Here is a 57,671-nt window from a genome sequence, read left to right as displayed (position 1 = left end):
ACACTTCAGAACTGATCACTAAAATTTGGGGTACATCACCAGATTCCATCGACATGGCAGAAAATCGGGAGCGGTTTGAAAAGATTCTTCAACAGTTGAATATTGCCCAACCGCCTAATGGTATCGCCCGGAGTTACGAAGATGCGTTGATTGTCGCCAAACGCATTGGCTATCCCGTAGTGGTGCGTCCCAGCTATGTATTGGGAGGACGGGCAATGGAAATCGTTTATTCCGATGCTGAATTGGAACGCTATATGACCTTTGCGGTACTAGTGGAACCAGAACATCCGATTTTGATTGATAAGTTTTTGGAAAACGCGATTGAAGTGGATGTAGATGCGATCGCCGATCACACAGGACGGGTAGTGATTGGTGGCATCATGGAACACATAGAACAAGCGGGGATTCACTCAGGAGATTCCGCTTGTTCTTTACCCTCGATTTCCCTATCACCAGCAGTTCTCAATCAAATTCGCACTTGGACGGTGCAGCTAGCACAAGCGCTGTCAGTCGTGGGGTTGATGAATATCCAATTTGCCGTTGTTGGCGCAAGTAGTTATTCTCCCCAAGTTTACATTTTGGAAGCCAACCCCCGCGCCTCTCGCACAGTCCCATTTGTTTCTAAAGCAACGGGCGTACAGTTAGCGAAACTAGCATCCTTAATTATGTCAGGTAAAACCTTAGAGGAGCTACATTTCACCGAGGAAATCATTCCCACACATATTGCTGTAAAAGAAGCAGTATTACCCTTTAATAAATTTCCAGGAACTGATACAATATTAGGCCCAGAAATGCGATCTACTGGTGAGGTGATGGGGATTGACAGCGACTTTGGCCGGGCCTTTGCCAAAGCGGAAATGGGTGCTGGGGAGCGTTTACCACTGACGGGAACTGTATTTGTCTCAATGAGCGATCGCGATAAAGCGTCTGCCGGTGCTGTGGTGAAGGAATTTATCGATTTGGGCTTTAAAGTGATGGCTACCCTTGGTACACGGCGAGTTCTGCTTGAACAGGGATTAAATATTGAATTAGTGTTAAAACTCCATGAAGGTCGTCCCCACGTCCTAGATGCAATCAAAAACCAGAAAATCCAACTTATTATCAACACACCTTCAGGGGAAGAAGCCCAGACTGATGCTAGGTTAATCCGCCGCACAGCCTTAGCTTACAAAATTCCCATCATTACTACCATCGCCGGCGCAAAAGCTACCGTCGCCGCCATCCGTTCTTTACAAAATACGACTTTGGGTGTAAAAACCATTCAAGAGTTCTGCCCGATTACTAGGGAGTAGGAAGTGGGGAGCAGGGAGTGGGGGGAAAGAGGGGAAAGAAGTAATTTTAATTCTCCCTCTTGCCCCCAGCAAGAACTGCCCCTTTGCCTCTTGTGCCCAATGTCCAAGAAAATTAAGTAATTGTTATAAGAGAATGACTATAGTTCTCATTAAAGATACCTTAACAAATATGAGGAAGCTTATGTCAACCAAATAATTTCTTAAATTGACTTCTAGTCAGCCTTGAGAGAAAGGACAATATTGGATGAACTGGAACAACCAGGAAATTTAATGTCGCCATATAGCCAAAACATTCTCATAAATGTTACAATTGTTAATAAGGTTTCTATAGAAAAATGTTTAAGAAGCTACCTTTTATCTAACTGTAGATACTTGTGAGAAGTAGGAAATAACTGTAACTTTTAGCAGTTAAGAAGCCTAAATTTGATTATTATGAGCGCTACGTGTTTATCGGGCGCGTAAATTGCAAACCATAGTATGGGTTCCCAGTCTGACTGGGTAGCACCCTAATAAAGCATCTATCCCTTAATGACCCTACCGCCAAACCCATCATTACCAAAGAGTAGCGCCATGAAGACCGCTCAGACAGCCACAGACCTCGTGCGGACTTACCTGCGTGAGATTGGCCGTGTGCCACTCTTAACCCACGAGGAAGAGATTTTCTATGGGAAACAGGTGCAACGTTCCTGCGCTTTGCACGAATCAAGGGAATCTCTTGCCACCCAGTTAGGTCGTCAACCGACTTTAGAAGAGTGGGCCAAAACGACAAAGTTAGAACCAGCAGATTTGAACGAAGCGATCGCTGATGGTGAAATTGCCAAGCGTAAGATGGTAGAAGCCAATTTGCGGCTGGTAGTCTCTGTTGCCAAAAAGTACATAAAACGCAACGTCGATTTACTGGACTTGATCCAAGAAGGTAGTATTGGTATGCAACGGGGTGTAGAAAAGTTTGACCCTACCAAAGGGTACAGGTTTTCTACCTATGCCTATTGGTGGATTCGGCAAGCGATCACCCGTGCAATAGCCGAAAAAGCTCGTACCATTCGCCTACCTATCCATATCACTGAAAAATTAAATAAAATTAAAAAGGCACAGCGCCAATTGTCTCAAAAGTTGGGACGCGCTCCGACAGCTGGTGAGCTAGCTCAAGAATTAGAATTGACACCCAAGCAAGTGCGAGAGTATCTAGAAAAGGCGCGTTTGCCCCTTTCCTTGGATTTGCGGCTAGGTGATAATTATGACACCGAACTTGGAGAAATGCTGGAAGATCCAGGAGCATCTCCAGAAGAGTTTGTTATGCAATCTTCCCTATCTTATGACTTAGATCGCCTGATGGGCGACCTCACGTCACAACAGAGGGAAGTGATCACGCTACGCTTTGGCTTAACTGATGGGCAAGCACTGACTCTAGCTAGGATCGGTGAAATACTTAATATCAGCCGGGAACGAGTCCGGCAAATAGAGCGGGAAGCCTTAACCAAACTTCGCAAGTCTAAAGCCAACATGGATGAATATTTGGCAAGTTAGGGGAAAGTTAGGAGTTATGAGTTTTTAATTAACTCTTCACTCCTGACTTTATTTATTAGGGTGAGAAAATACGCTGACTTTGGTACGGTTACAACTACTTCCACTCTTACGCTAGGCTGTTAGATTAGTTGGCAGGAAGACAAAATAGCTAGCTAAGTCAAATCCAAAACAGGCATTTAATATTTAAATCACAAGCACCGCAGCCAGCAGTGGTAGTTAAGGAGCTAAAAAATGAATAACCCATCCAATCATGTCTCAGAATTTTTCAATAGCGAATCAGAAACTAGCGATTTACTATGGCAGTACGTTAAATCCTTGAATCCTGAGACAGTTACCCAACTATCTAAACCCACATCTGCCGAAGTGTTTCAGGTGATGGAACGGAATATTACAGGGCTATTGGGTAATCTACCCTCAGAACATTTTGGCATCAGCGTAACCACCAGTCGAGAAAGTCTGGGTAGGCTTCTGGCTTCTGCAATGATTAGTGGTTATTTCTTACGTAACGCTGAACAGAGAATGAATTTTGAAATCGCCCTACAAGGGACTGAAAGCAATAACAGCGAAGTTGACTAGAAAGATAAAATTTGGGAAATTCTATATTGTTGGGCTGATAGCTACTCACAGTCACGGCGATTTAAATTGAAAATAAACCTCTGCAAAATCTTCGCCGCTAATTCCCAGTCATGCATCAGCTAAATTTTTTAAATATCCAAAAATAGTGACAAATTAAGGTTGAAATTTAAATGCATAGACGCTTACCTTCCGGCAGGGTAGGAGTGCAGAGGTTAGCGTAGAGTAACGCGGAGTTTTGGATTTGGTTATCTGTGAACTCCTGTAAGTTGGTGATTAGTTCAACTAGAGGCGTATTGCTAAATGATTAATACACATTTGTGGATAAACTAACAGCGGTAGACGACCTTTGTAATAAATCAAAACTCGGCAGAATTCAAACCAATCTGCCGAGTTTTGTTATTAGAAGTTAGTATCCCTTATCATCTAATCCGCTTAGGTTAAGGCTAAAACTCTGTTATCAAAGTCAATTTTTTAACGAACCATTTACACTTACTTAAGCTATTCTAAATCTACACCAGGTTTTCCGAGGTATTAATATTTTCGTGTTCTCTAAAAATTATTAATACCACCTTTGTACGGATATGAATAGTACATGGATTTACCATTAGCAAAAGTAGTTCTTCATCTCCCCAATCAATTATGAGTGAAACCAGTCCTTTGCCACCCCATAAAATTATTGGTGTTGCAGTAATTTGGAATAACCAAAAACAAATTTTAATTGATCGCCGTCGTCCAGAAGGAGCGATGGGTGGTTTGTGGGAATTTCCTGGTGGTAAAATTGAGCCTGGTGAAACTATCCAAGAATGTATTCAACGGGAAATTTCCGAAGAACTGGGAATAGTAATTGAAGTGGGAGAGCATCTGATTACTATCGACCACAGCTATACAAACTTGCGCGTTACTCTCACAGTACATCACTGCCGCCATGTTACAGGTGTTCCTCAACCTTTAGAATCCGATGAAATTCGCTGGGTAACTTTGGAAGAACTGGAGCAGTTTACTTTTCCTAAAGCAAATACTCAAATTATTGCTGCCTTAAAAGGGACTGGGAACTAGAAAGAAGCAGTCGTTGGCGCAGCCTCTCGAAGAGAAGCAAGTCGAGATGCTCAGTACAAGTGTCCAATACCGTAACAATCTATTAATTGCATCAGGTTGAGTCCCGCAATTTTCTACAATAAGCGCAGGGACTTTGATTAAAGGTGTCAGTAAACAAATGCCTAAAACCGTTGCCGATGTGATGAGCCGCGATCCAGTTGTCGTTCGGACAGAAACTGCACTCAACGAAGCTATCCAAATTCTTGCAGAACGCCACTTTAGCGGATTACCTGTTGTGGATGATGTCGGTAAATTGGTGGGCATTATCTCGGAAACCGATTTAATGTGGCAAGAAACTGGTGTTACTCCACCTGCGTACATTATGTTTCTTGATAGCGTTATCTATTTAAAAAATCCTGCTACATATGAACGTGACTTGCACAAGGCACTAGGGCAAACCGTTGGGGAGGTGATGAGTAAAAACCCGATCGCTATTTCCCCTGATAAAACTTTAAAGGAAGCCGCTACAATCATGCATGATCGCAGTGTTCACCGATTACCAGTACTTGAGAGCACGGGTGAAGTAATTGGTATCATCACTCGTGGTGATATTATTCGGGCAATGGCAGCAAGTCAAGATTAGTTAGTTAACAGTTATCAGACTGTTAACTATATTTTTACACCTTTGAAAATCAAGGATAACTAAATGAGTATTAATGCGGAGTCTGTTAAGCAATTGCTCAGTTCTGAGGATTTAGGTGATCGCTTACGTGCAGTAAATCAAATCCGCCAACTGGAACCTGCGATCGGCTTTGAATTAATTCAAAATGCTATTGGCGATAGCAATTCCCGTGTCCGTTACTCGGCGGTGAGTCAAATGGATACACTCGGAACGCAGGATTTACAATTATCCTTGGATATCTTGCGCGATCGCTTGCTTCATGACTCTGAAGTAGATGTACAAGCAGCAGCAGCAGACTGTTTGGGTGCTCTAAAGTTACATGAAGCTTTTGAAGACTTGCAGCAGCTTTACCATACAACCGATGAATGGCTAATCCAATTCAGTATCATTGCTACATTAGGAGAGTTGGGCGATCCACGAGCCTTTGAACTACTTAAAGAGGCACTCTCATCAGAAAACGAATTAGTTCAAACTGCTGCTATTAGTTCTTTGGGTGACTTGGGAGATTCACAAGCAGTTACCCTGTTGGCTCCCTATGCCAACAATCCAGATTGGCAAATTCGTTACAGAGTTGTACAAGCCTTGGCCCGTTTGGGTAGTGCAGAAGCCAAATCTATATTAGAAACTCTGGCTAATGATCAAGTAGAAGCGATCGCAACTGAAGCCAAAAATTCTTTGCAATCAGTTTAAGTCTATCTAAGGTTAAGAAAAGTCATCCTTAAATAGATTTATCTGACAGGATCAAAAAATTCGACCTGGTTGGGAAAATTTTGCATTCCAGCCAGTTTGAATAGATAAATTAGAGTTACTTTTAGTTTCTAAAAGTAACTTTTTTATATTTAGGATCGGTCTATTGAACGACACCTTTGCGGCGGCGAGACATAGCCATCACTCCACCTACTGCACCCAAGCCTAGTAATGCAGCTGGTTCGGGAACTGTACTTACCGCAAGACCTGTGAAAGTTCCAGAAATTGTTCCACCATTCTCGTAAATTGCTTGTGCAGCAGTATCTTGAATAGCAAAAGTGATATATCCTTCTGCTTTACTTCCATCTTCAAAGAGTCCCTTGAAAGCCAAGTTTATATCTATTCCTCCAGGTTGTGAAGTAAAAACTGCTGGATCGAGACTGGTCAAACTAAGCAGTTTATTTCCGTCCAAAGCACCAACATCAATAAACGCAGAAGAAATGAATGGATTTGTTTGGAAGCTTTTGATAAAACCTGTAGAATTAGATGCAAAATCTCCTGTCCGATGTGTAAGTAAAATTGCTCCTGGATTGGGAATAAAGTTTACATAGTTTTGGCTAAGAGTGACATCAGTTGCCTCATCAGTAGAACTATTATAAGAGGGAATGTAGTTAAAACTACCAGTGTATGCTTGAGCAGACCCAGCAGAGGTAAACAACCCAGCGGTAGCTAAAGGGATTGCAGCAGTAACAGCTAAAATTGCATTTAATAATTTATATTTAAAACCAATCATTGTCGTTTGAGGCTCCTAGTAATAACCTTAAATTAGAGTGATCGCTTACTTTTAATCTCAGTAATTTATGGAAACTACTGTCAGTGAAAGCGAAACTTGTCAGATATATTTCTTATCTCCATGAAATCACATAGACTTAGAGCCTGCAAGATTTACTGAGTGGTCTTCATCACATCTTCAATGCATTACTATCCTTAATGAAATTTTAATTACTTACATACCTGTGCTTCATATATCTTTTATTTCACAGGGTTTAAATTGTTGGCAATAGCTCTGACTTGAAGAAAGATAATTTTCGTACAAGTACAATGGATATTTTTAATACTTAAACTTACTCAACCATATTTTAAATAAATGGAGTATACAGTATATCTATAATCTCTCCAGTTACTAATATTTACTGAAACGGTTCCTCTCAGAGAATAAATGGGAGGAACCGCTGTATTTGTTTACTATGGATAGTCTTTGTTATCAAATTGAATGTTTGTAATAAATAGCTAACTGCTAGCTGTTACCGCTGTTCTCAAATCTGTGAGATTTTTCAAATGCTAAGAGCTAAATACCTGTGGCCAAGTTGTCACAATGAAAACTACAACTGCGGCGATCGCTAACAACCCTTGAATCAAATTTCCAACTAAAGACCCGACTACAATTCCTATACCCGCCTTAACCGCCAACCCTAATTCACGTCGGTAAAGGTACTCACCAATAATTGCTCCCAAAAGCGGCCCTAGTAAAATTCCTAACAGTGGCCCCCCAAAAGGCAGTGTTGGTAATAATCCTAAAAATCCCACGACCAAACCGACAATTGCGCCAATTTGCCCCCACTTGCTAGCTCCAGCTTGTCTTGCTCCCACATAACTAGCTAAAAAATCCACTCCGACACTGAGCAGTAAAACTATAACTGTCACAATTAGTGGAATCTTGATAGCTGCAAAGGAACTACTAACGATTCCCCAAACGATAATTGCAATTAAAATTAAGCTGCTACCAGGAATGGCTGGAACTACGGCACCGATAACACCCACAACCATTACGGCAATTAATAACCAATAAGTAATTTGCATAGATCAATTGTAAATTTCCTCGTAAGGGCGCACAGCCGTGCGTCCCTACTGTATATTCTATCTGGGCAAGATAGTGACAAATGCTTAGTATGCTGTGGTGGAAGTTTGCCTACTTTTGACCAGTTTGCGTAAGTCCTGTCTTAATTGAGATGGTAGCTGGATTTATGCCATATCACCTAATGCTTCCTAAACTGCTATTTTAAAGCTCAAAACCCATGACGAGAAAAATATTAACTGGACTAAGTTCTAAAACCTACGAACACCCCTTTGATCGCAAAGCCTTGGCTTCTTTACAAAATATGCCCGGTGTCTCCCTGCTACTCAAAAAAGTTAACGAATACGGCATCGATCGCTTACTCAGATTGCAAAGCCTTGGTAGTGAAATCAGAATTTCACCCCGTAATTTTCCCCAATTGCATCAGACATTTGTAGAAACCTGCCAAATTCTTGATGTTGCTCCAGTTCCTGAACTGTATCTGTTTCGAGGCACAGGTCACATTCAAACCTACATTGTTGGGGTGGAAAAACCTCTTGTTGGTATCAATTTAGATGCAATGGAGTGGCTTGACCCAGATGAGTTACTTTACGTTTTTGGACACGAAATCGCTCGCATCAAGAGTCAGCATATGGTTTATCACCAAATGGCAATTGTGATGCCGACTTTGAAAAATTTGTTGAGCAGTACCACACTGGGTGTAGGTGGCTTGGTAGCCAGTGGAATGGAACTGGGTTTGTATAATTGGCGGATGATGGCTAGGTTCACTGCTGATCGGGCTGGTTTACTGGCTTGTCAGGATATTGAGGTAGCAACTACTACACTGATGAAACTCGCAGGTTTACCAGACGAGTACTTGACTACTGCTGTAATCGAAGATTTCCTCGGACAAGCCCGTGAGTTTGCATCCAATAACTTTGATAGTGTTGATAAGGTCACCAAAATATTAAGCTATACAGAATCCGGGCTTTCCTGGGTGGTTATGCGGGCTGGCGAGTTATTAAAATGGGTTGATTCAGGAGAATATGATAATTTAATTCAACAGAAAAATTTAAAAATACCGGAAGAACCCGAAGAAAAAGAAGGAGAGACACCACAGGAAAATGAAGGTTGGAATTTTTTGACTTCTTGGTGATTGAATTTTAGATTTTAGACTTCGGCAACTCTTAGAGACGCTCTTGCGTTCGCTCAGTCCTTCTCTACGAGAGGCTGCGCCAACGACTTCGCTCAGGAACCATCGAACGATTTTGGATTGCTGATAGCGTAGCGTAAAGCCTGCGGCATGGCAACTCTTAGAGACGCTCTTGCGTTCGCTTAGAGCGAGTCCGCGTTCGCGCAGCGTCTCGTAGAGAGCGTCTTTTAGATGAAATTTTTTAATCCAAAATACTCTCGTGACGCTCAATGACTTGTAATACCGATTACCTGTGACTTTGCTCCAGAACTTAGGGTAAAATCTCCAAGTCTCACCAAAATTGGCTGACTTCTAAACTAGCGAATAACCTAAGTATTAAGAGTAACGGCTAATTTATCAGCAATTCCCGCAATCCAGTTTTCATCTTGTTTGGTGAAACTGCGAGGAGCATTCGCTCCCAAAATAAGCGCACCTTGATTGCCAATAGGTTGACAAATTACACCTTGAGTATTTTCTGGTAAATAATCAAATTCAAGCTTACCTGGATATATTTTTAGAGCAACTAAATAAATCGGCTTTTGTTTTTCGAGTACCTGTTTTAAGATTACTCCTGGTACAACCTCAGATTTAGTACCGAGAATACCGCGACGCAACAAAACTTTACCTTGATAAAAAACCACCAGCGATCGCGTTACTGTATTGGTCAACAATAAGTGAGATGCCCAAGCTAGCTCTGTTTTGACAGCTTCAGGTAAATCTGGTGCTAGGACAAAACCTTCTTCTCCAATTAGTTCTACAGTATCAGGTGATCGCGGCTGAACTTGCTGCCAAATCAAACCCGTCAAAATTAACACCGCACTCAAAATCACGCCTACCACATCACCACGCGATTGAGATTGGGTTAGTTCTGGTGTCAATAAACGGTTAATCAACAAAAGCACAGCGCCTAGCCCACCCACAACAATGGGCAGACGCCGCAAAACTCGATTAGGATCAGATTTAGTCATTGGGCATTGTGCATTGGGCAATAATCAATTGTTCTTCTTCCCCTGCTTCCCCTGCTCCCCCTGTTCCCTCATTTTCTCACTCCTCCCCTGGTTCAATAATCCGCTGGAAAAGATAACCAGTACCCCGCGCTGTGAGAATCAATTCTGGGTTGCTAGGATCATCTTCTAACTTTGCCCGTAAACGGGATATATGCACATCTACTACACGGGTATCCACATGACGTTCTGGTGTGTAACCCCAAACTTCCTGCAAAATTTCCGAACGGGAAAAAGCTTCTCCAGAGCGACTTACTAACAACTCTAATAAGCTGAACTCCATACCTGTCAATCGAATGCGCTCATCACCTTTGTAGACTTGTCGCTTATTCGTATCGATTTTAATAATAGCGACATGGATTACCCCAGAACTGGGAATACCAGATCCACTGGTTTTGTCTACCCGCCGCAGCACCGAGCGAATTCGAGCTTCTAGCTCCTTCGGGGAGAATGGTTTAACTACATAGTCATCAGCACCTAATTCTAGCCCAGTGATGCGATCGGCTACATCCCCCAAAGCTGTTAGCATAATAATGGGGACATCTGATTCTTTTCGCAATTCTTGACATACACCGTAGCCGTCTAGCTTTGGCATCATTACATCTAAAACTACCAGGTCAGGATCAGTTTTACGAAAAGTTTCCAAAGCTTCTTCCCCATCACCAGCTGTCACTACATCGTAGCCAATCATGGAAAGGCGCGTTTCCAAAATCCGGCGAATGCTGGCTTCGTCATCTACCACCAAGATTTTTTCTTTATGGCTTTCCAAGTTTCTCAACGCTCCTTCACTAAAAATTTACATGATTAATTTTTAATACCATAATATTAAGATATCATTCCATCAATTGATTTGGAAAAAGCTCTAAATACTACTATTATTGGTTTTTAGTTTTTCCCAAGAACTAAGCAAATATTAAGAATATTTAATAAGATTTAAGAATGGCAAAGCCAAAAACCTTTTACGTTTGTAACGAATGTGGAGCAGAATCGCCCCAGTGGTTTGGTAAGTGTCCAGCTTGCGGCACATACAATTCTCTAGAAGAACAGATCACTATCCAGTCTTCAGTAGATGTACCCAGTAGAGGGGGAGTGAGTGGTTGGCAATCAACTCAAACCAATGGCAAATCTCACGCTAAACCAGCTAAAGCGCGAGCCTCTTTAACATTTGACCAAATTACCGATCGCCAAATTGCTCGATGGGAGTCTGGTTATGGAGAATTAGATCGGGTGCTTGGTGGTGGAGTTGTCCCAGGTTCTATGGTGCTGATTGGTGGTGATCCGGGTATTGGTAAATCGACTTTATTGTTGCAAGTATCAAATCAATTAGCACAGAAATATCGCATCCTTTACGTAACTGGTGAAGAATCGGGACAGCAGGTAAAATTACGAGCTTCTCGTTTGGGAGTATCAAAAAGCGTAAATCTGGTTAATGATCAGAAGGTAACAGTGGTAGTAGATACTACACTACCTATAGACCCTGACAGTATAGGTGCAGATTTATATGTATTGCCAGAAACAGATTTAGAAGAAATTTTACGGGAAATAGACTCTCTAAAACCAAACGTGGCAATAATTGATAGTATCCAAACGGTGTTCTTTCCGGCGCTGACTTCTGCGCCCGGTTCGGTGGCTCAGGTACGGGAATGTACAGCAGCATTGATGAAGGTGGCGAAGCACGAAGATGTGACTATGCTGATTGTGGGACACGTCACCAAAGAAGGAGCGATCGCTGGGCCAAAAGTTTTAGAACATTTAGTAGACACGGTGTTGTATTTTGAAGGCGATCGCTTTGCCTCCCATCGGTTATTACGGACAGTGAAAAACCGCTTCGGCGCAACTCACGAAATCGGCATCTTTGAAATGGTGACAGATGGACTGCGGGAAGTTGCCAACCCCTCAGAGTTATTTTTAGGTAACCGTGACGATCCTGCGCCTGGTACTGCGATTGTCGTTGCTTGCGAAGGCACTCGCCCGATAGTTGTAGAATTGCAAGCTTTGGTGAGTCCTACTAGCTACCCTTCCCCCCGGCGTGCTGGTACTGGCGTAGATTACAACCGCTTGGTACAAATTCTCGCTGTCTTAGAAAAACGGGTGGGAATTCCCATGTCCAAGTTAGATTCCTACGTTGCTTCTGCGGGTGGGTTGAATGTGGAAGAACCAGCCGTAGATTTAGGAATAGCGATCGCGATCGTTGCCAGTTTCCGTGATCGCATCGTCGATCCCGGTACAGTATTGATCGGTGAAGTTGGGTTAGGCGGACAAGTGCGATCGGTTTCCCAAATGGAACTGCGGTTAAAAGAAGCTGCTAAGTTGGGATTTAAACGAGCGATCGTGCCAAAAGGGACAAAATTCCCTGATCTTAATATTGAGATATTACCAGTATCCAAAGTAATAGATGCAATTATCGCCGCCATCCCCCATCAGGAACTGACAATCGACGATTTAGAACCCGATGAAGATGAGTAACCATAGCCCCCTTTTTTAAGGGGATTGGAGGGATCTAAATAGAGTCAAACACCAGGGGAAAATCCGAGACTTTAACACTACACTAAAGGACAACCCACCATGACAGCCCTTACCCAAGATTACCAAATCACTTGGGATAAAACTACCCGATGATTACAAACTGCCAGACGATCCACTGGACAACATCAATCAACCAGCTTTAGTCGCAGCACTTACACAAAGCTTAGAACTTGCTGGAAAACTCCCACCTAACGCCCTCACACCAACAAATTACGGCATCTGCGCCACCTTGAATGGCAGAATCGTCGTTAAAGCTCCCGACTGGGCGTATATTCCCAAAATCAGCGTTGATAGATATGATTGCGGAACAAGAAGCTACAGAAGCTAAACCAGAAACTGCTCAAGCCAAACGAAAAGCAGAACAATTAGCAGAACGTTTGCGTCACTTAGGCGTGAATCCTGATCAACTAGATGAATTGTTGTAGCTTTAGGAGTCTTTTATTGTATGCAGGATAATTTTCTGCTTTTGAAGAATCACCTGTACTGAAAACTTTGATGGCCGATGCTGAAGCAGCTATATCACAACGATATTCGCTCCCAGAAAGATTAACTTTTGAGAGCGATCACATATTCAGCACTTGAAATACATATAATATTCCCTTTGGGAAGTCTATAGCAACCTCAGTTTTCTGAAAAACCATAATGTCACGCTATATCCTTACTGTTCCAAAACTCAGTGCCAATTGAGTTATTAGGGGTAAGATGTGGTTCAGCAGTAAATCCAAAAGGCGATGCCCTGAACACTTGCAGATATTACCGCAGACACTGATTATGTTCCGGCTGCTAAAATACGTAAGTATGAGTAGTATGATCGAACTACTCAAGTAAAAATTATCTATTTGGTCATACAAGACCGTCGAAAGATTGTAGAAAAGTGTGTTTCCCTGTACTGATAGTAGTGCTAACCTCAATTTTAAGGATGTTATCAGCCTTTATCTGCTAGAGTTTCTGACTTTCAGCAAACAAGATAATCTATCAATAATAAAATCGCTAGGAGTGCGATGAGATGTCACAGTCCCCGATGACAAAACCAGAAATAACTGCTGGAACTCTAATTGATAACCGCTATACTATCCAAAAACTTCTAGGACAGGGAGGATTGGGACGAACTTACTTGGCGTTTGACACTCGTCGGTTTAATGAAGCTTGTGTTCTCAAGGAGTTTGCACCCATTGGCACAGGGGAGAGTGGACTGGAACAATATCGCAACTTATTTAAAAGAGAGGCAAAAATTCTTCATCAATTGCAACATCCTCAAATTCCCAAGTTTTTAGCTTGCTTTGAAGGAGATAATCGGCTGTTTCTAGTACAAGAGTATGTTGACGGTAAAACATATTCTCGGCTGCTGGGAGAACTTCAACGTCAAGGAAGAAACTTTTCCGAAGAGGAAGTTATAGAGTGGCTAAAGAATCTACTGCCTGTTTTGGAATATGTCCACCAACACAACATCATCCATCGAGATATTTCTCCTGACAACATCATGTTACCCGATGGCAAGGATCTGCCAGTGCTAATTGATTTCGGTGTAGGCAAGCAAATTGCTGATATCAACGAGGCGAGAAGTTCTAACCATCAGGTGACCTTTGTTGGCAAAATGTCCCTTGTAGGCAAAGTGGGATACGCTCCCCGCGAACAGATTAGCTTGGGTTTATGTTCCCCCTGTAGTGACCTTTATGCTTTGGGGGTAACAGCTATTGTATTACTCACAGGTAGAGATCCATCTTTACTAATGGATCAGTACTCATTAGAATGGAACTGGCGTTATTATACCTACATTACTGATGATTTAGCTCAAGTACTTGATTATATGTTGGCAGATAGGCCTAACAACCGATACCAAACAGCCAGGGAAGTTCTTATAGATTTAGAGCGGATTGGAGAACCAGAAGTGGCAATGTCTCCTCCAATCATGGTTGATGATTTGCCTGCCACGATATTTAATCCTGAATTTCAGGCTATGTCGGCAATATCGCCATCATCCAACCAACCTGGAGAAACAATTTTTAGTTCACCTAGTTCACCTATTAATCCTCAAATTGGGCGAATTGAACAACAACCTTCACTCAAACCAGCATTTATCAAACATTGTCAGCAAGAGTTAGCTTACCACATCGGACCAATGGCAAATCTAATTATAGAAGAAATATTAGCTCAAAATCCTTACATTTCGCTTGACCAATTTGTTGAACTCATCATCAGGGAAATTCCTGATTTTCAGGCAGCTTTTGAATTTAAAAAAAGCTTATTTTCATAGACATTTAGACCACCGTTAATTAAAGAGAATTTTGAATTGTTTAATCCACTGTACCTCCCTGAGTGCGTTTGATTCTTTTCATTGCCATTTCTAAACTTAACTGCATCCGTTTAAAAGCTTTAGCTAAATTACCGATTTCATCATTAGACATCTGCTCAAATTCAACTTCCATATGTCCCGTACTGACTTCTTCAGCTATGCGAGTCATGCGTCTGAGGGGCAAAACAACTTGTCGATTCAAGAAAAAGTTGACTAACAGGATAGTTGCTATAAATATAGTTGATACAATTAGGATAATGAGTAAAGAAGACTGATTAGCTTTGCTGATGACATTATTCGCCGGCACTGATATAATCTGAGCGCCAACAATTTCATTCAGCTTCCACCCAAATCCATTAGCTGTACCATACTGAGTAATCATACTTTGAGGTGCAGCTTCAGGTACGCTATGACATACCAGACAGCTTTGTTCAGAAATTGGCAGCGGACGAGCAATGTAAAAGATATCCCCACCAGGAATTGAGCGAAATCCACTCACTTCTTTAAGGTCTGATTTATTTCTGAACCTTTCTACAATTTCCGTCTCAAAACTGTCAGCCTTATCCCGAAGATTTGTGGGATTGAGAGTTGCTTCTTTATAAAAGAAGTCACGGTAATCTGTCGTTTTTCGTAAAATTTCAAATACCTCGCGTGCTGAGTATGCAGGCACACTTTGTGGCAAAAACTCAGTTGCCAATTTATCAGCTAGCTCTGGATTAACTTGAGTACTGGTGTATTTACGAACAGAACTCATTGTTTGCATGAGTATGAGACCTGTTGAGCTAATATCTTGTTTAGCATTCTCCCTGAGTAGAGAAGAAAGAGCAAATCCACTCAAGCTCAGACCAAATGTTAGAATTACCAATAGTAAAATTGTAAACTTTTGTTTCAGTTTCAAATTCTTTAGCATAATTCTAGATTACCTACAATTCAAATTATTATGAACAAATATGGCGAAACTTATCGTTTACTTTATCATGATCAATCAACTCTCATATTTGGGTGTGAAAATATCGTTTAGCTAAAACTATTAGGGTAGACCCAACTTTATACTATTAGTAATTATTCAGGTTAATGAAAATGTTCTCTAAGTAACTAAGTTTAAAAAAGCTACAACAGCAATTCAAACGGAATTCGCAAAAATTCGTATTGGCTGTTTTGATCCCGTGCCAAAATAAATACCATCAATTGTCAAATATTACTAATGGTGTGGAATGCAAGAAAGTCTTTATTCGGGGGACGCTACATTATTGAAAGCCAACTAGGTGAAGGCGGAATTGGCATTACTTACCTTGCCAGAAATCAACGGAATCAACTGCGAGTAATTAAAACCCTCAAAGAAGAAATCCTGAACCACCCTGCCTGGATACTCCACCGAAACAAGTTACGGCAAGACTTCCGTGATGAAGCAGTTCGGTTAGCTGTGTGTCACCATCCTCATATAGTACAGATAGAAACCATCTTCGATGAGGGAAATTTGCCCTGCATGGTGATGGAGTACATTGAAGGCGAAGACTTAGGACAATACTTGAGACGGATGGGGGTGCTATCAGAAGCAGAAGCGCTGTTGTACATCCGGCAAATTGGCGACGCTTTGACGCTAATTCATTCTAAAGGACTGCTGCATCGGGATTTGAAACCACGTAATATTATGATCCGCATTGATAAATCAGAAGCAGTACTGATAGACTTTGGCATCGCTAGAGAATTTATTCCCAATATGATCCAAAGGCATACAGTGTATCGCACTCCTGGTTTTGCCCCACCTGAGCAATATGAATCAGAAGCACCACGAGGAGAATACATTGATATCTACGCCCTAGCTGCTACCTTGTATAATTTGCTCACCGCCGTTATACCGACAAGTGCAGATGATAGACGTCACAGTATTAATTTAGAACCACCACAATATTTTAATCCTAACATCAGCAACAGAGTCAATCAGGCTATTATGTGCGGCATGGATCTGGAGTCAACCTATCGTCCCCAGTCTGTGCAGGAGTGGTTGGATTTATTGGGATCTGATCGAGAAAATAATGTAGCCTTAGTAACACCTAATGTAGTGAGAACGCTTAGACTTAAACCACCTCCACCTGTTGTATTAAATCAGCATAACTGGCAATGCATACAGACCCTCAAAGGTCATTCTAGTATGGTTCATGCGATCGCCATTAGCCCAGACGGGCAATTGATTGCTAGTGGCAGTAATGACCATACTATTAAACTTTGGCAAGTGGGTACTGGCAAGCTAGTGCGTCAACTGGGTCGTTGGTCTTCTGGTCATTCTAGTATGGTTCATTCCGTCGCCTTTACCCCAATCTCTCCAAACCTTTCTTATCAAGGAGAGTCCGGCAAATCTGCGAAAGTTGCAGACCTGAACTGGGGAATCTTGGCTAGCGGTAGTTGGGATAACACAATCAAATTGTGGGATGTAAACACAGGCAAAGAAATTCGTACTCTCGTTGGTCATCCTAATTGGGTGAATTCCGTTGCCTTTAGTCCAGATGGCAAGTTTCTGGCTAGTGGCAGTGCTGACTGCACAATTAAACTATGGCAAGTACACACAGGCATAGAAATCCAAACTTTCATAGGTCATTCTGACTCAGTTTCTTCAGTTGCCTACTCTCCAACAATGCCGACAACGAATAGCAAAGATAGACAGCTTGTGGCTAGTGGTAGTAATGACTACACCATTAAACTATGGCAAGTATACACAGGCAGAAACATTTCCACATTATTAGGCCATTCTTTCTTCGTCAACTGTATCGCCTTCAGCCAGGATGGGGAAATTATCGCCAGTGGCAGTGGTGACAACACGATTAAACTATGGCATGTAAATACAGGCAGAGAAATTCGTACTCTTATAGGTCATTCTGATTCAGTTTGGTCAGTCGCCTTTAGCCAGAATGGGGAACTTCTGGCTAGTGGCAGTTGGGATAACACTATCAAACTATGGCACGTACACAGTGGCAGAGAAATCAGCACACTTACAGGGCATTCCAACTATGTTAGATGCGTCGCCTTCAGTCCCAATGGCCAAACCCTAGTCACCGGTGGTGATGACGATACTATCAAGATTTGGCGACGGAGATAATAAATAATTCCTAATGACGCTCTTACGTTGCTCTAAGCGAACGCAAGAGTGTCTCTAAGAATTGCCATGCCATTGGCGCAGCCTCTTGTAGAGAAGGCTTTACGCTGCCAAGAGAGTAATTCCTAATTCCGAATCTTTTTGCTTGGTCTGATTAGATACTTTTAGCCTACAGATAGAACTGCGATCGCCCAAAACTTGTGACAATAATGACGACAACCGTTATTTTTGAACAATAAATTATATGGGCTTTGGTATCGGTGATTTATTCTGGATTTTCCTCCTTCTCACTTCTTTGCAACCCCTTTGGCAAAAACGTCAAATAGAATATCGGCGCTTGCGTGCTTTACAAGAATTCCAGCAGGAACGCAAAAGTCGGGTGATTTTGCTGATTCACCGCCAAGAATCTATTAGCTTTCTGGGAATTCCCTTATCTCGCTACATTACTATCGAAGACTCAGAACAGATACTGCGAGCAATTCGCCTCACACCCCCAGATGTGCCGATTGACTTAATTTTGCACACTCCTGGTGGTTTGGTTTTGGCTACCGAACAAATCGCCAGAGCATTAATTCGCCACCAGGCAAAAGTTACAGTCTTTGTACCTCACTACGCCATGAGTGGCGGTACCATGCTTGCCCTCGCCTCTGATGAAATTATTATGGATGCTAACGCTGTCTTAGGGCCAGTTGATCCCCAATTGGGTAATTACCCCGCAGCGAGTATCCTGACAGTAGTTGAAGATAAACCTATTAGTGAGATTGATGACCAAACCCTAATTATGGCCGACCTCTCACGCAAAGCAATTCAGCAAGTACAGCGCTTTGTACGGACTCTGCTTAAAGACAGTATACCCAAACAAAAAGTTTTGCCAGAAAATATTGAATCAATTATCGAAGCCTTGACAACCGGGCGCGTCACCCACGACTATCCCATCACTATTGAGGAAGCAACAGAAATGGGGCTGCCCGTAACTGTCGGACTGCCCCATTCTATTTATGATCTCATGGATTTGTACCCACAACCACAAGGAGGGCGACCCAGCGTCCAGTACATTCCTATGCCTTACAATGACCGCCGTCCAACTCTACCTACACCCAAGGGCAGACCCTTAGAAGAACCAAATCAAATGATTTGAGACTTTGGGGTAGGAATTTTTTGTGACGTCTAGGGTGTAGATGTCGGTGTAGCTGTCGGTGTAGCTGTTGGCGTAGCCGTTGGCGTAGCTGTCGGTGTAGCTGTTGGTGTAGCTGTCGGTGTAGCTGTCGGTGTAGCTGTTGGTGTAGCTGTTGGTGTAGCTGTTGGCGTAGCCGTTGGCGTAGCTGTCGGTGTAGCTCTTGGCGTAGCTCTTGGCGTAGCTCTTGGCGTAGCTCTTGGCGTAGGCGTCGGTGTAGCCGTCGGCTGACTGAAGACTGTCTTTGCTTCTTCATTCAGCTTTTGGCGGAGTGCTAAATTAGCAATTCCAGTTTCTTGCAACTGATATTTCTTCTGATACTCTTTCACCACTGCTTCCGTGCGGGAACCATAAAAATAATCGCGGGGAAGGGGAGGATTTGGCTTCACCACTGCATTCAAATTTGTTTGCAGAATTTTTATGATGTTAGCAGCAAAATCTTGGGTTTTTCGTCCTGCTATCCCATCAACTGGTTGTAGCTTATATCCCGTTTGAAATTCACGAATTGCCTTTTTAGTTTGATCATCCGTCAAAGGCGTATTTGTTACCTTGACGTTATAGCCTAATCCTCGCAACACAGCACGAAATTGCTGTGGCGTATAGCTACGTTGAGAGGCCGCAAAACCTGTGTCTGCAATTACCAAACTAGCAGTTATCAGGCAGCTAGCTGCAAAAGTCGCGCTTGATTTTCCAAACCCACACCACATATTTAAAACTCCTTTGGATTAAATCAGCAGGATTATAAAGGTTAACAGCTGCATTTTAAGTTTGTTTAATAACTTTTTTCGCTATTTTTTAATGATTTTTGAATAATTTATAATTTATTTTTGTCAAATTTAACCAAAATTGCAAAAACTAATTTGTGTCATCCATCAAAAGAAGTATCTTGTATTAGTAGAGATACAGCGGTTATCATTTGAATCGAATCCACTCCTTAAACACTAAATTAAAGTAGGGGCGTACATTTGTGTGCTTCTGAGTTGAGTTGAATACAGACTTAACAAGAACAGCTCCAAGGCTACAAGGGTTGGGGAGTAAGATTCAAAGCTTCGGCATCGGATGCCAGTCGCTCATAGGGAGCCACTGCGATGGACAGGTTAAGAGACATAAAGAAGGCAGTGCGCCCAAGAGGGTTTCTCCACTTGTCCCTTGCGCGTCTCCCTTAGGAGAAGCAACTGCTGTTAAGTGGCGTGCAAACTCCCTCTCCAGAGCGCTGGCTTCCCAACGCAGTGGCTCCTCCTTTGAGGAGAGAAGAATGGAAGTGAAGTCAAAGTGTATTGGATACAAACGAGAAACGCTATATTCCAAATATCAAAAAAGCGTATAATATATGACAAAAAATGAAAATTAAAAAATATTCTAAGCAGCGGAATCTTTGGATTGAAAGATTTATGGCAATTACTGCCACCGTAAATTTAGGTTTAGTTTTGTTTGATTTAAGTTACGTACCTTGGCGAGATTTCTACTTGCGAAAACTTCCCCAAATTATTGAGATTTATGACCCAATAAAAGGTATTGAACCCCATCGAGAGACGAAAAATTATTTAGAACTAGTAAAGGCATTAGAAGAACAAGTCAGCCAAACAGGATTACAGTCGCCTCAGGTAAATAGCAGGCTAGAGGATATAAGGCGTCTGAGCAATGAGATGATTGACACTAACCCATTTGCAGGAGTTAACAAGAGTGGTACTCTAGAAAAAATCAAAAAGCGGATGCGATCGCACATTGATAAGGAATCAGCAAAACAGTCCTTTGCCACTTTTTGGAGTCAGCCTTTTTTATCACAAAATGGCTGGGTTAAAGAAATTAATTTTTTCAACCAGAGCATCCGCCCTTTGATAGCCTCTAACTACTACCGCCAAATCGGTGAAAATGGCGAATTTGTTGATAATTTCTGGGAAATTGACTTACCCTTTGTGATTTTATTTGGCGCAGAATTGCTGGGGCGGACCTTCCTTCTCAGACGCCAACATCCTGGTTTTAGCTGGTTGGAAGCAGTATTGTGGCGTTGGTATGATTTATTTTTACTACTGCCATTTTGGCGGGGGTTGCGAATCATATCTGTATTAATTCGCCTCGATCAAGCGCGGTTATTGGAGCTGCATCCAGTACGAAAGCAAATTAATCAGGGGATTGTTGCCAATTTTGCCGAAGAACTCACAGAAATTGTAGTGGTAAGGGTAATTAATCAGGTTCAGGGTTCAATTCAGCGAGGTGAGTTAACGCGCTGGCTCTCACAACAGGAAAATTTACGTCCCTACATAGATATTAATAATGTGAATGAAGTGGAAGCGATCGCAGGTCTTTTGGTAAAAACAATTGTCTACCAAGTGCTACCCAAAATTCAACCTGCGATCATTGCCATTTTGTGCCACAATATCGAAACCGTCTTCCATCAAGTCCCCGTCTACCGCAACCTCCAGAACCTCCCTGGCGTGGGACAAGCCCAAACCCAGTTAAGTGAACAACTGGCGACCCAAATTACAACTAATCTTTACAAAACTTTAGTTAGTGCTGTTGAAGACCCTGTAGGAGCAAAACTCACCAGTCAACTGGTACAAAGCTTCAGCGACGCCTTAGGATCTCAAATAAAAGAAAAACACGTACTTTCAGAAATTCAGAGTTTACTTTTTGACTTTTTAGAGGAAATCAAACTCAACTATGTCCAGCGTTTATCCCAAGAAGACATAGATCAAATTATCGAGCAAACCCGGCAGCTACGAACACAAGTATCAGTTCCAGCAGTAGTCGATAAAGGTACTACTCTCCCAAAAATACGGGAAGGGTAGAGAGAGCAGGGAAGCAAGAATTTTAGATTTTAGATTTTGGATTAAAGAATTGAAATTTAATCCAAAATCGTCAATTCCATTATCCAAAATTGAATTGCCCAATGACGCCAGTTGCTTCTCCTGTCGGAGACGCTGCGCGAACAACGGAGGGAACCTCCGCAACGCACTAGCTCCCCAATGCCCAATGCACGACTATAAAAGAAATGCGCTAAACTCGAATTAGGCGAATCATCATTGGTTCGTCACAAGACTTCTTGAAAGATATATTTATCGCAGGAAGTGGGTCGATGCCCACTTTTTTTATTGAATTCTCTCATGGCTCATCCTTTAGTTCCACAAATTATTGATTTGGCGACACCAGTGGCAGAAAAACTGGGATTGGAAGTGGTTGGCGTGGTTTTTCACACTAACCAAAGTCCACCAGTGTTGCGGGTAGACATTCGCAATCCTGAGCAAGACACTGGGTTGAATGATTGTGAGAGGATGAGCCGTGCTTTAGAAGCCTCCTTAGATGCTGCCCAAATCGTTCCAGATGCCTATGTCTTGGAAGTGTCCAGTCCTGGTATTTCGCGGCAACTGGTAACAGACAGGGAGTTTATTTCCTTTAAAGGATTTCCTGTCATCGTCTCCACAACGCCCCCCTACGACGGACAACAAGAGTGGACTGGTCAGTTGATTCGCCGGGATGAGACAGCACTTTACTTAAACCAAAAAGGTCGTGTAGTCGAAATTCCCTGCTCCCTAATTACTAAAGTGCAGTTAGACGAGCGCCGATAAACAAAGGGCTAGGGCTTAGGAGTTAGAGACTAGAGCACCTTGGCTCAAGGCTAAAGATTAGGGGCTAGAGGTTATCAACTAAGGGCTAGAGATTAGGGGCTAGTGTAAAGCTATTCTCTAATCCCTAGCTCTATCTAATGCGTAGTTTTCAGTCCCCATTACCCCTTATCCCCTCCAGGGGTACCGAGTTCCCCACTCCCTAATTTTTAAAGGAGATTGCTTATGTCAATGGTTACTTTACCTGGATTAAAAGAATTAATTGAAAGTATAAGTCGCGAACGGAATTTACCTCGGCTTGCAGTTCAATCAGCTATTAGAGAAGCACTAGTCAAAGGCTACGAACGTTATCGTCGCGCCCAAAATTTAGAGCGCAAACAGTTTGATGAAGATTATTTTGAGAATTTTGAAGTAGAACTCGATATTGAAGGAGAAGGATTTCGCGTTCTTTCTACCAAAACCATTGTCGAAGAAGTCAATAACACAGACCACCAGATTTCCCTAGACGAAGTTCAACAAGTAGCTCCCGAAGCGCAGTTAGGAGACTCTGTGGTGCTGGATGTTACCCCTGACCAAGGAGAATTTGGTCGGATGGCGGCGATGCAAACCAAGCAGGTACTGGCGCAAAAATTACGGGATCAACAGCGCCAAATGGTGCAAGAAGAGTTCCAAGACTTGGAAGGAACTGTCCTGCAAGCAAGAGTCCTGCGGTTTGAACGGCAATCAGTGGTTCTAGCAGTTAGCAGTGGCTTTGGTCAGCCAGAAGTAGAAGCCGAATTACCCAAGCGCGAACAGCTGCCCAATGATAATTATCGGGCAAATGCCACCTTCAAGGTATATCTTAAAAAAGTATCTCAAGGTCAGCAACGAGGGCCACAGTTGCTTGTGTCTCGTGCTGATGCTGGTTTGGTGGTTTATCTTTTCGCCAACGAAGTCCCAGAAATCGAAGATGAAGTGGTACGGATTGTTGCCGTAGCTAGGGAGGCAAACCCCCCTTCCCGTTATGTCGGTCCCCGGACTAAAATAGCAGTAGATACTCTTGATCGCGATGTAGACCCAGTTGGCGCTTGTATTGGAGCCAGGGGATCGCGAATTCAAGTGGTAGTCAACGAATTACGCGGTGAAAAAATAGATGTAATTCGCTGGTCGCCAGACCCAGCAACATATATTGCTAATGCCTTAAGTCCAGCCCGGGTGGATGAAGTACGCCTAATGGACCCAGATTCCCGGCAAACTCACGTACTAGTGGCTGAAGATCAACTAAGTTTGGCCATAGGGAAAGAGGGACAAAATGTCCGTTTGGCAGCCCGCCTGACTGGTTGGAAAATTGACATTAAAGACAAAGCTAAGTATGACTATGCAGGAGAGGATGCCAAATTTATAGCTGTAAGAACAAAATATCAATCAGAGGAAGATGATCTTGACTTTGAGGAAGAAGAGTTGGATGAAAATCAGGACGAATTAGAAGAGGAGGATACTTTTGACACTAACAATGACGAGTAATTGATTAATCTTGTAAAGTTTTGATACTGTTGATTGTAGTCTCAGTCTCAAGGATTATTTTATCAAAGGCTACTTGATATAAGTAAAAAATAGTAATAATAGACTTATTTTTACATCCCAAATCCTGGACTGAGATCGCAGAGAACCGATGAAACCAAATTATCGGCGCTGTATTAGTTGCCGCAAAGTAGGCTCAAAAGATGAGTTTTGGCGGATTGTCCGCGTCTTTCCATCGGGAAAGGTACAATTAGATCAGGGCATGGGGCGTTCTGCCTATATTTGTCCAGAAACGAGTTGCTTACAAGCGGCTCAAAAAAAAAATCGACTAGGGCGATCGCTACATGCATCAGTGCCAGAAACACTGTACCAAAGCTTGTCGCAACGTCTAGCCCGCACCAATACGTAAAACAAAATTTAGTTGGAATAACTTTGTGAGGTGATTATCAGAGGAATTGTGCCAAAGCCGAAGTCGTGCTTTCATCACACCCTCTGTTGATCGTTAAGGTTAGTGTCAAAATAGTAAATGGGTGTAAAAGGCATTCGACTCTCTAATAATTAACAGGGGCGAGGCAACATTCCCAGAACAAGATGTAATCGATTGTGTTGTGGAAGACTCAGAATCAACAAAACAAGAAACTACAAAATGGCAACCTGGTAGCGCTCAGGCGCAGTTCGGCGTCAAGGGTTCCCATAAAAATCTTTTAAAGAAATTTTTATGGGTCTCCCTCAACCATCATTCCTGGTGGGGATGCCATTATTAAACCGAAACATCTCTCTTTCCTGATTGGAGGCACCGACAAAAACTGAACGGCAATCTAAAAACAGTAATCCAAGGATGGAGATGTCGCACTCCCAGGCAACCATCCGCTAAAACTGTAAATTAAAGGGGAAGAGTGGATGAACAACGGCAAAGTTAGAATCTATGAATTATCAAAGGAATTGAATTTGGATAACAAAGAGCTACTAGCAATTTGCGACCAGCTCGACATTGCGGTCAAAAGCCATAGCAGCACGATTTCAGAATCCGAGGCAGAAAACATCCGGGCGGCAGCAGAAAAGCTTGCAGCTACGAGTGTGTCCGCCAAAAAGGAACTAGGTACAACCAGCCATAAACCAAATTCACCACCGAACGGCGGACCTGCGCGACCTGCTGCACCCCACAAACAGCAAATTTTGGAAATACGCAAACCCAAAATATTGAGAAATACTACCTCCAACGCCCCAGAGGCGTCACTTGCTACCAATACCCAAGCTGCCTTGTCTGAAGCTAATCCTCCCTCTCCTCCACGGCCCTTCGCTACACCAGTCTCACCCATGAAGCCGACGGCACCAACTCGACCTGTACCCCGGAATCAAGCTGAGACCCAAGAGCAACCTACGATCACAGACTTGGAACAAACGCCTAATCCAAATCAGGCGCCGGAAAAAATAGCATCCCAAAAACCGGAAAAAATAGTTCCACCTAGACCGAAATCGGAAAAACCTCAAAAACCGCAATTAGTTGCCCCTCCAGCAAGACCTGCGGAAGAAGTTGTCCAGGTGGCAGATGAGCAAGTATCTCAGACAGACAAACCGATTCTCAAACGCGACCAACGGCTACGGCCCGTTGAAGGTGATCGCGATCAAATTAAGCCAAAAGTCGCGAAGCTGCCAACTGACCAGTCCCCACAATCTGCACCACAAAGGCAGGCTCGTCCCACTCCTGCACCCAGCAGACCAGAGCAGAGAGGCAATAGACCATCTTCACCATCACAACTACCAGAGGGGCAACGGCCTAGGCCAGCCCGTCCTAGTGAACCTGTAGCAGCCGCAATGCCGATCGCTACTCCACCCAGACAGATATCAGGAATAGCAGGCAAATCTCAAGGATTGGGTGATGAGCCAGTCGCACCTGATCTCCTCGATTTGAAACGCCCAAGTCCACCTCGCCCGACCAAAGGCGGCAAAAAGTGGGTAGAAGAGGAAATAATTGACGAAGTTAAAGAGAAGGCTAAAACTGGCATCAAAGGCAAGCGGATCAAGCCGATACTGGATGATGAGTTTGAAGAAGATTTGCTGGATGATGACGATCTCGACGCACCAGCCACCGTCCAAGTCAGCCTTTCCATCGCCCGTCCTCCTAAACCCAAAGCTACTCGGCCTGTACAAATGCCAGGCGCAACTCTTGCTAGCGCCCCAACTGCTAGAGGAAGTAGAAAGTCAGGTTCCAAATCTGGTTCTAGCCGCGACCATCACCAGAACCGTCGCCAAGAAGCCGAGACAAAGCGTGACCGTCCAGAAAAAGTGGTGGTAACAGGCCCCTTGACTGTGCAAGAACTGGCTGATGTTTTAGCCGTTGCCGATACAGAGATTGTAAAAATCTTGTTCCTTAAAGGCATGGCGGTGAGTATCACCCAAAATCTGGATATTCCAACAATTACCCTGGTAGGAAAAGAACTAGAAATAGAAGTCGAAACCGCCGAGCCAGAAGCAGAAGCTCGGAAAATTACGGAAATGGTCGGTGCAGAAGACCTAGAATATCTCCACCGCCGTCCGCCAGTCGTGACAATTATGGGTCACGTAGACCACGGTAAAACAACCCTGCTCGACTCAATCCGCAAAACAAAAGTAGCTGCTGGTGAAGCTGGTGGTATCACTCAACATATCGGTGCATACCATGTGGATGTGGAACATGAGGGCAAACCGCAACAGATAGTCTTCCTGGATACACCCGGTCACGAAGCCTTTACAGCGATGCGGGCCAGAGGAGCGCGGGTAACAGACATTGCCGTATTGGTAGTGGCTGCTGATGATGGTGTCCGTCCGCAAACCATTGAAGCCATTAGCCACGCCCAAGCAGCAGGAGTGCCAATTGTCGTTGCAATTAACAAAATTGACAAAGAAGGGGCACAGCCAGAGCGGGTGAAACAAGAACTCACCCAGTATGGTCTGACCGCAGAAGACTGGGGCGGTGAGACAATCATGGTTCCGGTGAGCGCTATCAAGGGTGAAAATCTGGATACGCTCTTAGAGATGATTCTGCTAGTAGCAGAGGTTGCAGAACTATCTGCCAACCCAGATCGTGCCGCCAAAGGAACTGTGATTGAGGCACATCTAGATAAAGCTAAGGGAGCAGTTGCTACCCTGCTAATTCAGAATGGCACCCTGCATGTGGGAGATATCTTAGTAGCTGGCTCGGCTTTCGGTAAAGTCCGGGCGATGGTGGATGACAGAGGCAAGAGAGTAGACATTGCTTCTCCCTCCTTTGCTGTCGAGGTGTTGGGTTTAAGTGATGTGCCAGCAGCAGGCGACGAGTTCGAGGTCTTCCAAAACGAAAAAGAAGCCAGAGCACTCGCTAGCGATCGCGCAGACAGACAACGCCTATCCCGTTTGTTACAGGGTCGTGTTACCCTTACAACCCTATCGGCTCAAGCCCAAGAAGGCGAGTTGAAAGAACTCAACTTGATCTTGAAAGGAGACGTACAAGGTTCCGTGGAAGCCATTGTGGGAGCGCTGAAGCAAATCCCGCAAAACGAAGTCCAAATTCGGATGCTATTGGCTACTGCTGGGGAAATCACCGAGACAGATATCGACTTAGCAGCTGCCAGTAACGCTGTGATCATTGGCTTCAACACCACCTTCGCCAGTGGCGCCAGACAAGCCGCTGATGAAGCGGGTGTAGATGTTCGAGAATACAACGTAATCTACAAACTCCTAGAAGATATCCAAGATGCCTTGGAAGGTCTTTTGGAACCAGAGTTGGTGGAAGAACCCTTGGGCCAAACCGAAGTCCGTGCTGTCTTCCCAGTCGGACGTGGTGCTGTTGCCGGTTGCTACGTTCAATCTGGCAAGTTAGTTCGCAACTGTAAAGTCAGGGTGCGACGCGGCGGTAAAGTGATCTTTGAAGGCGTCCTTGACTCCCTAAAACGGATGAAAGAAGATAGCCGTGAGGTCAACGCCGGTTATGAATGCGGTGTCGGCATAGATAAATTCAATGATTGGGTTGAAGGTGACATCATCGAAGCCTATCAAATGGTTACCAAGCGCCGTACTCTCACCTTAACGAGATAGTGTTGAGGGTAAAATGGTTAGAAGTTAGGAGTGATAAATTAATTCCTAACTCCTAACTCTTAACTCACAACTTTTTATAATATGCATTCATTTCGCTCTGAACCTATTTTGTGGATTCACGTCGCTGGATTAGCGACGTTGCCTGTTTTTTTAGTCCTCTGTTTATTGTTCCTATCTGTAGGCGAGCGGTTTTTGCCAGTCTGGATGGAGCTATTCTTAGTTGCCGCCATTGGTATTCTCCCCCTACTATGGATGCAGTTACGTCGCCCTTTTTATATATTTGCTCTTTTAGGAATAGCCTTAAAGCCAGAAAATCTGACTGAGCGGCAGCGAAAAATTCTCTGTTTAATTAATACAAAGTTAAATCGTATCCTGGCATTAGTGGCAGCAGTATTGTCGATTTGGGTGCTGTGGCATCTCTACCAAATTGCCCCATTAGTCGCAAATTCAGCTAAATTTCTTCCCCAATGGCGCAGCCTCGCACTAGTGCTTGCGGGGTTAGCCTTTTTGGGTAGCAATTTATTTTTACAAATACCTGTGAGTGTAATGCGAGTTTTGGTGACTAATGACACAGAATTCGCGGCACTAGAGCCATTATCTTTAGAAAAGATTAAGCAGGATTTCACAATTTTAGGGGTGCGGGTTAATCAAATCGTGCCCCGATTGTTGCAATCCTTGTTTAGGATTAATAGAGATTCGTAGCATACCAATGCCCAATACAACTCTTGGAGAGGCTGCGCCCTAAGCGTAGCTATGCCGCAGGCTTTACGGCAACTCTTAGAGACGCTACGCGTAGCTTGCTTCCCCGCAGGGGTACGCTCAGTACAAGTGCCCAATCCTCAGTTACCGTTGAAGTTTAAAACAAAGGAATGAGAAACTATGGCTCAAATTCCAGCTTCTAGCGATCGCCAATTTTCTGCTGATACTGAAATTTGGTATAACCTCAAATGCGCCATCTCCACTAGTTCCGGTTTTCAACGCTGGCAACTAGAACCCAATGCTCAATTACAGGAAATTAGCTTGGAACAGCAAGTACAACGGTATTTAAGAGAAACTTTAGAAACTTTAGCTTACTAAACACCAAATAACTCTTGTAGGCTTGTTTGCAAGCGACGAAGTTGACGGTATGCACTCTCCAAGCGATCGCCATCAACTTCTACTTCATTTTTGGGATAATTCTTAATAATTTCAATCAGCGACACCTGCCCGTTTTGACTCGCAGAAAGTACTAACGCGGCTTGTAAAGGCTGCCGATCTGCTCTGGGAGACGGTCTATAAATAACTAAGCCTCCTAGTACAGATTGGCGGGAAAATCTAGCTACCATCTCAATTAACACGACTTGGAGCAAAATCCCCTTGTTAAAGGTAGACAAACTTCCGTTACAGTCTACTAGTAAAATTTTATAAATAAAATAATATAACTAATGTATAAGTTCTGTGATCTATCTAGGGAATTTAGCTGAATCAGTGCTAATCATCCAGTATAGTTTGGCATGGGTTTTAAAGCAGCTACAGGGCTGTTAACTTTAACCTTGTTTGACATACCATAATTCAGCACATCACAGACGGAAAAAATGAAATATCGGGGTTTTTACATTTCTCTAGCGAAAAATTTTCGCCTTTTTTCTAGCAGTCATCTCAGATATACTTTACGCGTGGGAGCCGGACTAACGGCAATGCTTGTTGTTTCTAGTGGGTCAATACTACTACCGAGTGAGGTTAATGCTGGTGCTACTCACCCAGAAGGTATCGCCCCAACTCTCACAGCGCAAACTCCTGCAACTGCCGCAGTGATTTACGTTAATTCAGCAACTGGTGCAGATAGTGCTGGTGCTGGTACAACGTCAGCTGCACCCTATAAAAGCATCAGTTTCGCTCTCAGTCAAGCCCAAACAGGTGCAGTTATTCAATTAGCACCTGGTACCTATAACCAGGAAAGTGGCGAAACCTTCCCGCTATTGCTTAAACCAGGGGTGACACTCCGGGGTGATGAAGCTACTAAAGGTCAGGCAATATTGATTACAGGTGGAGGATTCTACACTAGTCGCACTTTTGCCAGGCAGGATATTACCATCCTTGCCGACCAAGATACCACGATTACCGGTGTCACCGTCACCAATCCAAATAACCGGGGTACGGCTGTGTGGGTGGAGTCAACTAATCCCATTATCAAAAACAGTACTTTTACTAACAGTGTCAGAGAGGGTGTTTTTGTAACGGGTACAGCCAATCCCAAAATTGAAAGTAACCTGTTTGTGCAAAACAAAGGCAACGGGATTTCAGTTGCTAGAGCTGCCCAAGGAGAAATTCGGAATAACTTATTTCAGGATACTGGTTTTGGTCTAGCGATCGGTGGCACTTCCACACCCCAAATTGTGGAAAACCAAATCATCGAAAATCAAGACGGTCTTTTTATCTCAGAGTCAGCAAAGCCCGTATTGCGTAAGAATTTCATTCAGAATAATAAGCGGGATGGCTTAGTAGCGACTGTCAACGCTCTACCCGACCTTGGCACCAACGAAAATCCTGGTGGCAATCTTATCCGCAATAACACTCGTTATGATCTGAACAACGCCACCAAAACCGGTAAAATTGTCGCTGTTGGCAACGATATCGATCAGAAAAAGATTTTTGGCTCAGTAGATTTTGTTGCCGCAACTGTTGATGTACCCCCTGGAGGACCTGTGGCCTTTAAGGATGTGCCAGCAAATTACTGGGCAAAAACCTACATCGAAGCTTTAGCCTCCCAAAATATTATTGCTGGCTTTCCTGATCGCAGCTTTAAACCCAATGAACCTGTAACCCGCGCTCAATTTGCCACTATTGTTACTAAAGCCTTAACACCACCAAGCAAACGCGCAGGCATTCAGTTTAAGGATGTAGCAAGCAATTTCTGGGCTTACGCTGCAATTCAATCTGCTTATCAGAGTCAATTTGTTTCTGGTTATCCCGATGGGACTTTTAAGCCACAGCAGCAAATTCCAAGAGTGCAGGCGTTAGTAGCTTTAGCGAATGGTTTGGGCTTAACTGCGAATAATCAGAATGTCCTTTCCTTTTACACCGATGCTGCCCAGATTCCTGATTATGCGATCGCTCCTGTTGCTGCGGCAACTGCACGGCAACTAGTGATCAACTATCCCACAGCGAAGCAACTTAATCCTAATCGTCAGGCGACTAGAGCTGAAGTTGCTGCCTTTGTTTACCAGGCACTCGTCAATGCTGGACGTGCCCAAGCAATTCCTTCATCCTATTTGGTAACAGTTCAGTAAATGCCTAGTTAGCATAATTGAAAGCGCCAGAGTAACAAATTATTAGTCTGGCGCTTCCAATATTGTGAGTTTTATTAATTTTAAGGGTCTTTAAATATAGCTGACCCCATTTGAATGTGATTGGCTTTATAAGTAATGTTGGCTGAAAACTTAAAGAATATAAAGATATATAAAAGGAAAGCAGTAAAAAAAATAACAGCTAAAATTTCTTCCTTTAAGAATTAGGATTTTTATCCGATTGGGGGCGTTGTTGCCGACGCTGTTCCCAGCGCCAGAGGAAGACCATTAGGACAACGATTCCTACTTGGAGAGCTAAACTAGGCAAAGCACTCTCAACATCCCGTCCGGCAAGCACTTGGAAAAAAAAGACGAATGCACCGAGCGAGCCAGAAGCACCGAAAGCGATGTAGATAAATTGTCGTAAGCCGCGATAAGGAGCGGCTATTTCTGCTTTTAGGCTGGCATATTGTTCAGAGTTAAGGCGATTTTTGGGATTTTTATCTACCATGATTAAATCATGTTATACTTTTAGATTGTGTACGCCGATGTGGCTCAGTGGTAGAGCAGCTGATTCGTAATCAGCAGGCCGTGGGTTCAAATCCCATCATCGGCTTTGATCAAAGTATTGCTCAATATTAAAGTTTGACATAAATCAAGTGTACAGTGACTAATTATTTCTCGTCGGTGACAGATTACAGCTATTTTCAGGTAAATAGACCACACGGTAGGGGCACAGCATTGCTGTGCCCTTACGACAGATGTGGTTTAAATACATGAAAACTGCTGTAATGTCTTAGTGACAAATTATTGTCATCAAACCTAGTAATTTGCTTCCGTATGTATTGGTGACAAATTATCAAAACAGAATTCAGGAGTCAGGAGCCAGAATGGGCTAAACCTTAGCTATCCGCTAACAGAATTGAATTCTGTGATTTAACACCCCTACTCCCATTTTCAAGCTAGGTGGATTATTGCAGCAATGGAGTTGTGCCATTACCGTTAGTTGAGGCATTGGCAATTGCAGCATGAGTAGGTTGAGTAGTAAGAACTGCTACAACTGGAGTAACATTTGAACTAGATTGTTTACTTCGTTTTCGATTAGAGCCGCCAGCCTTGGAATACTCTATACTGTTTCTGCCGTAGACAGTTGCAACTCCACTTAGCATTCGTTCAGACATTTCGGAGAGAGCTTTATCCATCTGGGTTACTGTTTTACGCGATTCTTCAAGATTGGACACCAGCGTATTATGAGTTTCTAGTACAGCACGGGTAGTGTTGATTAGGTGGTTGTAGCTTTCAATGGTTAACCCGTGTCCTAAATCCAGACTTTCATCAATGGATTTAAGCAAGGCGAGACGAAGTTGAGCTTTGTCAACAGCAGCAGAACCACGAGTTTTTAAAGACATAACACATCCTTTTTTAATAATTCCTTTTTCAACATAGTAGAGTATCCTTTTGCCTGAGATGGGTAGTTTTGTGGATTTATTTCATTAAAAGTTCAACGAAATAATTACGACTTAGCCTGTGTTTTTACTCATTTTTCATATCGATTTGTTGTTTTAGAATAAGTACAATCAGCAACAGTAATCACAAAATCAATAATTGCGTACCCCGAAATAACAAATGCGTACCTCGAAATAACAAATGCGTACCCCGAAATAACAAATGCGTACCCCGAAATAACAAATGCGATCGCAAAAGCTACAAATGCGAACGCCGAAATAACAAACGCAAATCCCGAAATAACAAACGCGAACCCCGAAATAACAAATGCGATCGCCAAATCTATAAATGCGTACGCGGAAATAACAAATGCGTTGGCGTAGCCCAACCCAGACATAGCTAGATTAACTTTTGATTATGAAAGTAAAATGAAATTATCCTCCACCTAAGCCCCATCATGGTTGTCCCAGAACTCGAACAACAACTCCTTCAGCTTTCACCTGACGATAAATTGTATATTATCCAACTCCTAGCACAAAGCCTGACTACACACAATAACAACACCCAATCTGTGCAAACAAGCAAAATATCAGAATTATTCCGTCAATCCCCTGTAGCTGAATTACCCAAAGAATTTAACCTAACTCGATTACTAAAAACCCTCATTGAGTCCCTACAACCAGTAACTCTAACCGAAATAACAGAATATCCCCTGCCTCAATTTTATGGATGTATCCAAGATGAAACCTTCTTCCGTCATCCCCAAGGACAACAACCAGAACGCGAACCAATCCTGTGAAATTCCTGCTCGATACTAACACCTGCATTATCTATATGCAGGGTAAAAATTCCACTTTAAAATAGAAACTAGAATCCACTGCCACTAAACATATTGCCGTTTGCTCAATCGTCAAAGCTGAACTATTTTATGGTGCAATGAAAAGTGCCAACCCACAACAGAATATTACTTTACAACAACAATTTTTAGCCCAATTTACATCACTACCCTTTGACGATTTAGCAGCAACAACATTTGGAACAATTCGCTCTCAACTAGAAGCATTAGGTACTCCCATTGGCGCGTATGACTTACAAATTGCCGCCATCACGCTGACAAATAACTTAACCCTCATCACCCATAACACTAGAGAATTCCAACGCATTAATAACTTGTTGATTAAGGATTGGGAGATATAGCGATCGCCTAAATCACAATTGCGTTAGCGTAGCCCAACCCAGGCATCGCAAAATCTATAAACGCGATCGCACCCTTGTTTTACCTGAAACTACCACTGGGCGATCGCATGAACAATCTTTGCAACTGGTATTTGACAAGCAAGTGGCGCTAAAAGCACTTTGTCAGGGACAAACTGTAATTCCCTTTTAGTGCGATCGCCTGCATCAACAATTAAGTTCCGTTAAAAATTATCGTAAATAAGTAGTGATGCTATAATATCTGATATTAGTGTAACTTTTTATACGTATCTTCAATCCAAACAAAGACCATCTTATAATTGAATTCTTTGACATAAAATATTTCATGATCAAGCCAGCTTGCAATCCAGGTTCAAGGGTTCGTTACAGAGCAAACATAAAATTATCTAAAGAGCAAGATGAAGAGCTTAATATTTCTTCATCTATTGTGTCTGAAACTACTTCTTTACATGGTGCGCTTACAGCATCAAGAAATGATGTGCGTATCGTGGAGCTTTTTGCTGGAGCTCGCGGAATGGGTATTGGATTTCTGATGGCTGGGGAGCAAAAAAAAGGATTTATAATTATTAATTATGCTGAAATTATCCTAATTTTTTTAAAAAGCCTCGAAACTAATTATAAATCATTTTACAATAACTCAACCTACCGTATTGAAGACTGTATTCCTTCAGATTTTACTCCTATAGATTTAACTAAAAAACAAAATTTTCAACTTGTACATGAAGCTGTAAAAAGAGTAGATGGTGTGGATATGGTTATTGGTGGAACTCCCTGTCAAGGGTTTTCACAATCTAATCGAAGTAATTGGGATGCGAAGAATATGTATAATCATCTAGTTGAATACTTTATTGAATGTTCTTTAGAACTTGCACCGAAAGCAATTCTTTTGGAAAATGTGCAAGGTATTCTATGGACACCTCGTTATAATAAAAGTAAGAATAAGCGCAAATTTACAGTAGTTGATTATATTGCAAGAAAATTTACGGATGCTGGGTATGTTTTTTTACCCAGTTCTAGATGCTGTTTAATAATAGTGTAATCGCTGATGTTAAAACCATTCAAATTATTATTTTATTAATTTAATATTTAAATTTATGAATAAAGCTAATACTAACAAACATGAAAACTATGAAATTCTTAATTTAATTGGATATGGTTTAGCTAAATTTGATATGGATTTTGTTAGAGAATTTAGTTTTAAAACTAAGCAAGAGTTTTTTCTTGATCTTGTAAACACTAGTATTGCTAAAACTGTAGGAACAATAAAAAATAGACAAGATTTATTTGATCCTTTTTTTGATAATGCAAGAAAAGGATGGTGGCAAAAAGGAAATACATATATTCCTCGAAAAATACTAATTGATTCCCTCAATGACTAGATTAAAAGGTGAGAAGGCAGAGATTTTAAACCTAACCCCACACTTTAGAACATTTGGAAAGTAAACGCAAATTATGGCGATCACCGCTCATACGACATCAAAAGCAGGGACAATTTTGCTATGCGATCGCGCATTTTCGACAACCAGAAAAATTCACGCTATTTTGGGTTGATATGCGATCGCTCCTTCAAGTGAAAGCCTGGAATTATTACTCAAATTCAGTTTCGCAGAAAGCTTTTAACAAATCAATACAATTAGCGATCGCCATCGTCGGTAGAGACAACCAAAAATTATAATGAATGCATAAAGCAACCAATCATAGATAGGCAAGATTAGGAGAATCTAAACAATGCAGGCTCATAGCAGTTCAGAGCAAAGGCTACTTGAAAAAATTCGCCAGCTACCTCCCGAACAAGTTTTGCTAGTTGAAGATTTTATTAATTCTCTGGAGAAGCAAAATACAGAGTATAGCCTTACCTTTGCAGCAGCAAAACTTTCTGAACCAGTTCTGCTCAAAATCTGGGATAACCCTGATGATGCAGAATATGACAAACTATGAGTTTGGTGATGTTGTTTTAGTGCCGTTTCCTTTTACTGACCAGACTACTACTAAAAAACGTCCAGCAGTAGTTGTGAGTTCTAATAGCTATTAATGTGAGCGTTCGGATTTAATATTGATAGCCATTACCAGTCAAGCGAATCCAGCAACTTCTTTTGGTAAAATCACAATTAATGGATGGCAAATAGCTGGTCTTCTCAAACCTTCAATTATAAAACCAGTTTTGACTACTATAGATAAAGGGCTAGTGATTAAAAAGTTAGGGCGACTTCAGGAGCCAGACTTTCAAGCTTTGCAAAACCTTTTTCTGGCTATTTTGGGTTGATATGCGAGATTGTTCCTTCAAATCAAAGCTTCTAATTATCACTCAAACTCAGTTTCGCAGAAAGCTTTTAACAAATCGATACAATTAGCGATCGCTCCTAAATGAGCAATTTCATAACCGTGGGTATTTTGGGTAGGAAATGCCAAACAAGCAGCACGCCCAACATGCCCAAATTTCATCGCAATCGAAGCATCACTACCAAACTGACTCAGTATCGTTAGCTGCATCGGCATATCCAACTGTTTAGCACAGTGGCACAGTTGGCCATTTAGCCCTTCATCATATATTCCATAAGCATCTTGAGAAAAAAGTACAGGACTTTCACCATCTTTAACAGGATATTCCTCGGCTAATGGACAAATTTCTAAAGCAATCAAGGCATCCAAACGCTGGTTTTGGGTAAAAAATAGCGCCCCAATTGCTCCGACTTCTTCTTTCGCTGACGCCACTAGATAAACATCAACAACTGGCTGTTTCAGGTTTTGAGCCAAAGCTAACAAAATGGCAACAGAGGCTTTGTTATCCAAGGTGTAACTGGCGATATGATCCTTTAACCTAATTGGATACTTGCGATGTTTGCCGACTACCATTCTAGTTCCAGGTCGAATGCCAGCTGCTTCTAATTCAGCAGATGTGAGCTTCGTTTCAATCCAGGCATTTTCCCACTTGAGAGTAGTATCTTCCTGCTGGACTTTTTGAGGAGATTCATGGGAAACGTGGCGGGAACCAAAGCTGAGAATACCGCTAATGGTTTCGTTATCTCCGATTAAATCTACAACTCCTTCGCCATAAACCCACGGGAAAGAACCGCCGAGTTTACGGACTTCAACACGACCTCCATCACCGAGAGTCTTGACAATTGCGCCAATTTCGTCTTTGTGTGCCGTGATAGCGATCACTCGGTCTGGATTTTTCCCTGGAATCTTCGCAATAATATTATCAGCGCGATCGCACCAGACTTTTACATCCAGCGCCGCAAATCGTTGCATCAACAACTGGTTAATCTCAGCTTCTGCACCACTTGGAGAATGGTGCATGACCAATTCTTCAATAATTTCAAATAAGCGATCGTAATCCCACATTAATACAGTTAGTTTAATTTTCAAATATTATTATGAGACAATTGTGCATCAAAAACGCGACTTGCTGGTACAAGTGCTGATCTTTTTTGTTGACGCTTCAGCACTCCTACCACACCAAAAGCACCAAGCGCTAAAATTCCTAAGTTTATTGAGGGTTCAGGTACAGACTTAGCCTCAATCGCCGCCAGTGCAGTGTCTGCTATCACCTTATGAGCGGCGGTGGTTGGGTGGACACCGTCCCAGATAAGAAACTTGTTGTTTTTTGGGTCACATATATCTGGTCTAGATAGACAAGACTCGGTTACATTCGTAAAACCCAATGCACTTGCCTGATTAAATAAAGAATAAATATCAACAGAGACGATGTTGAGATTCGGGTTTTGGTTCAAAGCGCTCACAGTGTTTGCTAAACCCAAGTCAAACTCGCTACTCGATTTGCTAAGGAGTGTAGGGTTGCGACCATCGGTTTTAGCTGCTGGTAGCTGTCCCAAATTTGGCAAGTTAAACACTAAAATATTTTTTGCGCCGGCTCCTATGAGAGTATTCAACGCCACAGATATATTATTAATTGGCTTGGTCGAGTCTTTGGGGTTAGGAAAAAGGAAATCATTCGCACCTCCCCACAATGTATAAAGTGCATCTGGATTAGCAGTTTGATTATTTGCTTTCAAAGTTCCAGCAAAATCAAGGACTTGTTTGAGCACTCCCGGTAAATTTGAATCGGGAAGGACAGCATTACCTAAACCAGAGCTAGCACCACCGATAGCGAAGTTTATTCCTTGGGTAGGAGGTGTGGAAGGAATAGTAGTGAATAAAGTGGGCTTTAATCCTAGCTGATCTCCGAAATAATCTACCCAGTTCAGCCCATTAGAAAAACGTCCTTCAAAGTAAGGTGGGTTTGGAGGGTATCCTTTCTCAGTAATATTATATATATTGCCTGTATCGGAAAGACTATCGCCAAATACATAAAGTTGATCAAAACTCGCAGCAGAGGCTTTGGTTGGCAACATAAAAGAAAATAGAACAAATCCTGCCGCTACAGCTTGTTTTTTCATATTTGTTTTACCTGTGGTATTTTTTAATCTGTTTAAAAGTAATCAAGGGGCAATAATGACAACTAGTCTTTTCTTCAGTTACTTCAAAACCAGGCATATTTAATGAGTTAATTTGCGTTATTACACCTAACTATGCCTTAAAAATTTATCATACACAGGTAAAAACACTGTAAATACTTAGATTTACATTTTCTTGATAAAAATAGGTGCATTAAAAAGAAATAGCAAAGTTTTCATCCTAGAGATGGAATTGCCCACTTTTATGCAGGCTGACTATCAACTAACCGCAAGAGAATTGCGTAACCCTTCGTAGACATCGCTTTAACTTCGCTTTAATTTCAAAGCCTCAGCAGCCGATACACCCTCACCCTGAGTGCCGAAATACCACAAAACTGTAGCAGCCTCAGCCCGAGTTACTGGTTTTTTGGGTTGAAACAGAGTCGTATAACCAAATACCCGCCGAATATTCGATTGTTCGCTATTTTGGTAATCAACCAACACTGCTCTTAAAGCCTTGGGGTCAATTCGCGCTGCGTCTTGGAAACCCCAGGTTTGTTTGATCGCATCTAAGTTAGCAGAGGGTAAAGCTTGGCGAGTATCTAGTGGTAATTTCCACAGCAGCAACGCCTCCCGCGTTAGGGGTGCATCAGGACGAAACAAAACTGCTGTAGAATCTCCAGACAAAGGACTGGGAATTAACCCAGCCTCAGCTAATCCCTGAATTGCTGGAAAATCAGGGTCTTTTGCGGGCACATCACTAAAAGCTGGTTGAGTACTTTCTGATGCCAAGCGAATTTGTTTAGCTGGATTGCTGGGATACATAGCATTGTTAGCAGCAATTAGCCAACGGGCATATTCCCGATGTGTAACGATTTTACCGGGTTCAAACTGGTTAGTTGTGGTAATAGAGTTGCTCTTAGTTGTCTTTGGCTCTATGGATAAAACACCTAATGCAGCCAAGTCTTGGATGTGTTGCCGCCATTCTTGCGGTATCTTATTGAGATCGTTGAATTCCTGAGATTCGGGTGTGGCTGTAGGAGTTGTTTGGTTATTAGCCGTACTTGGTGGCTGTGCTGCCAAGTTTGCCGATGGTATCGGCCCAATGAACTGTGGCTCTCCTGGTTGGGGAATGGCGTTAGTAGTTTCGTTAAGATTTGTAGTTGGGGTAGGCTGTGCCGTAGCTGTACTATTCGGTACGTACTCAATCAGTAATTCAGTGGCTGTTTGGGGTTGATTAGGTGTGGCGTTAGTAACTGATTTAGGCTGAATGGAAACCTTCAACAGCAAATCGTTACGACGTGCCTCAAAGACATCTGCCGCATTATCTGTTGGCTGTTGCAAAATCTGCCAGTTATTTGTTTGAAACTGGCTACTATAAAAGCTAGCAATAAAGTTGCTGGGATCAGAACTCAACCAACGAGTTGAGACTCTGTTTTCTGAGCCGCTAGCAGGGGTAACTTCCTGTAGTTTGGCATTGGAATATAGTGGGATATCTTTAGGAAAATCAGATGGTAACTGAACTGTTGATTCTTTTTGCTGTGCTTGTGGTTGGTTACCCTGAGATTCTCCAAAGACGACTGGATTGCTTTGCAGCTTAGGATCTGCCGCCAAAGATTGCTCAAGGTTTTTGGCGACTGGACTGTTAGCACAGGCTGTTAACGAAGTCAGTAGAACAGCCCAAATTAGAAATACAGCTGGACGTTTACAGGGAAGCACAGGAAATCACAAATTGAGTTTCAATTCCTACCCTAGCGCAGACTGTTCATTAAATGGGTATGGGGCATTAGGGACTGGAATATTGAAAAAAACCCATTTCCTCTGCCTCTGTCCCTGTTTATATCACCAAAAGACACTACCAACTCACCACGTCCTCTTGGTAAATGTCTCTATTGGTGAAGATGATGATATCTGCTATAGCAATCCTAAATGAGTCGTAAAAATCTCCAATTCCTCTCTCTGCGCTACGGGCAGTTTGCTCAAGTCGGGAAACCCGCCCATGCAATTGCCCTCCTCTGCGCCTCTGCAGTTAATTTATTTTTACAAATGATTTAGGACTGCTATAGATTTGTTTATTTAAATGTCAACTAAGCCCTATCTCTAAAAATGAGTAAACGGTAGCAAAAGCTACCGTATTGTCTTTGTTTTACAGCCATTAGGTTTTGATAATTCCCATGCTTATTTATAGAGTTCCCTAAAATTCTGGCAAACTAACACTTTGGAAAAAAAAACAGGAAATAAACTTGAAATACTTGCTAGATAAGAGTTTTATAATTTTGCTCCTCAAAGTTAGTAGTTTACCACATTAAGTTGGATGGGTGAATCAGTTTGTAGTCGGGACTTTAGTCCTTGATTTGAGCGCTGAAATTGTTGCCTTATCAAAGCACTAGATTGAGAATCAATTTTTTAGATAGTTGTAGAAATATTTAGTTGGCAGAGTGGATAACTGATTGAGAACTTGCCAAGGAACAGCATAGCTAGCAAAAGCTTTAATCTCCTTGCAGATGCACTAGTTGTAATGCGATCGCCAAGCAACTGAAGTGATAGACTAAGACTAAAGCCCCCTTTAGCCTCACCCAAGCAAGGGAATAGATCAAGTTCGCTAACATTCGCTTACAATCGATTCTGGAGATTATTCATCTGACGATGGTAAGCTGAATAAGGCAATAGGTGGAAAATGCCAATGTTAAGCAATTCCAGGAACTTAGCAGCCTAAGTTTGTGGTTCTTGGCGACTGGGGTCATAGGCAAAGCAGTTAAGTGTCGCAGCAGTTTCCCTAGTATCTATAAATTGATTTTCTAAGGAAAGTGCTACTTGTACTGTAGCCACAAGTTTCTTGGCAGCCTCGAAAGCAGTGAGTGCTGACTCTAAAAGTGCGTAGTTTACCGCCGTAGGCATCGCCTCTATGTTATCCAAAGCTTTCTCTTGAGCAATCCATCTCCTGTCTTCTGGGATAGGACAGGGGTTCTTTTAGGAAAGGCTCAGCACAGGGTGCGCTTTGCAAGTTATAGAGGCAGTACATAGTCAGCTATGGCTGTTTTGCTAATCCTACTAATGATTGGGTAGAGGCAAAAAAGACACTTCATCGGATGCAGTGGCGGTTGAGAAAACCCTCTACAAACTTGGTCTGAACAGTTAACAACTTCCTGATAGATTAGATACAATTAGCATCTGCGTTTGGTACAGTGATCACTAGTTCAAGGCGAGTAATCAAATTGACATACTACTCCACTAGCCAATTTGACATAGTATTAAACCTTTCACCTGCTGGTTGTGGCGAATATTTTTGATTCAGGGCAAATTAAGACTTATATTATTCAAGGGCAAAGGTGTTTCTTGGAGGTGAAGTTAGCCAAAAAGGGGCAAAAGGCTGAAAAATATATGTCTGATGTCAAAAACGCAGATCTAATCGGAGTATGAATGAAGAAAAAACAACGACCATTGACAACCGTTAGTCAATTTTACTTTCTGTAAAACGTCGCCAGGTTGTTACCAGTGCTGAAACACGATTACATGCAAGTTTCCCAGGATCAGCCTATTTATTCTGAGGCTCCACTCCAATTGTTACTGTTTGTCGATGAACGCCCAAAGTCCCGACAACAGGTGCAGCGAATACGTGCTTATTTAAAAGAATTGCAGGCTGAGTATACTTTTGAAGTTCAAATTATCGATATTGGACAACAACCTTACTTAGCAGAACACTTTAAATTGATCGCAACGCCAGCTTTAATCAAAATCCATCCGGAACCACGACAGATTTTAGCTGGGAGTAATATAGTAGCACAATTGAAAAACTGGTGGCCTCGCTGGCAAGCCGCTGTAGACGCTTACTTAAAATTACAGGAAGACTTGCAAGAACGTATAGAGGACAACGCTAGGGCGACATTACCCAAATCCACTATCCATTCAGTTGCTGTTTCTGCTGAACTAATCCGACTCTCAGACGAAATTTTTCGCTTGAAACAGGAAAAAGATAACCTCCAAGAGCAACTACAGTTTAAAGACCGGGTGATTGCTATGCTGGCACACGATCTTCGCAATCCCTTAACTGCTGTCGCGATCGCCATAGAAACTCTCCAATCTAATTACAATTTAGAGAAAGGGGAATTTCAGCGCCTCAAACCATCGATGACGGCACATTTATTAAAACAAGCCCGTAATCAAACTAAGATCATTGATCGGATGATTGCCGACCTTTTGCAGGTAGGTCGTGGCAAAGATACAGAACTCCCTATTACACCACAAAAGCTACAGTTAAGGAAACTGTGCTTAGATGTATTAGAAGAATTGTGCGATCGCTACACCGCCAAATGCCAAAAGGTAGAAACAGATATTCCCAATGACTTGCCATATGTATATGCTGACCCAGAACGCATCCGACAAGTGCTAGTAAATTTGTTGGATAATGCCATCAAATACACCCCAGAAGGTGGCAAGATTAGTGTTGCCGGATTGCACCGTACTACCCAAAAAGTTCAGTTTAGTATTGGCGATACTGGACCTGGTATTCCTGTAGAGAATCGCGATCGCATCTTTGAAAACCACTTCCGCCTGCAACGGGATGAAGGTACAGAAGGTTATGGCATTGGTCTTTGTTTATGCCAACGCATTATCCTAGCACATTATGGTCAAATTTGGGTAGACTCTGCCCCCAATAATGGAGCATGGTTCCACTTCACACTGCCAGTTTATCCTTCTTAGGGATTGGGCACCTGTACTGAGCGACTTGTACCGAGCGAACTTGTGCCGACTTGTACTGAGCATCTCGGCTTGCTTCTCTTCGAGAGGCTGCGCCAACGACTGCGCCCTTACCTCGGCTTCGCCCAACTCTTGGAGAGGCTGCGCCCTAAGCGTAGCTATGCCGCAGGCTTTACGACACCGCTCAGGCTAAACTCGGCACAAGTCGATGCCGCCCAACTCTTGGAGAGGCTGCGCCCTAAGCGTAGCTATGCCGCAGGCTTTACGGCTACGCTCAGGCTAAACTCAGCACAAATCGCTCGATGGAGCCGACGTCGAAGTAGCGAAGTCGAGGTAGTTGAGGTAAGCCGTTGGCGCAGCCTCTGGTAAAGTTGTATTGGGCATTGGTCAGAGCAGAACTAAGAACTTGAGACAAAGCGATCGCGCCCCCCGGCCTTAGCTTCGTAGAGTGCTTTATCTGCCCGCACAATCAAATCTAAAGGTGATGATTCCCAAGTGGGGACAATAGTCGCCACGCCCATACTAAGGGTGACATACTGACTCACTACAGACCCGTCATGAACAATTTGCAAATCTTTAATTCCAGCTTGTATCACTTCGGCAATGTGAACTGCGCCAGATGCAGGGGTGTATGGCATAATCACAGCAAATTCTTCGCCACCATAACGCGCCACTAAATCCTGATGTTTTTGTACCTTAAAGCTTAAGACAGCACCCACCTTTTGTAGACAGATATCCCCAGCAGGATGGCCATATCTATCGTTATAAAATTTAAAAAAGTCGATATCACACAAAATCATTGACAAGGGAGACTCCTTTTGTGCGAGATTAATCCACTGAGCATTGAGATAATCGTCAAAGCGGCGACGATTAGCCAACTCAGTTAAGCCATCTACATTGGCAAGGTGCTGCAAAGCTTGGTTTGCCGCCTCTAATTGTTTGTAAATTTGCGCTTCCTTTAGCAGTCGGCGCAACCGCTGGCGCAATACAGGCCAGTGAATTGGCTTAGTGACATAATCAATCGCCCCTGCCTCAAAAGCAAGGTTTACGGATTCTTCATCGTCCAAGCATGTAATCATCAATATAGGGGTGCGCTCCCATATCTGGGAGATCACAGTATTGTTAAGGGTCGAGTCAGTATCAAAGGTTTCAACGGCTGATTTTAAATTATTTTTGGCAATTTGGAACAAGTGCTTACAGCAGGTAAAGCCATCCATCACAGGCATTACAGCATCTAGCAAAACTATATCTGGTTTGATAGTCTCGTAAGCATCTAAACATTGCTTACCATCATTGACCTCGACCACTCGATAACCTTCTTTTTCCATAGCTTTACGCAAGAATACTCGAACGCTCTTGTCATCATCAGCCACTAAAATCAGGGGTGATTGCTGTGGTTGCTGCTTAGAATTAAAAAATGGGCTTATGCCTGACATGAGTTGCCTTCCACTTGCGGGACTATTCTGAAAAAGGCTGTGCAACTCGATCGCATAGCGGCGATCGCTCTTTTCATCAATGCCAGGATTTGCGGCAAAGGTGTGTCGGGCTTCACAATCAACTGTTTTTTGAAACTAGACTGTTCAATATTAGTGAGCCAAGCAAGCGGTAGATAATTAAGTTGCATAGACAATCTATAATTGGAACATGAAGGCAATTGTTACCTTTTTGTTCAGCTATGGTTATGGGAGGAAATGTTACTTTTATATTTCCCCATTCTTAAAGTCAAATTGCAATTTTTTTGAAAATTGCAAATGCACACCTTAATTATTGAGTTCTGTAATTAGTTTAGAAATCTAGTGAGACAGGGCAAAGCAATTGCCAAAACGTGCTCAGAAGATAGTTAATACTAAAGACTAATATCACCTGACTTAAATTTATTTAGTCTATTCGCAAGGCTGGCAGAGGTTTAGTATAATTACATAAGATTAAGGTTAAGCTTAGTGCAAAGCTTAATTCTCAAGTCGTTCTGAGTTAATAAATTAAGTAAAAATTCTCCTTGAATTCGATTCAGTATATCTAGTTATATTAAAAAATAGTTTGTTTCTTCGGAAAGACAGCAATTTAGTCACTAAAATTAGATTAAATATAGATATACTAAATAAAAATTAATATCTTTAACAACTAAACCCTCTAATTGGTTCACAGACAGCAGATAAAACCGCCATCTTTTTGACGATACAAACAACAAAAAGTTTTTATAAAAAAATCAAAATTTATTTACGTTTACTAAATCTTTAATATGCCAGACTCATTAATGTATCAGCAAGATCATTTTGTTGTTCTAGAAACAAATCAGCCAGAACAATTTATTACACAATCAGAGTTATTAGAAAAGCTCAAAACAACTCTCCAACAATTCATAATTCAAGATTTGCCGCCTGACCTGCAAAAGTTTGATTCTGTAGAAGCTCAAGCACAATATTTACTCGACACCAGCTGCGAATTAGATATTGGGCCTGGGCAATATTTACAGTGGTATGCAGTTCGTTTAGAAAAGTAACTTTTTGGTCAGTTGTTTAGCAGAAAAGGAGTTAACGAAGAAGTAGCTTCCGATGCGTTATCTGTTGGTGTAGCCCGCACAACTCTTGGAGACGCTCTTGCTAGCAAGATCCCCGTACGGGTATAGCATGGCGCGACTACTTGGGCTTACCTCGGCTAAACTCGGCACAAGTCGCCCAACTCTTGGAGAGGCTGCGCTAACGGCGTCGCTCAGGACAAGTTCAGTATAAGTCGCCCAACTCTTGGAGAGGCTACGCCCTAAGCGTAGCTATGCCGCAGGCTTTACGACTACGCTCAGGACAAGCTCACCAGTTGCTCAGTGACCACCGTAGGCATTAGAACTTCTCCTAACGGAGACACTGCACGAACGGAGGAAGCAGGGGAGAAACCCTATACTTAAAAACCTTGTCATTACCAACATCAAATAAATCTTCCACTTCGTTGTTATCCCGCCTTGAAATAAATTCTGAGGCTAATAGCTTGCATTCCTCTCAAAAGGACTAAATACAATATTTTAAGCGATGTATATGGACATCCTTTGTGAAAGTGAAAATTGAAGTTCACGCTTAGTAAATAGAAGCTATTAGTCCAGAATTTAAGTTATGGGTGGGATGTCAATTAGCGCAGCAGTTTGACTGTTACAGAAATGTGGGTAAGGACAAGCCATAAAGGCATGGCGTTTGGGTAAAGATAATTTTTGTTCTTGACTATTGACTACTGACTAGTGACTCTTTTTTAATATTGATCAGCGCTAACTCAATTGTATTTTCAGATGGCTGCGTTATTTGAATCTCCAATCCAGGACCAAAATAGTTGGTCATTTTTTCCTGCTTTTTTTGCCACACATCAATTGGTATTAGCGGAGAATCAAATTCCAAAATTAGGGCATAGTTGCCATTAACTTCTGTTTCTCGCAACCCTGTGACTGTTGGTCGTTCCTGGTCTGTGGGACTCAAACCCAGAAAAGAAAGTGTTGTATCTAGATGAGCATCTTGACCGTAGGAATATCGGGTGATGTCTTTGCGAATTTTATTTTGAGTATCAGTTGCTTGCTGCTGGCGCAGTATCAATGCTGACGGTGATGTAGTTTGGCTAAATGGTACTGGCTTAAGTTCATTAGCTTTCAGCGCTAGCCCTCCTAACAACAGAGGAATCCCGTAAAAAAATCCAACAAGATTAAGTGTGGCATTATTACCAGCATAGGCGACGAAGCCAATGATGGTTAATATGCCACCGATAGTTAAACCGAGTGTTCCTAAAGAGATTTGGCGTAGCATGAGCTTAAATTAGTATAAAGTCTGAATACCTCAGTTTTATTATCATCGGCTATGAGTAACAAATTAGGAAAGAACATCGTCCCCAGGTGGTAATATTCAACCAACTCAAAATTGCCAGATTAAGACTGACACAAAGAGAAGTCAAGAGCTTCTGGCTTGGTTTCTCCGATCAGAGACGCTCTTGCTAGCTGGCTTTTAAGTAGGGGTACACCAGACACGGAGAGTTTTTAAGGGAGGAAAGTTAGTGTAGTAGATTACTGAGGGCGTATAGTGCCCCAGAATGTTGGATTTTGAGTTAACTTTAAATTTAAAGGTAGTTAAAGATGGGAAAAAATAATGGATATACAGAGTATAAAAGAACGAATTGTCGCAGTTCAAAGCAAACGCGAGTACCTGTTAAGCCTATTGGAGCAACCTAACCTGGGAACTTTGAGAGTTGACGTAAATCAGGCTTTGGAAGAACTGGATGAATTAATTGATGAATTTAGACGCACCATTCCGGTAGAGTAGAAATTATCAAAAACTGCGTCGGTCTAACCGTCAACTTCAGGCTATACCGACGCTTCTGAGTAGGATCATCTCCTCAAATCCCCATAATTGAACTAAGCTGAAGTTGGCAAAGCAACATAGCTCATTATTTATCCATCTACTGCACGTTGACCCAACTGCCTAACTAAGGCAATAAGTTCGCTTGTAGGTACATCTTTCTTGCAAACGTCATCAAAGCTAGACATTGCCTTTGTTCCCTGAAAATTTACGTCTTCCACTGAGGAGTAAGCAAGGATCTGGGTGTTCGGAGATATAGCTTTAATGTGACTAGACGCACTCCAGCCATCCATGACTGGCATCTGTAAATCTAGAACAATTACGTCTGGATGGCAACGTTTAACCATTTCTATAGCTTCTTCACCATTACTAGCTAAACCTACTACTTGAATATTTTCCTGGCAAGAAAAAACTAATTGTAAGGTTAAACGAGTCAGTTCGTGGTCATCAACTACTAGAACACGCAAGGTAGAAAGCTCACAAGATAACATTAACATTTAGGAAAAAGACAATTTTATTTAAAATAATGTCTCCAGTTTATGGGAACAAGTGCTAGCACTTACTCTATCCTATGGTTGAATAACTTGTGTGAACCCATGACAAACAACTTAGATAACTTCTCAAAAAATTAAAGTTTTCTAAAAAAAAAACTAAATTGAGTTAGTTGTCAAGGTATAAGTAACTGATTTTTTAATCAATTTTTTAATCAATCAGGTTGAGGCTACACCAGTTGCGCGTAATGCCATATTCATGAGAATTTTTTGTGAATTAGCTTCTGGAGAATCATCATAGGGACGGCGTTGAATGTAACTGCCATCGGCTTGTAATTCCCAAGCTTGGCGACTATCTGCGAGCATAATTCCCATAATTTCTTGCAAATCTTTTGCAATATCAGGGTCTTGCACTGGGGTAATTACTTCCACTCGGCGATCTAAGTTGCGGCGCATCCAGTCGGCACTGCCAATATAGATTTCCTCTTGTGTATTATTATGAAAATAAAAAATTCGAGAATGTTCTAAAAAGCGACCGACAATGCTGATTATGCGAATGTTTTCACTAATGTCTTTGAGTCCTGGGCGCAAACAGCAAACACCCCTAATGATTAAGTCGATTTCTACCCCGGCGCGGGAAGCTTCATATAAAGTAGTAATGATTTGCGGATCAACTAAGGCATTCATTTTGGCAACAATGCGCCCAGAAAATCCATTTTGAACATTTTCGATTTCGCGGTGAATTAGTGCCAAAAAGCGATCGCGCATATTTACAGGCGCAACCAGTAACTCTCGATAAGACTTTTGCAGGGAGTATCCTGTCAAGAAATTAAATAAATCTGTGATGTCAGCAGCCAATTCTTCACGGCAACTAAACAATCCCAAATCTGTATACAGCCGTGCCGTTTTCTGGTTATAGTTACCTGTCCCAATATGCACATAGCGACGTATCCGGTCTTTTTCCCGCCGCACCACCATGACGGTTTTACTATGGGTTTTTAGTCCCACTAAACCATAGACAACATGAACTCCAACTCTTTCTAGTCGTTTTGCCCAGTAAATATTATTCTCCTCATCAAATCGCGCCTTTAATTCCACCAGCACGGATACCTGTTTGCCATTTTCGGCAGCGGCAATTAAAGCGTTGACGATGGGCGAGTCGCCAGAAGTCCGGTAAAGAGTCATCTTGATGGCTAACACATTCGGGTCGTAGGCAGCATGGGTAATAAAGCGCACCACTGTAGCCGTAAAGGATTGATAGGGATGGTGTACTAACAAATCCTTTTCCCGAATCACAGCAAAAAAGTCTTTTCCTTCGTCCGTCTCCAATGAATCTGGGTTTAAACTCGGTTCCCTCAGCCTTTGCAGGCGTAATGGTACAACAGATTGGCGTGGTGGATCTTTGAGTTCCGGCAGTGGTAATGCCATAAAATACATCAAATCCCGCAGGCCCAAAAGACCGTCTACTTCGTAAAGATCACTTTCTGTTAATTCCAAATCATGTAATAATCGCGATCGCACTATTTCAGGAGTTTGGGATTGAATTTCTAGCCGGACTGGACTCCCACCTAGCCGCCGTTTTCGCAATTCCTGTTCGATAGCTAATAACAAATCATCTGCTTCATCTTCTTCCAATACCAAATCGGCATCACGGGTAATGCGGAACGGATGATATTCTTGAATATTCATCCCTGGAAATAGAGATTCCAAGTTATGAGCGATCGCTTGTTCTAAAGGGACTCCAGTCCAGTTGGCAGGTTTTTCGTTGTTCTGATCTCCCAATTCAGGCGGTATCGGTAAAAATCGTGGTAGAACACTGGGGACTTTAACTCTGGCAAAGAATTCTTCTTCGGTGTCTGGGTTTTTGACCACAACAGCCAGATTCAGACTGAGATTGGAAATAAAAGGAAAGGGATGACTAGGATCAACAGCTAAGGGAGTCAAAACTGGAAAGACTTGTTCCTCAAAATAACTGTTGAGATGAGTCCGCTGTATCTGATTCAAATCTATGTAATCCAGGATATGGATGCCTTGATTTACAAGTAGGGGACGAAGTACTTGCTCAAAATGTTGATGCTCTTTCTTTACATGAGGAATCAGGGTAGACCTAATATCATCTAGCTGTTGTTGTGGTGTCCGACCATCGGGAGTTAACAGGCTGACTTTTGCCTCTACTTGTTGCTTTAAACCAGCAACGCGCACCATGAAAAACTCATCCAAATTAGAGTTAAAGATTGCCAAAAACTTGAGGCGTTCGAGAAGGGGCGTGCGATCGTCACAGGCTTCATGTAACACCCTGCCATTAAATTCTAACCAGCTTAACTCTCGGTTAAGATAATATTGTGGATCGTTTAAATTGATGGGATTGGCGCTTTTCTTCGATTTTGCCATAACGATCTTAGGATAGCCAGATGTAGCCTATACAGATGGATAACAATACACATAGTAAATTAAATCGGGCATCCAAGTGAAGCGATTTGTCCCTAATTATCGCTTTTATCGGTTGAAAAAATTAAAATATCAAAACAGTTATTTTTCTGGAGTTTTTTTTCTCCTCAGTTTCCTTAGCTGCGGCGGCAATTGCAGATTTTGGTTGTAGACTAACTCTTTGTTAACTGCTACTTCTAAATTGGGTAAAGTATCGCTGTTAGTGATGCCATTTTGAATAGGAACCCGTTCAACAAGATAAACTCATTCTGGCAAATTCTCTAACTCGCTTATTTAAAGCAGTTTCTTCTGCATTGTAATATGTTTCAAACTACTCGTCGCCGTCTTGCCGTCTGGTATACTGCTATCACCGCTGTATTACTACTATTATTCGCCAGTGGAGTATATTTATATGTCCGTAGTACATTAATCGAGCGGATTGACGATACCCTCAATCATGTAGTGGAAATTGTAGAGCGATCGCTTGTAGTTGAGCCGATCAATGATGATGTTGACAAATTTCGCATTAATCTAGAAGCCAGTTTTCGTGATAATGCCGACACTGTAGAAGATGACCATATTGACTTAGAATGGTTTAGTCGCACTGGTGAATTACTTTGGTCAACGCTATCCGAACCACTAAATATTCCCATTCGTCCTAACCGCACTGGCGAAACTGTACGCGTAGTCAAGGAAGAGAATTCAAAATTCAAAATTCCTAACTCCTCACTCGTCACTCAGAACTCAAAACTCAAAACTCAAAACTCAGCATTGTTATTGCGACAAGTTACGCAACGGGTGGAAGTGGGACGGCAGGTATTAGGATATCTGCGTGTAAGCCATCCCTGGTTTGAAGTCACTAAACCCAGTCGCCAATTAATTTTTGATTTGGCGCTAGGTATTGGGTTAATGGTGGTTTGTGTCGGAGCAAGTGGTTGGTTTCTTTCGGGTAAAGCGATGGAACCTGTAGGTGAGTCCTACCAACGCCTTAAACAATTTACTGCTGATGCTTCACATGAACTTAGAAGTCCCATTACTTTGATTCAAACCAATGTGCAAGTCGCCCTTGCTGACTTGGATTTAGCAGAGACAGAAGCGACTACTTCTTTGCACTATCGCCAACAGTTAATGGTCGTAGAACGGTTAACGCAGCGTTTAGGTAAGTTAGTCAATGACTTATTGTTCCTAGCACGGCAGGATAGTGGTATTAGCAAAGATGTCTTTTCATCTTGTCCATTGGACGCCTTGCTGATGGAGCTGGTTGAAGAACAACAATTATTAGTCCCTGAAAAAAAAATCGCTCTTTCTCTAGATTTAGTTGACGCTCCCGCCTCGGAAACTAGCCCCGAATTACTAGAAAATTGGTTTACCCTTGCAGGCAATTGGGATCAGTTGGTGCGGCTATTCACAAATTTGATTGCTAACGCCTTGCATTACACTCCAGCAGGTGGACGGGTAAAAGTGAAATTGGCGCGGATAGAGGGAATAAATCGCGTTTCTGGACTACGTTACACCAGTGCTCAGTTGCAGGTTAAAGTGAGTGATACCGGAGTTGGAATTCCAGCAGAAGCACTACCACGCTTGTTTGACCGCTTTTATCGGGTAGATCCGGCGCGGACTCATACAACTGGGAATACAGCTACAGCCAGTGCGACTGGTTCAGGATTGGGATTAGCGATCGCTCAAGCTATTGTCGAAAATCATCAGGGTCATATTCAAGTTGAAAGTATCCAAGGCATTGGCACTACGTTTACTGTCACTTTACCAATAACTCTTGAGTCTTAATTCTGCAAGAAATATTTGTTTCCTGTGATAGATGTAAAAAATTAAATAAATTAACTACTTTATATAATAACAATTGCAGTATTTAGCCGCATTAAATTTGCTGTTTAAAAACTATTAAAAAAATAAGTGTTTTTCTAGGAGTCCACAAAGAATATGAAGTCTCAAAATTTTCGCAAGTCCGCTGAGTTATTTGGCGCTATTTGTGGGGGATTAGTGATTAGTCTGCCAGTAATTCCTCAAGTAGTAGCACAGCAGTCTCCTCCCAAGGTTAATCCTTGTCCAAGAATTTTCTACGAAGAACCACATAATAATCAGGTTGTAGTGCCGCCGGGATGTCCTCCTAATGCCTTAACTAAAAGACTAGCTGCTCAAGGGCTTCTTCCCGTCCCTGCTACCCCATCACCAGAGCAAACAAGATTGAGTGTCGGCGGTGAAGCTCCAGAATCAGGTGTCACAACACCACCCCCAGTTCCTAGCGAGCAAACTCAACAGCCCTCGCCAGGGGCGGTTTCTGGCGACCAACCACAACTACTACAACCACGGCAAACCCCCAGTGCTACGATCGCCCTAGCAAATGGTACAGTTAATATCAAGTTGAAAAATGAGACTGCGGCTAATGTAACTTTCCAAGTGATTGGCGATACGGCACCGCGATCACTACAAGGTAAGTCAGATGTAACACTGCAAGGTCTAAAGGCACCAGTAACGGTGACATTTGAACGAGAAGATCACGGACAGTTGACCGTGACTCCACAACCTTCTTCGGAGCCAGGAAGTTTGGAAGTTACATTTAAGGAAGCCACGGATGCAACTCAAGGCAGAAGTGCCATGAGAATTGAACGAAACGGTTCTGTCTTCTTGAATTAATCAAACGTGAGTTCGATGAGCCTCTCCCTCACTTGAACTGAAGTTCAAATCTGTCCCTCTCGCCCGTCAAAGAGGGACGGTTTTGCATAGTCAGGACTTACGCAAAAATCGGCAAAAAGCTTAATTTATCGTAGACACGTAGTGGCTTTGCCGCAGGCTACCGCCAAGATGCCTTCGCGAAGCGTCTCGTTAGAGAAGAACGCCATCGCGCAGCGTCTCGTAGAGAAGAATCGTAGAGTGTGCGTAAGTCCTAGTAGTAAAACTAGGGAGAGGTCTTTTCGTTAGGCTGTAAAAGTATCTGAGTCCGAAAAATTGCACTTACCCAAACTAAGCCTACCTTTTGCTTTGGTAATACAAGCCCTTGTTTCATAAAACTTACCTGTAAAGTTGCAGTTTTAAGTAGAAGGTCTAAAAAGAAGTTTTAAATTATTAAATTAAAGACAATTAATCTACGCATTTATCCTTAAGTCAAGATTGCTCTAAATCTTCCCCAAAGTAAATAGTGCGAATATCTGTGGGTAATTTTTCCTCTAGCATACGATAGCCTTTCTGGAGATAATTGGCTACTTCACTAGGGGCGATCGCTTCTCCTTCGGCTTGTAAATAGGCGGCGATTCTAGTTTCGCTCCAGTGGAAAGTTTGAGCCATTAACACCATCAATCGCAAAACAGGTGGTAATTGGTCTAATGCCTGTTGTACATAGCACCATAGTGGCGGCGAAGTTGTTTGAAGAGAATAATGAATTGCTTCTGTGGGTGGTAGCTTAATCTCGTTAATACAGAAAGCTGTCATATTAATTAACCAATTTTGCATGGTTAAAGCTTCCTTACCTGATTCAGAGTCGGTTAAATTTAGTCCACCGAGTTCGTAGTAGATATGTCGCCAAGTAAGGGCAAACAGATAATCTGCTTGCACAGGCGATCGCGCCGAATGCCGAATTAAGGTATACACTATGGGACTATAGCGGCAAAAAATCACCGTAAAGTACTTTCCGGCATCTGGATAGCGCTGAAACAGAGTCAGTAGTTCATCGTCACTGTGATGGAACAGCGACTTCACCAGCGGGTGATTAGCTTCGGGAAAATGAAGAATTTGCATAAGCCTTTCGATTGATAATTGTTAAAATAGTTTTGGGAATTGCACTCCCGTAGTTAATCGCATAATATCTTGGTGTTGCTCAGTTTATAGCCCAGACTCAGACTACTTGAGTATTGATAAACTAGAAACAAAGACTTAATTTTAGTCTTAATCGACAATCATAAAATCGGCTCCCTTATAGAATCCTTATTTGTTCATGGTTATAGCAGTTAGTGTGATATCGTTCCTGCTCAGTCCCCTTACCTTAGGCTCCTTTCTGCCTTCCCTGCCCTTGGATAGCCTGTTCTCTACCCAAGGCATTATGGTGATGCTACTAGCAGCTTACGCTGGTGCCATGTGGATGTTCCTCACCAGTGCCCCAAAAGTACACACTGTAATGGTGTCAGATTTGGAGATTGCCCGACAATTGTATGAAGGACTGCTAGATTTGCCAGCAGCTGAGGTGCCATTGCACTACTACTACAACTACGAACAAACTATCGGCGCAACTGGGATTGATCCGTTATATATGTCTACTGGGCCGAGCTTGTCTAACAAAATGATGAATAATGCCACAGATGGGCTATGGTATCAATTAAAGAAAAATACCCAGCTACACATTATTACTGGCGCAAGTTTAGGTAGCAAAAATCAGCAACGCCACGTTTGCTTTGACCATGACTGCCTAGAAATGATTTTAATGCGAGTCGAAATGCGCGGTTTGAAATTGAAGATTCGCAACCACAAGCCCCTGAATTTTTTGGTCAAGGACTATGAAGGGCGCGTTATTGAGGTAGCAGAGGTAGCGAATTAGTCATTAGATTTTAGTATTACTTGAGGTTGGGTGGTGCGTAGCTTGCTACCGTAGGCATCGCTCCACCCAATATTTTTATATAGCAGGTGAGGCGTAGCTTGCCGCCGTAGGCATCGCTCTACCATTGATTATTTAAAGTGATTATGAGGTTTTGCTAAATAAAAGCTTATGATCGTTGAAAAGAATAAGTGAGTGCAACTTAGGCAATAAAAATGGTGCGTTATGGCTTTGCCATAACGCACCCCACTGTTTATATGCTTAAGTAGGTCAATTCAATTGTTCAAATTTAAATTTCCCTTTAATAAACTTGTTAAAGTATTGACCTTTAGACGGTGCATTGTCTAAATCTTCCTTGACACTGGGAAGTACTTTGAAATACTCGTAAACACTTCCACTATCAAATTCAATAGTCAGTGTTTGAGTTTTTGCTTCATAGCTAAATTGCTTAATAACGCTGCCTTCAGGCTTGAGTAGAGGGAAGGCGATCGCATCTCGAATACTGGCACAATCAGTTAATAACATTACCAACCGATCAATCCCAATCCCTAAACCACCTGTAGGCGGCATACCGTATTCTAAAGCTGTCAAAAAGTCTTCATCTACACCTTGCGCTTCCAAGTCACCAGCAGCTTTTCTTTCAGCTTGGGCTTCTAGGCGTTCTCTTTGCTCGATAGGATCGGTAAGTTCTGAGAAGCTATTGGCAGTCTCCCGCCCTACTATAAATAACTCAAATCTTTCTACCAAACCAGGTTGAGAACGGTGGGGTTTTGCTAGGGGCGAAATTTCTACAGGGTAATCAATTACAAAAGTAGGTTGAATTAAATTGGCCTCTACTTTCTCTTCAAAGGCTAAATTTAGTAACTTACCAATTGATTGAGCTTCATCTACATCAGGAATACTAGCATTTTTACTTGCTGTTTTTGCTTCTTCCAAAGTTTGGAAAGAATTAAAATCTAAACCTGTAGATTCTTTAACTAAATCATGCATTGTCACCCGCCGCCAAGGTGGTGTTAAATATATAGGTTCTCCTTGGTAGGTAATTTCCAGCGTGCCGAGTACTTCTTGGGCGACAGTGGTAATAATCCCCTCAGTCATCGCCATCATATCGTTGTAGTCGGCGTAGGCTTGGTAAAGTTCAATTGTCGTAAATTCGGGATTGTGTCGAGTCGAAATTCCCTCATTGCGGAAAACCCGGCCTAATTCAAACACCTTTTCAAAACCACCTACAATCAACCGCTTGAGATGAAGTTCTGTGGCAATTCGCAGATACAACTCCATTTCTAAAGTGTTGTGGTAGGTGATAAATGGACGCGCATCTGCACCCCCAGTCTCACTTTGCAAAACTGGTGTTTCAATTTCCAGAAAATCCCGTTCTTCTAAATAACGACGAATCCCAGCAGTAATTTGGGCGCGACGGCGGAAAGTTTGCCGCACTTCCGGGTTAACAATCAAGTCAACGTAGCGCTGACGGTAGCGCTTGGCAACATCCGTTAATCCATGCCACTTGTCGGGTAGGGGCAACAGGGATTTAGTGAGGATAGTATATTGTTTAACGTAGACAGATAATTCGCCCTTTTCAGTCCGTTTAATAGTACCTTTGGCTCCCAGGATGTCACCTGCATCTGTGAGTTGTTTCAAGTGATTAAAGGCATCAGCATCAATATCTGCCATGCTTTCTTGGATGCGATTTTTATCCAGATAAAGCTGAATTGTGCCGGTTTCATCTTGCAAAGTAAAGAAAGCCAATTTACCGAAAACACGACGCGCCATAATGCGTCCGGCTATAGCAACTTCTAAATCAACTTCTTCACCGCTGGGTAAATCGGCAAACTTTTCTTGCAACTGCGCTGCATGATGGGTAGATTCCCAACGATAGGCATAGGGATTAGTCCCTAGCTGCTTGAGTTGTTCTACTTTCTCCAGCCTTGCGGCTCGGATATCTTCTTCCGACATGGTAACGAACTTTCAGGGGGCAAGATTAATTATAGATGCTGCAATCAAGTGGGGCGATTATCTGCAATCTTTACAAACTTCAGATTTGCTGTCGCCATCAAACACTACCAAAAATTTGCCATCGGGTATTAAACGGTGAATAACCCGTAAATAACCATCAGTATGCGATTGTGTTCGGAAACGAGCCAGAACAATTCGTTGCATATTGGCAAGCAAACGCAATGATCATATTTCTTCCTTAGTTATCTTTATTATTTTTTTGTGAAATGGTACTAGGCTATCTTACCTTTGTTTAAGTTTTTAATCGATATTTTGTCTAACTTGCCGATGCATAAGTTTTATATGCGTTCAGTCTAAGGGGTAAAAAAATCAAAATGGTTTCCCGATTGCGAATCTGCTTTGGAAACACTTTGTAAACGCAACTCCTCTGCATTACCTTGCATTTTCAATCTGCTTTGTTCCAGTAACACAATCCAATCAGCACAGATAATGACTCTAGGACGGTGGCTAATTAGAATCGTGGTTTTGCCAGAGCGGTGTAACAACAGCTTATCTAAAACTTGCGCCTTATTTAGAGGATCGAGGTTAGCAGTTGATTCATCTAAAATTAGGACTGATGGATCGGTGACAATTGCTCTAACTATAGCCAATCGTTGCCGTTGTCCTCCAGAAATATTTATGTGTGCTTTGTTCTATTGAACATACTAATTAGACAGTCAGGGGGTAAACAGGAAACAGAGCAAGCCTTTTTTAAGGGGAGTTGGGGGGATTTCCGAAAGCCAAACATATTTAGGACTTACGCAACTGTCACAGGCGATCGGCACTTCTGAGCTATACCAAAGACATAGCGATGGCAGGATGTTTCAGTTGTTGAATTAAATAGT

The 57,671-nt window shown here is 42.4% G+C and carries 52 protein-coding genes, 1 tRNA gene and 3 pseudogenes (1 of these 56 running past the window's edge); 35 read left to right on the top strand and 21 right to left on the bottom strand.

Features of this window, described 5'->3' with window-relative positions; genetic code table 11:
* From carB to V7K40_RS19120, 6 genes are all read left to right on the top strand, one after another.
* Positions 1-1,292: the 3' portion of a carbamoyl-phosphate synthase large subunit gene (gene carB / locus V7K40_RS19145; RefSeq protein ID WP_334962389.1), read on the top strand. It extends 1,975 nt beyond the left edge of the window; 1,292 of the gene's 3,267 nt are visible here — the last part of the coding sequence; the start codon falls outside the window, past its left edge; its stop codon occupies positions 1,290-1,292.
* Between the two features lie 570 nt (positions 1,293-1,862).
* Complete coding sequence (locus tag V7K40_RS19140) at positions 1,863-2,819, top strand: RNA polymerase sigma factor, RpoD/SigA family (protein WP_334962387.1); 957 nt, start codon at positions 1,863-1,865, stop codon at positions 2,817-2,819.
* Between the two features lie 231 nt (positions 2,820-3,050).
* Positions 3,051-3,395: a DUF760 domain-containing protein gene (locus V7K40_RS19135; RefSeq protein WP_334962385.1), complete on the top strand. Its 345-nt coding sequence runs from the start codon at positions 3,051-3,053 to the stop codon at positions 3,393-3,395.
* Between the two features lie 639 nt (positions 3,396-4,034).
* Positions 4,035-4,451 carry an 8-oxo-dGTP diphosphatase MutT gene (gene mutT / locus V7K40_RS19130; protein ID WP_334962383.1) on the top strand — a complete coding sequence of 139 codons (417 nt, stop codon included), beginning with the start codon at positions 4,035-4,037 and terminating at the stop codon, positions 4,449-4,451.
* A 157-nt stretch (positions 4,452-4,608) separates the two neighbouring features.
* Positions 4,609-5,073, top strand: coding sequence for a CBS domain-containing protein (locus V7K40_RS19125; RefSeq protein ID WP_334962381.1), 465 nt, complete (start codon positions 4,609-4,611; stop codon positions 5,071-5,073).
* A gap of 63 nt (positions 5,074-5,136) precedes the next feature.
* Positions 5,137-5,802, top strand: a complete 666-nt coding sequence (locus tag V7K40_RS19120) for a HEAT repeat domain-containing protein (protein WP_334962379.1) — start codon at positions 5,137-5,139, stop codon at positions 5,800-5,802.
* Between the two features lie 160 nt (positions 5,803-5,962).
* On the opposite strand, the gene V7K40_RS19115 is transcribed toward V7K40_RS19120, so the two are convergent.
* Both V7K40_RS19115 and V7K40_RS19110 read right to left on the bottom strand, forming a co-directional pair.
* Entirely contained in the window at positions 5,963-6,592 is a 630-nt protein-coding gene (locus tag V7K40_RS19115; protein ID WP_334962377.1) for a PEP-CTERM sorting domain-containing protein, read from the bottom strand.
* A gap of 548 nt (positions 6,593-7,140) precedes the next feature.
* Complete coding sequence (locus V7K40_RS19110; protein WP_334962375.1) at positions 7,141-7,659, bottom strand: DUF456 family protein; 519 nt, start codon at positions 7,657-7,659, stop codon at positions 7,141-7,143.
* A 215-nt stretch (positions 7,660-7,874) separates the two neighbouring features.
* Here V7K40_RS19110 and V7K40_RS19105 point away from each other — a divergent pair, with 215 nt between their 5' ends.
* The gene (locus tag V7K40_RS19105; protein WP_334962373.1) at positions 7,875-8,789 is read left to right on the top strand and encodes a M48 family metallopeptidase; all 915 of its coding nucleotides are present in this window, start codon (positions 7,875-7,877) and stop codon (positions 8,787-8,789) included.
* A gap of 365 nt (positions 8,790-9,154) precedes the next feature.
* On the opposite strand, the gene V7K40_RS19100 is transcribed toward V7K40_RS19105, so the two are convergent.
* Positions 9,155-9,793: a cofactor assembly of complex C subunit B gene (locus V7K40_RS19100; protein WP_334962371.1), complete on the bottom strand. Its 639-nt coding sequence runs from the start codon at positions 9,791-9,793 to the stop codon at positions 9,155-9,157.
* Positions 9,794-9,869: 76 nt separating this feature from the next.
* The gene (locus V7K40_RS19095) at positions 9,870-10,598 is read right to left on the bottom strand and encodes a response regulator transcription factor (RefSeq protein ID WP_273769721.1); all 729 of its coding nucleotides are present in this window, start codon (positions 10,596-10,598) and stop codon (positions 9,870-9,872) included.
* A gap of 170 nt (positions 10,599-10,768) precedes the next feature.
* Between V7K40_RS19095 and radA the strand changes: the two genes are divergently transcribed.
* The 4 genes and pseudogenes from radA (at position 10,769) to V7K40_RS19075 (ending at position 14,609) form a co-directional block, all read left to right on the top strand.
* Complete coding sequence (gene radA / locus V7K40_RS19090) at positions 10,769-12,295, top strand: DNA repair protein RadA (RefSeq protein WP_334962369.1); 1,527 nt, start codon at positions 10,769-10,771, stop codon at positions 12,293-12,295.
* A gap of 99 nt (positions 12,296-12,394) precedes the next feature.
* A pseudogene (locus tag V7K40_RS19085) lies at positions 12,395-12,650 on the top strand (Uma2 family endonuclease); the annotation flags it as partial.
* Between the two features lies 1 nt (position 12,651).
* Positions 12,652-12,780 (top strand): annotated as a pseudogene (locus V7K40_RS19080) (Uma2 family endonuclease); the annotation flags it as partial.
* A gap of 581 nt (positions 12,781-13,361) precedes the next feature.
* The gene (locus V7K40_RS19075; protein ID WP_334962367.1) at positions 13,362-14,609 is read left to right on the top strand and encodes a serine/threonine-protein kinase; all 1,248 of its coding nucleotides are present in this window, start codon (positions 13,362-13,364) and stop codon (positions 14,607-14,609) included.
* 40 nt (positions 14,610-14,649) lie between these two features.
* Here the strand turns inward: V7K40_RS19075 and V7K40_RS19070 are convergent, their stop codons facing one another.
* Positions 14,650-15,558, bottom strand: coding sequence for a DUF3365 domain-containing protein (locus V7K40_RS19070; protein WP_334962365.1), 909 nt, complete (start codon positions 15,556-15,558; stop codon positions 14,650-14,652).
* A 294-nt stretch (positions 15,559-15,852) separates the two neighbouring features.
* On the opposite strand from V7K40_RS19070, the gene V7K40_RS19065 reads away from it, so the two are divergent.
* Positions 15,853-17,742, top strand: a complete 1,890-nt coding sequence (locus V7K40_RS19065; protein WP_334962363.1) for a serine/threonine-protein kinase — start codon at positions 15,853-15,855, stop codon at positions 17,740-17,742.
* Between the two features lie 241 nt (positions 17,743-17,983).
* Positions 17,984-18,877 carry a hypothetical protein gene (locus tag V7K40_RS19060; protein ID WP_334962361.1) on the top strand — a complete coding sequence of 298 codons (894 nt, stop codon included), beginning with the start codon at positions 17,984-17,986 and terminating at the stop codon, positions 18,875-18,877.
* A 29-nt stretch (positions 18,878-18,906) separates the two neighbouring features.
* On the opposite strand, the gene V7K40_RS19055 is transcribed toward V7K40_RS19060, so the two are convergent.
* Positions 18,907-19,620, bottom strand: a complete 714-nt coding sequence (locus V7K40_RS19055; protein ID WP_334962359.1) for a peptidoglycan-binding protein — start codon at positions 19,618-19,620, stop codon at positions 18,907-18,909.
* A gap of 633 nt (positions 19,621-20,253) precedes the next feature.
* On the opposite strand from V7K40_RS19055, the gene V7K40_RS19050 reads away from it, so the two are divergent.
* From V7K40_RS19050 to V7K40_RS19020, 7 genes are all read left to right on the top strand, one after another.
* On the top strand, positions 20,254-21,702 hold the full coding sequence (locus tag V7K40_RS19050; RefSeq protein WP_334962358.1) for a hypothetical protein: 1,449 nt from the start codon (positions 20,254-20,256) through the stop codon (positions 21,700-21,702).
* 315 nt (positions 21,703-22,017) lie between these two features.
* Positions 22,018-22,479: a ribosome maturation factor RimP gene (rimP, locus tag V7K40_RS19045; protein WP_334962356.1), complete on the top strand. Its 462-nt coding sequence runs from the start codon at positions 22,018-22,020 to the stop codon at positions 22,477-22,479.
* A 222-nt stretch (positions 22,480-22,701) separates the two neighbouring features.
* Complete coding sequence (nusA, locus tag V7K40_RS19040) at positions 22,702-23,979, top strand: transcription termination factor NusA (RefSeq protein WP_334962354.1); 1,278 nt, start codon at positions 22,702-22,704, stop codon at positions 23,977-23,979.
* 148 nt (positions 23,980-24,127) lie between these two features.
* Positions 24,128-24,385 carry a YlxR family protein gene (locus tag V7K40_RS19035; RefSeq protein ID WP_298906330.1) on the top strand — a complete coding sequence of 86 codons (258 nt, stop codon included), beginning with the start codon at positions 24,128-24,130 and terminating at the stop codon, positions 24,383-24,385.
* Between the two features lie 491 nt (positions 24,386-24,876).
* Positions 24,877-28,029 carry a translation initiation factor IF-2 gene (gene infB / locus V7K40_RS19030; RefSeq protein WP_334962351.1) on the top strand — a complete coding sequence of 1,051 codons (3,153 nt, stop codon included), beginning with the start codon at positions 24,877-24,879 and terminating at the stop codon, positions 28,027-28,029.
* Between the two features lie 81 nt (positions 28,030-28,110).
* Positions 28,111-28,731, top strand: a complete 621-nt coding sequence (locus V7K40_RS19025) for a low-complexity tail membrane protein (protein WP_334962349.1) — start codon at positions 28,111-28,113, stop codon at positions 28,729-28,731.
* A gap of 177 nt (positions 28,732-28,908) precedes the next feature.
* Positions 28,909-29,106 (top strand): hypothetical protein, encoded by a 198-nt coding sequence (locus V7K40_RS19020; RefSeq protein WP_273766713.1) that lies wholly within the window; start codon positions 28,909-28,911, stop codon positions 29,104-29,106.
* On the opposite strand, the gene V7K40_RS19015 is transcribed toward V7K40_RS19020, so the two are convergent.
* Positions 29,103-29,402 (bottom strand): alpha/beta hydrolase, encoded by a 300-nt coding sequence (locus V7K40_RS19015; RefSeq protein ID WP_334962346.1) that lies wholly within the window; start codon positions 29,400-29,402, stop codon positions 29,103-29,105. The two genes, V7K40_RS19020 and V7K40_RS19015, sit on opposite strands and share 4 nt — an antisense overlap.
* 201 nt (positions 29,403-29,603) lie before the next feature.
* On the opposite strand from V7K40_RS19015, the gene V7K40_RS19010 reads away from it, so the two are divergent.
* Entirely contained in the window at positions 29,604-31,298 is a 1,695-nt protein-coding gene (locus tag V7K40_RS19010) for a DUF1565 domain-containing protein (protein WP_334962344.1), read from the top strand.
* A 214-nt stretch (positions 31,299-31,512) separates the two neighbouring features.
* Here the strand turns inward: V7K40_RS19010 and V7K40_RS19005 are convergent, their stop codons facing one another.
* Positions 31,513-31,806 carry a DUF3493 domain-containing protein gene (locus tag V7K40_RS19005; RefSeq protein WP_334962342.1) on the bottom strand — a complete coding sequence of 98 codons (294 nt, stop codon included), beginning with the start codon at positions 31,804-31,806 and terminating at the stop codon, positions 31,513-31,515.
* A 33-nt stretch (positions 31,807-31,839) separates the two neighbouring features.
* Here V7K40_RS19005 and V7K40_RS19000 point away from each other — a divergent pair.
* Positions 31,840-31,911, top strand: a tRNA-Thr gene (locus V7K40_RS19000).
* A 355-nt stretch (positions 31,912-32,266) separates the two neighbouring features.
* Here the strand turns inward: V7K40_RS19000 and V7K40_RS18995 are convergent.
* Positions 32,267-32,704 (bottom strand): hypothetical protein, encoded by a 438-nt coding sequence (locus V7K40_RS18995; protein WP_334962340.1) that lies wholly within the window; start codon positions 32,702-32,704, stop codon positions 32,267-32,269.
* Between the two features lie 494 nt (positions 32,705-33,198).
* Here V7K40_RS18995 and V7K40_RS18990 point away from each other — a divergent pair, with 494 nt between their 5' ends.
* The 7 genes from V7K40_RS18990 (at position 33,199) to V7K40_RS18960 (ending at position 36,219) form a co-directional block, all read left to right on the top strand.
* The gene (locus V7K40_RS18990) at positions 33,199-33,540 is read left to right on the top strand and encodes a hypothetical protein (protein WP_334962338.1); all 342 of its coding nucleotides are present in this window, start codon (positions 33,199-33,201) and stop codon (positions 33,538-33,540) included.
* Positions 33,541-33,632: 92 nt separating this feature from the next.
* Positions 33,633-33,938 (top strand): PIN domain-containing protein, encoded by a 306-nt coding sequence (locus V7K40_RS18985; protein ID WP_334962443.1) that lies wholly within the window; start codon positions 33,633-33,635, stop codon positions 33,936-33,938.
* Positions 33,939-34,281: 343 nt separating this feature from the next.
* On the top strand, positions 34,282-34,995 hold the full coding sequence (locus V7K40_RS18980; protein WP_334962336.1) for a DNA cytosine methyltransferase: 714 nt from the start codon (positions 34,282-34,284) through the stop codon (positions 34,993-34,995).
* Positions 34,996-35,050: 55 nt separating this feature from the next.
* Positions 35,051-35,335, top strand: coding sequence for a hypothetical protein (locus V7K40_RS18975; protein ID WP_334962334.1), 285 nt, complete (start codon positions 35,051-35,053; stop codon positions 35,333-35,335).
* 53 nt (positions 35,336-35,388) lie between these two features.
* The gene (locus V7K40_RS18970; RefSeq protein ID WP_334962332.1) at positions 35,389-35,631 is read left to right on the top strand and encodes a hypothetical protein; all 243 of its coding nucleotides are present in this window, start codon (positions 35,389-35,391) and stop codon (positions 35,629-35,631) included.
* Between the two features lie 53 nt (positions 35,632-35,684).
* A complete protein-coding gene (locus tag V7K40_RS18965) occupies positions 35,685-35,894 on the top strand; it encodes a toxin-antitoxin system, antitoxin component, Xre family protein (RefSeq protein WP_334962330.1) in 210 nt (69 codons plus the stop codon).
* A 115-nt stretch (positions 35,895-36,009) separates the two neighbouring features.
* Complete coding sequence (locus V7K40_RS18960) at positions 36,010-36,219, top strand: hypothetical protein (protein ID WP_334962328.1); 210 nt, start codon at positions 36,010-36,012, stop codon at positions 36,217-36,219.
* Between the two features lie 38 nt (positions 36,220-36,257).
* On the opposite strand, the gene V7K40_RS18955 is transcribed toward V7K40_RS18960, so the two are convergent.
* From V7K40_RS18955 to V7K40_RS18940, 4 genes are all read right to left on the bottom strand, one after another.
* The gene (locus V7K40_RS18955) at positions 36,258-37,301 is read right to left on the bottom strand and encodes a M42 family peptidase (protein ID WP_334962441.1); all 1,044 of its coding nucleotides are present in this window, start codon (positions 37,299-37,301) and stop codon (positions 36,258-36,260) included.
* 20 nt (positions 37,302-37,321) lie between these two features.
* Positions 37,322-38,356 (bottom strand): SGNH/GDSL hydrolase family protein, encoded by a 1,035-nt coding sequence (locus tag V7K40_RS18950; RefSeq protein WP_334962326.1) that lies wholly within the window; start codon positions 38,354-38,356, stop codon positions 37,322-37,324.
* A gap of 321 nt (positions 38,357-38,677) precedes the next feature.
* Positions 38,678-40,072 (bottom strand): S-layer homology domain-containing protein, encoded by a 1,395-nt coding sequence (locus V7K40_RS18945; RefSeq protein WP_334962324.1) that lies wholly within the window; start codon positions 40,070-40,072, stop codon positions 38,678-38,680.
* A 993-nt stretch (positions 40,073-41,065) separates the two neighbouring features.
* The gene (locus V7K40_RS18940; RefSeq protein ID WP_334962322.1) at positions 41,066-41,269 is read right to left on the bottom strand and encodes a hypothetical protein; all 204 of its coding nucleotides are present in this window, start codon (positions 41,267-41,269) and stop codon (positions 41,066-41,068) included.
* Between the two features lie 579 nt (positions 41,270-41,848).
* On the opposite strand from V7K40_RS18940, the gene V7K40_RS18935 reads away from it, so the two are divergent.
* Positions 41,849-43,054, top strand: a complete 1,206-nt coding sequence (locus tag V7K40_RS18935; protein WP_334962320.1) for a histidine kinase — start codon at positions 41,849-41,851, stop codon at positions 43,052-43,054.
* 395 nt (positions 43,055-43,449) lie between these two features.
* Here V7K40_RS18935 and V7K40_RS18930 read toward each other — a convergent pair whose 3' ends face one another.
* On the bottom strand, positions 43,450-44,487 hold the full coding sequence (locus tag V7K40_RS18930; RefSeq protein WP_334962318.1) for a PleD family two-component system response regulator: 1,038 nt from the start codon (positions 44,485-44,487) through the stop codon (positions 43,450-43,452).
* Positions 44,475-44,675 (bottom strand): hypothetical protein, encoded by a 201-nt coding sequence (locus V7K40_RS18925; RefSeq protein WP_334962316.1) that lies wholly within the window; start codon positions 44,673-44,675, stop codon positions 44,475-44,477. Before V7K40_RS18925 ends, V7K40_RS18930 begins: the two co-directional genes overlap by 13 nt.
* A 615-nt stretch (positions 44,676-45,290) precedes the next feature.
* Here V7K40_RS18925 and V7K40_RS18920 point away from each other — a divergent pair.
* A complete protein-coding gene (locus V7K40_RS18920; RefSeq protein ID WP_334962314.1) occupies positions 45,291-45,551 on the top strand; it encodes a chlororespiratory reduction protein 7 in 261 nt (86 codons plus the stop codon).
* A gap of 706 nt (positions 45,552-46,257) precedes the next feature.
* On the opposite strand, the gene V7K40_RS18915 is transcribed toward V7K40_RS18920, so the two are convergent.
* A complete protein-coding gene (locus tag V7K40_RS18915; protein WP_334962312.1) occupies positions 46,258-46,827 on the bottom strand; it encodes a DUF2854 domain-containing protein in 570 nt (189 codons plus the stop codon).
* A 336-nt stretch (positions 46,828-47,163) separates the two neighbouring features.
* Between V7K40_RS18915 and V7K40_RS18910 the strand changes: the two genes are divergently transcribed.
* Positions 47,164-47,337, top strand: a complete 174-nt coding sequence (locus V7K40_RS18910) for a hypothetical protein (RefSeq protein WP_334962310.1) — start codon at positions 47,164-47,166, stop codon at positions 47,335-47,337.
* A 128-nt stretch (positions 47,338-47,465) separates the two neighbouring features.
* Here V7K40_RS18910 and V7K40_RS18905 read toward each other — a convergent pair whose 3' ends face one another.
* Both V7K40_RS18905 and ppk1 read right to left on the bottom strand, forming a co-directional pair.
* Complete coding sequence (locus V7K40_RS18905; RefSeq protein WP_334962308.1) at positions 47,466-47,870, bottom strand: response regulator transcription factor; 405 nt, start codon at positions 47,868-47,870, stop codon at positions 47,466-47,468.
* Between the two features lie 213 nt (positions 47,871-48,083).
* On the bottom strand, positions 48,084-50,255 hold the full coding sequence (gene ppk1 / locus V7K40_RS18900; RefSeq protein ID WP_334962306.1) for a polyphosphate kinase 1: 2,172 nt from the start codon (positions 50,253-50,255) through the stop codon (positions 48,084-48,086).
* Between the two features lie 357 nt (positions 50,256-50,612).
* On the opposite strand from ppk1, the gene V7K40_RS18895 reads away from it, so the two are divergent.
* Entirely contained in the window at positions 50,613-52,076 is a 1,464-nt protein-coding gene (locus V7K40_RS18895) for an ATP-binding protein (protein WP_334962304.1), read from the top strand.
* 153 nt (positions 52,077-52,229) lie between these two features.
* The gene (locus tag V7K40_RS18890) at positions 52,230-52,943 is read left to right on the top strand and encodes a hypothetical protein (RefSeq protein ID WP_334962302.1); all 714 of its coding nucleotides are present in this window, start codon (positions 52,230-52,232) and stop codon (positions 52,941-52,943) included.
* 468 nt (positions 52,944-53,411) lie between these two features.
* Here V7K40_RS18890 and V7K40_RS18885 read toward each other — a convergent pair whose 3' ends face one another.
* On the bottom strand, positions 53,412-54,041 hold the full coding sequence (locus V7K40_RS18885) for a sigma-70 family RNA polymerase sigma factor (protein WP_334962300.1): 630 nt from the start codon (positions 54,039-54,041) through the stop codon (positions 53,412-53,414).
* Positions 54,042-54,237: 196 nt separating this feature from the next.
* Here V7K40_RS18885 and V7K40_RS18880 point away from each other — a divergent pair, with 196 nt between their 5' ends.
* The gene (locus V7K40_RS18880; protein ID WP_298904646.1) at positions 54,238-54,834 is read left to right on the top strand and encodes a glyoxalase-like domain protein; all 597 of its coding nucleotides are present in this window, start codon (positions 54,238-54,240) and stop codon (positions 54,832-54,834) included.
* Positions 54,835-55,101: 267 nt separating this feature from the next.
* Here V7K40_RS18880 and lysS read toward each other — a convergent pair whose 3' ends face one another.
* Both lysS and V7K40_RS18870 read right to left on the bottom strand, forming a co-directional pair.
* Positions 55,102-56,787 carry a lysine--tRNA ligase gene (lysS, locus tag V7K40_RS18875; protein WP_334962297.1) on the bottom strand — a complete coding sequence of 562 codons (1,686 nt, stop codon included), beginning with the start codon at positions 56,785-56,787 and terminating at the stop codon, positions 55,102-55,104.
* Positions 56,788-57,140: 353 nt separating this feature from the next.
* Positions 57,141-57,464, bottom strand: a pseudogene (locus V7K40_RS18870) (ATP-binding cassette domain-containing protein); the annotation flags it as partial.
* Positions 57,465-57,671 lie beyond the last annotated feature (207 nt).

This window comes from Nostoc sp., assembly GCF_036917195.1.
GTDB lineage: Bacteria > Cyanobacteriota > Cyanobacteriia > Cyanobacteriales > Nostocaceae > Nostoc.
The sequence above is the reverse complement of the archived record's forward strand: the minus strand, read 5'-3'. Positions and strand labels throughout refer to the sequence as shown.

What these genes read in the sequence shown, in the direction of transcription:
- nusA (WP_334962354.1), top strand. Translation starts at nt 22,702, where the DNA reads ATGTCAATGGTTACTTTACCTGGATTAAAAGAATTAATTGAAAGTATA.
- V7K40_RS18955 (WP_334962441.1), bottom strand. Translation starts at nt 37,301, where the DNA reads ATGTGGGATTACGATCGCTTATTTGAAATTATTGAAGAATTGGTCATG.
- V7K40_RS19050 (WP_334962358.1), top strand. Translation starts at nt 20,254, where the DNA reads ATGAAAATTAAAAAATATTCTAAGCAGCGGAATCTTTGGATTGAAAGA.
- V7K40_RS18915 (WP_334962312.1), bottom strand. Translation starts at nt 46,827, where the DNA reads ATGCTACGCCAAATCTCTTTAGGAACACTCGGTTTAACTATCGGTGGC.
- lysS (WP_334962297.1), bottom strand. Translation starts at nt 56,787, where the DNA reads ATGTCGGAAGAAGATATCCGAGCCGCAAGGCTGGAGAAAGTAGAACAA.
- V7K40_RS19110 (WP_334962375.1), bottom strand. Translation starts at nt 7,659, where the DNA reads ATGCAAATTACTTATTGGTTATTAATTGCCGTAATGGTTGTGGGTGTT.
- V7K40_RS19055 (WP_334962359.1), bottom strand. Translation starts at nt 19,620, where the DNA reads ATGTGGTGTGGGTTTGGAAAATCAAGCGCGACTTTTGCAGCTAGCTGC.
- V7K40_RS19060 (WP_334962361.1), top strand. Translation starts at nt 17,984, where the DNA reads ATGGGCTTTGGTATCGGTGATTTATTCTGGATTTTCCTCCTTCTCACT.
- V7K40_RS18965 (WP_334962330.1), top strand. Translation starts at nt 35,685, where the DNA reads ATGCAGGCTCATAGCAGTTCAGAGCAAAGGCTACTTGAAAAAATTCGC.
- rimP (WP_334962356.1), top strand. Translation starts at nt 22,018, where the DNA reads ATGGCTCATCCTTTAGTTCCACAAATTATTGATTTGGCGACACCAGTG.
- V7K40_RS18975 (WP_334962334.1), top strand. Translation starts at nt 35,051, where the DNA reads ATGAATAAAGCTAATACTAACAAACATGAAAACTATGAAATTCTTAAT.
- ppk1 (WP_334962306.1), bottom strand. Translation starts at nt 50,255, where the DNA reads ATGGCAAAATCGAAGAAAAGCGCCAATCCCATCAATTTAAACGATCCA.
- V7K40_RS19065 (WP_334962363.1), top strand. Translation starts at nt 15,853, where the DNA reads ATGGTGTGGAATGCAAGAAAGTCTTTATTCGGGGGACGCTACATTATT.
- V7K40_RS19070 (WP_334962365.1), bottom strand. Translation starts at nt 15,558, where the DNA reads ATGCTAAAGAATTTGAAACTGAAACAAAAGTTTACAATTTTACTATTG.
- V7K40_RS19140 (WP_334962387.1), top strand. Translation starts at nt 1,863, where the DNA reads ATGAAGACCGCTCAGACAGCCACAGACCTCGTGCGGACTTACCTGCGT.
- V7K40_RS19005 (WP_334962342.1), bottom strand. Translation starts at nt 31,806, where the DNA reads ATGGTAGATAAAAATCCCAAAAATCGCCTTAACTCTGAACAATATGCC.
- V7K40_RS19025 (WP_334962349.1), top strand. Translation starts at nt 28,111, where the DNA reads ATGCATTCATTTCGCTCTGAACCTATTTTGTGGATTCACGTCGCTGGA.
- mutT (WP_334962383.1), top strand. Translation starts at nt 4,035, where the DNA reads ATGAGTGAAACCAGTCCTTTGCCACCCCATAAAATTATTGGTGTTGCA.
- V7K40_RS19035 (WP_298906330.1), top strand. Translation starts at nt 24,128, where the DNA reads ATGAAACCAAATTATCGGCGCTGTATTAGTTGCCGCAAAGTAGGCTCA.
- V7K40_RS19100 (WP_334962371.1), bottom strand. Translation starts at nt 9,793, where the DNA reads ATGACTAAATCTGATCCTAATCGAGTTTTGCGGCGTCTGCCCATTGTT.
- V7K40_RS19105 (WP_334962373.1), top strand. Translation starts at nt 7,875, where the DNA reads ATGACGAGAAAAATATTAACTGGACTAAGTTCTAAAACCTACGAACAC.
- V7K40_RS18930 (WP_334962318.1), bottom strand. Translation starts at nt 44,487, where the DNA reads ATGTCAGGCATAAGCCCATTTTTTAATTCTAAGCAGCAACCACAGCAA.
- V7K40_RS18910 (WP_334962310.1), top strand. Translation starts at nt 47,164, where the DNA reads ATGGATATACAGAGTATAAAAGAACGAATTGTCGCAGTTCAAAGCAAA.
- V7K40_RS18990 (WP_334962338.1), top strand. Translation starts at nt 33,199, where the DNA reads ATGGTTGTCCCAGAACTCGAACAACAACTCCTTCAGCTTTCACCTGAC.
- radA (WP_334962369.1), top strand. Translation starts at nt 10,769, where the DNA reads ATGGCAAAGCCAAAAACCTTTTACGTTTGTAACGAATGTGGAGCAGAA.
- V7K40_RS19115 (WP_334962377.1), bottom strand. Translation starts at nt 6,592, where the DNA reads ATGATTGGTTTTAAATATAAATTATTAAATGCAATTTTAGCTGTTACT.
- V7K40_RS18980 (WP_334962336.1), top strand. Translation starts at nt 34,282, where the DNA reads ATGATCAAGCCAGCTTGCAATCCAGGTTCAAGGGTTCGTTACAGAGCA.
- infB (WP_334962351.1), top strand. Translation starts at nt 24,877, where the DNA reads ATGAACAACGGCAAAGTTAGAATCTATGAATTATCAAAGGAATTGAAT.
- V7K40_RS19125 (WP_334962381.1), top strand. Translation starts at nt 4,609, where the DNA reads ATGCCTAAAACCGTTGCCGATGTGATGAGCCGCGATCCAGTTGTCGTT.
- V7K40_RS18895 (WP_334962304.1), top strand. Translation starts at nt 50,613, where the DNA reads ATGTTTCAAACTACTCGTCGCCGTCTTGCCGTCTGGTATACTGCTATC.
- V7K40_RS19075 (WP_334962367.1), top strand. Translation starts at nt 13,362, where the DNA reads ATGTCACAGTCCCCGATGACAAAACCAGAAATAACTGCTGGAACTCTA.
- V7K40_RS19020 (WP_273766713.1), top strand. Translation starts at nt 28,909, where the DNA reads ATGGCTCAAATTCCAGCTTCTAGCGATCGCCAATTTTCTGCTGATACT.
- V7K40_RS18950 (WP_334962326.1), bottom strand. Translation starts at nt 38,356, where the DNA reads ATGAAAAAACAAGCTGTAGCGGCAGGATTTGTTCTATTTTCTTTTATG.
- V7K40_RS18890 (WP_334962302.1), top strand. Translation starts at nt 52,230, where the DNA reads ATGAAGTCTCAAAATTTTCGCAAGTCCGCTGAGTTATTTGGCGCTATT.
- V7K40_RS18920 (WP_334962314.1), top strand. Translation starts at nt 45,291, where the DNA reads ATGCCAGACTCATTAATGTATCAGCAAGATCATTTTGTTGTTCTAGAA.
- V7K40_RS19010 (WP_334962344.1), top strand. Translation starts at nt 29,604, where the DNA reads ATGAAATATCGGGGTTTTTACATTTCTCTAGCGAAAAATTTTCGCCTT.
- V7K40_RS18925 (WP_334962316.1), bottom strand. Translation starts at nt 44,675, where the DNA reads ATGCAACTTAATTATCTACCGCTTGCTTGGCTCACTAATATTGAACAG.
- V7K40_RS19135 (WP_334962385.1), top strand. Translation starts at nt 3,051, where the DNA reads ATGAATAACCCATCCAATCATGTCTCAGAATTTTTCAATAGCGAATCA.
- V7K40_RS18880 (WP_298904646.1), top strand. Translation starts at nt 54,238, where the DNA reads ATGGTTATAGCAGTTAGTGTGATATCGTTCCTGCTCAGTCCCCTTACC.
- V7K40_RS18885 (WP_334962300.1), bottom strand. Translation starts at nt 54,041, where the DNA reads ATGCAAATTCTTCATTTTCCCGAAGCTAATCACCCGCTGGTGAAGTCG.
- V7K40_RS18905 (WP_334962308.1), bottom strand. Translation starts at nt 47,870, where the DNA reads ATGTTAATGTTATCTTGTGAGCTTTCTACCTTGCGTGTTCTAGTAGTT.
- V7K40_RS19120 (WP_334962379.1), top strand. Translation starts at nt 5,137, where the DNA reads ATGAGTATTAATGCGGAGTCTGTTAAGCAATTGCTCAGTTCTGAGGAT.
- V7K40_RS18995 (WP_334962340.1), bottom strand. Translation starts at nt 32,704, where the DNA reads ATGTCTTTAAAAACTCGTGGTTCTGCTGCTGTTGACAAAGCTCAACTT.